The sequence below is a fragment of the Ruegeria sp. YTSC199 genome, assembly GCF_059609725.1.
Genome location: NZ_JBXWMF010000003.1, coordinates 173,015 through 230,065 on the forward strand (window position 1 = coordinate 173,015; position 57,051 = coordinate 230,065).

53 protein-coding genes (2 of these 53 only partly in view) are annotated in these 57,051 nt (G+C 59.2%); 26 read left to right on the top strand and 27 right to left on the bottom strand.

Translation table 11 applies throughout. The features are described from left to right. The 4 genes in view from bioD to AC2FEE_RS03970 are tightly spaced (each overlapping or abutting the next) and all read left to right on the top strand, a layout consistent with a single transcriptional unit that may run on beyond the window. On the top strand, positions 1-207 hold the end of the coding sequence (bioD, locus tag AC2FEE_RS03955; protein WP_496863194.1) for a dethiobiotin synthase. It extends 414 nt beyond the left edge of the window; only the last 207 of its 621 coding nucleotides appear in the window; the start codon falls outside the window, past its left edge; the stop codon is at positions 205-207. Continuing rightward, positions 204-1,490, top strand: a complete 1,287-nt coding sequence (gene bioA, locus AC2FEE_RS03960) for an adenosylmethionine--8-amino-7-oxononanoate transaminase (protein WP_496863195.1) — start codon at positions 204-206, stop codon at positions 1,488-1,490. Before bioD ends, bioA begins: the two co-directional genes overlap by 4 nt. Next, on the top strand, positions 1,487-2,107 hold the full coding sequence (locus tag AC2FEE_RS03965) for a pimeloyl-ACP methyl esterase BioG family protein (protein ID WP_496863196.1): 621 nt from the start codon (positions 1,487-1,489) through the stop codon (positions 2,105-2,107). Before bioA ends, AC2FEE_RS03965 begins: the two co-directional genes overlap by 4 nt. Continuing rightward, positions 2,104-2,862, top strand: a complete 759-nt coding sequence (locus tag AC2FEE_RS03970) for a methyltransferase domain-containing protein (RefSeq protein WP_496863198.1) — start codon at positions 2,104-2,106, stop codon at positions 2,860-2,862. The genes AC2FEE_RS03965 and AC2FEE_RS03970 overlap by 4 nt, the downstream gene beginning before the upstream one ends. Positions 2,863-2,868: 6 nt before the next feature. On the opposite strand, the gene AC2FEE_RS03975 is transcribed toward AC2FEE_RS03970, so the two are convergent. After that, positions 2,869-3,477: a GntR family transcriptional regulator gene (locus tag AC2FEE_RS03975; protein WP_496863199.1), complete on the bottom strand. Its 609-nt coding sequence runs from the start codon at positions 3,475-3,477 to the stop codon at positions 2,869-2,871. A 210-nt stretch (positions 3,478-3,687) separates the two neighbouring features. Between AC2FEE_RS03975 and AC2FEE_RS03980 the strand changes: the two genes are divergently transcribed. Next, positions 3,688-4,929, top strand: coding sequence for an acyl-CoA dehydrogenase family protein (locus tag AC2FEE_RS03980; protein WP_496863200.1), 1,242 nt, complete (start codon positions 3,688-3,690; stop codon positions 4,927-4,929). Between the two features lie 4 nt (positions 4,930-4,933). Here AC2FEE_RS03980 and AC2FEE_RS03985 read toward each other — a convergent pair whose 3' ends face one another. From AC2FEE_RS03985 to AC2FEE_RS03995, 3 genes are all read right to left on the bottom strand, one after another. Further along, complete coding sequence (locus AC2FEE_RS03985; RefSeq protein WP_496863201.1) at positions 4,934-5,713, bottom strand: carnitinyl-CoA dehydratase; 780 nt, start codon at positions 5,711-5,713, stop codon at positions 4,934-4,936. Positions 5,714-5,716: 3 nt separating this feature from the next. After that, complete coding sequence (locus AC2FEE_RS03990; RefSeq protein WP_496863203.1) at positions 5,717-7,732, bottom strand: acetate--CoA ligase family protein; 2,016 nt, start codon at positions 7,730-7,732, stop codon at positions 5,717-5,719. Between the two features lie 103 nt (positions 7,733-7,835). Beyond that, positions 7,836-8,996: an acyl-CoA dehydrogenase family protein gene (locus tag AC2FEE_RS03995; protein WP_496863204.1), complete on the bottom strand. Its 1,161-nt coding sequence runs from the start codon at positions 8,994-8,996 to the stop codon at positions 7,836-7,838. Between the two features lie 99 nt (positions 8,997-9,095). On the opposite strand from AC2FEE_RS03995, the gene AC2FEE_RS04000 reads away from it, so the two are divergent. Together AC2FEE_RS04000 and curA are read left to right on the top strand one after the other, a co-directional pair. Continuing rightward, positions 9,096-10,013, top strand: coding sequence for a GlxA family transcriptional regulator (locus AC2FEE_RS04000; protein ID WP_496863205.1), 918 nt, complete (start codon positions 9,096-9,098; stop codon positions 10,011-10,013). A 100-nt stretch (positions 10,014-10,113) separates the two neighbouring features. Then, the gene (curA, locus tag AC2FEE_RS04005; protein ID WP_496863206.1) at positions 10,114-11,148 is read left to right on the top strand and encodes an NADPH-dependent curcumin/dihydrocurcumin reductase; all 1,035 of its coding nucleotides are present in this window, start codon (positions 10,114-10,116) and stop codon (positions 11,146-11,148) included. A 77-nt stretch (positions 11,149-11,225) separates the two neighbouring features. On the opposite strand, the gene AC2FEE_RS04010 is transcribed toward curA, so the two are convergent. Genes AC2FEE_RS04010 through napF form a run of 8 tightly spaced genes read right to left on the bottom strand, consistent with a single transcriptional unit; the run spans position 11,226 to position 17,731 of the window. Continuing rightward, entirely contained in the window at positions 11,226-11,483 is a 258-nt protein-coding gene (locus tag AC2FEE_RS04010) for a hypothetical protein (protein ID WP_496863207.1), read from the bottom strand. 12 nt (positions 11,484-11,495) lie between these two features. Then, on the bottom strand, positions 11,496-12,197 hold the full coding sequence (locus AC2FEE_RS04015; RefSeq protein WP_496863208.1) for a NapC/NirT family cytochrome c: 702 nt from the start codon (positions 12,195-12,197) through the stop codon (positions 11,496-11,498). 29 nt (positions 12,198-12,226) lie between these two features. Continuing rightward, the gene (locus AC2FEE_RS04020) at positions 12,227-12,664 is read right to left on the bottom strand and encodes a nitrate reductase cytochrome c-type subunit (RefSeq protein WP_496863209.1); all 438 of its coding nucleotides are present in this window, start codon (positions 12,662-12,664) and stop codon (positions 12,227-12,229) included. A 12-nt stretch (positions 12,665-12,676) separates the two neighbouring features. Next, on the bottom strand, positions 12,677-13,594 hold the full coding sequence (gene napH / locus AC2FEE_RS04025) for a quinol dehydrogenase ferredoxin subunit NapH (protein ID WP_496863210.1): 918 nt from the start codon (positions 13,592-13,594) through the stop codon (positions 12,677-12,679). Then, on the bottom strand, positions 13,591-14,409 hold the full coding sequence (gene napG, locus AC2FEE_RS04030) for a ferredoxin-type protein NapG (protein WP_496863211.1): 819 nt from the start codon (positions 14,407-14,409) through the stop codon (positions 13,591-13,593). The genes napH and napG overlap by 4 nt, the downstream gene beginning before the upstream one ends. Positions 14,410-14,436: 27 nt before the next feature. Further along, complete coding sequence (gene napA, locus AC2FEE_RS04035; protein ID WP_496863213.1) at positions 14,437-16,929, bottom strand: nitrate reductase catalytic subunit NapA; 2,493 nt, start codon at positions 16,927-16,929, stop codon at positions 14,437-14,439. Then, complete coding sequence (locus AC2FEE_RS04040) at positions 16,926-17,219, bottom strand: chaperone NapD (protein WP_496863214.1); 294 nt, start codon at positions 17,217-17,219, stop codon at positions 16,926-16,928. Before AC2FEE_RS04040 ends, napA begins: the two co-directional genes overlap by 4 nt. Beyond that, complete coding sequence (gene napF, locus AC2FEE_RS04045; RefSeq protein WP_496863216.1) at positions 17,216-17,731, bottom strand: ferredoxin-type protein NapF; 516 nt, start codon at positions 17,729-17,731, stop codon at positions 17,216-17,218. The genes AC2FEE_RS04040 and napF overlap by 4 nt, the downstream gene beginning before the upstream one ends. Positions 17,732-18,156: 425 nt before the next feature. Here napF and AC2FEE_RS04050 point away from each other — a divergent pair, with 425 nt between their 5' ends. The 3 genes from AC2FEE_RS04050 to AC2FEE_RS04060 are packed head-to-tail and all read left to right on the top strand — an operon-like array spanning position 18,157 to position 23,133. Then, the gene (locus AC2FEE_RS04050; protein ID WP_496863217.1) at positions 18,157-20,580 is read left to right on the top strand and encodes a DUF3141 domain-containing protein; all 2,424 of its coding nucleotides are present in this window, start codon (positions 18,157-18,159) and stop codon (positions 20,578-20,580) included. Continuing rightward, the gene (locus tag AC2FEE_RS04055; protein ID WP_496863219.1) at positions 20,577-21,971 is read left to right on the top strand and encodes a bifunctional enoyl-CoA hydratase/phosphate acetyltransferase; all 1,395 of its coding nucleotides are present in this window, start codon (positions 20,577-20,579) and stop codon (positions 21,969-21,971) included. The genes AC2FEE_RS04050 and AC2FEE_RS04055 overlap by 4 nt, the downstream gene beginning before the upstream one ends. After that, positions 21,964-23,133: an acetate/propionate family kinase gene (locus AC2FEE_RS04060; RefSeq protein ID WP_496863221.1), complete on the top strand. Its 1,170-nt coding sequence runs from the start codon at positions 21,964-21,966 to the stop codon at positions 23,131-23,133. Before AC2FEE_RS04055 ends, AC2FEE_RS04060 begins: the two co-directional genes overlap by 8 nt. A gap of 6 nt (positions 23,134-23,139) precedes the next feature. Here AC2FEE_RS04060 and AC2FEE_RS04065 read toward each other — a convergent pair whose 3' ends face one another. The 5 genes from AC2FEE_RS04065 to AC2FEE_RS04085 form a co-directional block, all read right to left on the bottom strand. Further along, positions 23,140-23,613 carry a hypothetical protein gene (locus tag AC2FEE_RS04065; RefSeq protein ID WP_496863224.1) on the bottom strand — a complete coding sequence of 158 codons (474 nt, stop codon included), beginning with the start codon at positions 23,611-23,613 and terminating at the stop codon, positions 23,140-23,142. Between the two features lie 10 nt (positions 23,614-23,623). Beyond that, positions 23,624-23,881: a hypothetical protein gene (locus AC2FEE_RS04070; RefSeq protein ID WP_480591456.1), complete on the bottom strand. Its 258-nt coding sequence runs from the start codon at positions 23,879-23,881 to the stop codon at positions 23,624-23,626. A 114-nt stretch (positions 23,882-23,995) separates the two neighbouring features. Then, positions 23,996-24,667 carry a D-lyxose/D-mannose family sugar isomerase gene (locus AC2FEE_RS04075; RefSeq protein WP_496863225.1) on the bottom strand — a complete coding sequence of 224 codons (672 nt, stop codon included), beginning with the start codon at positions 24,665-24,667 and terminating at the stop codon, positions 23,996-23,998. A 16-nt stretch (positions 24,668-24,683) separates the two neighbouring features. Then, a complete protein-coding gene (locus tag AC2FEE_RS04080; RefSeq protein WP_496863226.1) occupies positions 24,684-25,610 on the bottom strand; it encodes a carbohydrate kinase family protein in 927 nt (308 codons plus the stop codon). 38 nt (positions 25,611-25,648) lie between these two features. Beyond that, positions 25,649-27,727: a family 1 glycosylhydrolase gene (locus tag AC2FEE_RS04085; RefSeq protein WP_496863228.1), complete on the bottom strand. Its 2,079-nt coding sequence runs from the start codon at positions 27,725-27,727 to the stop codon at positions 25,649-25,651. A 208-nt stretch (positions 27,728-27,935) separates the two neighbouring features. Between AC2FEE_RS04085 and AC2FEE_RS04090 the strand changes: the two genes are divergently transcribed. From AC2FEE_RS04090 to AC2FEE_RS04130, 9 genes are all read left to right on the top strand, one after another. Continuing rightward, positions 27,936-28,688, top strand: coding sequence for a sugar phosphate isomerase/epimerase family protein (locus AC2FEE_RS04090; RefSeq protein WP_496863229.1), 753 nt, complete (start codon positions 27,936-27,938; stop codon positions 28,686-28,688). Then, positions 28,688-29,734, top strand: coding sequence for a LacI family DNA-binding transcriptional regulator (locus AC2FEE_RS04095; RefSeq protein WP_496863230.1), 1,047 nt, complete (start codon positions 28,688-28,690; stop codon positions 29,732-29,734). Before AC2FEE_RS04090 ends, AC2FEE_RS04095 begins: the two co-directional genes overlap by 1 nt. A gap of 22 nt (positions 29,735-29,756) precedes the next feature. Further along, a complete protein-coding gene (locus AC2FEE_RS04100) occupies positions 29,757-30,506 on the top strand; it encodes a basic amino acid ABC transporter substrate-binding protein (protein ID WP_496863231.1) in 750 nt (249 codons plus the stop codon). Positions 30,507-30,571: 65 nt separating this feature from the next. After that, the gene (locus tag AC2FEE_RS04105) at positions 30,572-32,215 is read left to right on the top strand and encodes an amino acid ABC transporter permease (RefSeq protein WP_496863232.1); all 1,644 of its coding nucleotides are present in this window, start codon (positions 30,572-30,574) and stop codon (positions 32,213-32,215) included. After that, positions 32,212-34,176: a beta-galactosidase gene (locus AC2FEE_RS04110; protein WP_496863233.1), complete on the top strand. Its 1,965-nt coding sequence runs from the start codon at positions 32,212-32,214 to the stop codon at positions 34,174-34,176. Before AC2FEE_RS04105 ends, AC2FEE_RS04110 begins: the two co-directional genes overlap by 4 nt. Positions 34,177-34,324: 148 nt before the next feature. Continuing rightward, positions 34,325-35,449, top strand: a complete 1,125-nt coding sequence (locus tag AC2FEE_RS04115; RefSeq protein WP_496863234.1) for an extracellular solute-binding protein — start codon at positions 34,325-34,327, stop codon at positions 35,447-35,449. Between the two features lie 117 nt (positions 35,450-35,566). Beyond that, complete coding sequence (locus AC2FEE_RS04120) at positions 35,567-36,679, top strand: ABC transporter ATP-binding protein (RefSeq protein WP_496863236.1); 1,113 nt, start codon at positions 35,567-35,569, stop codon at positions 36,677-36,679. A gap of 12 nt (positions 36,680-36,691) precedes the next feature. Next, positions 36,692-37,612 (top strand): ABC transporter permease, encoded by a 921-nt coding sequence (locus AC2FEE_RS04125; protein WP_480591420.1) that lies wholly within the window; start codon positions 36,692-36,694, stop codon positions 37,610-37,612. Further along, positions 37,609-38,916: an ABC transporter permease gene (locus tag AC2FEE_RS04130; RefSeq protein ID WP_496863238.1), complete on the top strand. Its 1,308-nt coding sequence runs from the start codon at positions 37,609-37,611 to the stop codon at positions 38,914-38,916. The genes AC2FEE_RS04125 and AC2FEE_RS04130 overlap by 4 nt, the downstream gene beginning before the upstream one ends. Positions 38,917-38,952: 36 nt before the next feature. Here AC2FEE_RS04130 and AC2FEE_RS04135 read toward each other — a convergent pair whose 3' ends face one another. The 10 genes from AC2FEE_RS04135 to AC2FEE_RS04180 all read right to left on the bottom strand — a co-directional run bounded on the left by AC2FEE_RS04135 (position 38,953) and on the right by AC2FEE_RS04180 (position 50,198). Beyond that, on the bottom strand, positions 38,953-40,863 hold the full coding sequence (locus AC2FEE_RS04135; RefSeq protein ID WP_496863240.1) for a beta-galactosidase: 1,911 nt from the start codon (positions 40,861-40,863) through the stop codon (positions 38,953-38,955). After that, positions 40,860-41,720, bottom strand: a complete 861-nt coding sequence (locus tag AC2FEE_RS04140; protein WP_496863241.1) for an SMP-30/gluconolactonase/LRE family protein — start codon at positions 41,718-41,720, stop codon at positions 40,860-40,862. Before AC2FEE_RS04140 ends, AC2FEE_RS04135 begins: the two co-directional genes overlap by 4 nt. Further along, a complete protein-coding gene (locus AC2FEE_RS04145; protein WP_496863242.1) occupies positions 41,717-42,322 on the bottom strand; it encodes a 2-dehydro-3-deoxy-6-phosphogalactonate aldolase in 606 nt (201 codons plus the stop codon). The genes AC2FEE_RS04140 and AC2FEE_RS04145 overlap by 4 nt, the downstream gene beginning before the upstream one ends. Next, positions 42,319-43,212, bottom strand: a complete 894-nt coding sequence (locus AC2FEE_RS04150) for a 2-dehydro-3-deoxygalactonokinase (RefSeq protein WP_496863243.1) — start codon at positions 43,210-43,212, stop codon at positions 42,319-42,321. The genes AC2FEE_RS04145 and AC2FEE_RS04150 overlap by 4 nt, the downstream gene beginning before the upstream one ends. A 4-nt stretch (positions 43,213-43,216) precedes the next feature. Next, positions 43,217-43,984 carry an SDR family NAD(P)-dependent oxidoreductase gene (locus AC2FEE_RS04155; RefSeq protein WP_496863244.1) on the bottom strand — a complete coding sequence of 256 codons (768 nt, stop codon included), beginning with the start codon at positions 43,982-43,984 and terminating at the stop codon, positions 43,217-43,219. Then, a complete protein-coding gene (locus AC2FEE_RS04160) occupies positions 43,984-45,693 on the bottom strand; it encodes an IlvD/Edd family dehydratase (protein WP_496863246.1) in 1,710 nt (569 codons plus the stop codon). Before AC2FEE_RS04160 ends, AC2FEE_RS04155 begins: the two co-directional genes overlap by 1 nt. A 13-nt stretch (positions 45,694-45,706) precedes the next feature. Continuing rightward, complete coding sequence (locus AC2FEE_RS04165; RefSeq protein WP_496863248.1) at positions 45,707-47,047, bottom strand: alpha-glucosidase/alpha-galactosidase; 1,341 nt, start codon at positions 47,045-47,047, stop codon at positions 45,707-45,709. A gap of 21 nt (positions 47,048-47,068) precedes the next feature. Next, the gene (locus tag AC2FEE_RS04170; RefSeq protein ID WP_496863250.1) at positions 47,069-47,917 is read right to left on the bottom strand and encodes a carbohydrate ABC transporter permease; all 849 of its coding nucleotides are present in this window, start codon (positions 47,915-47,917) and stop codon (positions 47,069-47,071) included. Position 47,918: 1 nt separating this feature from the next. Beyond that, positions 47,919-48,842 carry a carbohydrate ABC transporter permease gene (locus tag AC2FEE_RS04175; RefSeq protein ID WP_496863251.1) on the bottom strand — a complete coding sequence of 308 codons (924 nt, stop codon included), beginning with the start codon at positions 48,840-48,842 and terminating at the stop codon, positions 47,919-47,921. A 96-nt stretch (positions 48,843-48,938) separates the two neighbouring features. Further along, positions 48,939-50,198, bottom strand: coding sequence for an ABC transporter substrate-binding protein (locus tag AC2FEE_RS04180; protein WP_496863253.1), 1,260 nt, complete (start codon positions 50,196-50,198; stop codon positions 48,939-48,941). A 140-nt stretch (positions 50,199-50,338) separates the two neighbouring features. Between AC2FEE_RS04180 and AC2FEE_RS04185 the strand changes: the two genes are divergently transcribed. From AC2FEE_RS04185 to AC2FEE_RS04215, 7 genes are all read left to right on the top strand, one after another. Then, positions 50,339-51,145, top strand: coding sequence for an IclR family transcriptional regulator (locus AC2FEE_RS04185; protein WP_496863255.1), 807 nt, complete (start codon positions 50,339-50,341; stop codon positions 51,143-51,145). Beyond that, complete coding sequence (locus AC2FEE_RS04190) at positions 51,142-52,200, top strand: ABC transporter ATP-binding protein (RefSeq protein WP_496863257.1); 1,059 nt, start codon at positions 51,142-51,144, stop codon at positions 52,198-52,200. Before AC2FEE_RS04185 ends, AC2FEE_RS04190 begins: the two co-directional genes overlap by 4 nt. Before the next feature lie 158 nt (positions 52,201-52,358). Beyond that, positions 52,359-53,318: a dihydrodipicolinate synthase family protein gene (locus tag AC2FEE_RS04195; protein ID WP_496863258.1), complete on the top strand. Its 960-nt coding sequence runs from the start codon at positions 52,359-52,361 to the stop codon at positions 53,316-53,318. Further along, the gene (locus tag AC2FEE_RS04200; protein WP_496863259.1) at positions 53,309-54,241 is read left to right on the top strand and encodes a 4-hydroxyproline epimerase; all 933 of its coding nucleotides are present in this window, start codon (positions 53,309-53,311) and stop codon (positions 54,239-54,241) included. The genes AC2FEE_RS04195 and AC2FEE_RS04200 overlap by 10 nt, the downstream gene beginning before the upstream one ends. Next, positions 54,238-55,476, top strand: a complete 1,239-nt coding sequence (locus tag AC2FEE_RS04205; RefSeq protein WP_496863260.1) for an NAD(P)/FAD-dependent oxidoreductase — start codon at positions 54,238-54,240, stop codon at positions 55,474-55,476. Before AC2FEE_RS04200 ends, AC2FEE_RS04205 begins: the two co-directional genes overlap by 4 nt. A 9-nt stretch (positions 55,477-55,485) precedes the next feature. Then, complete coding sequence (locus AC2FEE_RS04210; RefSeq protein WP_496863261.1) at positions 55,486-56,511, top strand: trans-3-hydroxy-L-proline dehydratase; 1,026 nt, start codon at positions 55,486-55,488, stop codon at positions 56,509-56,511. A 124-nt stretch (positions 56,512-56,635) separates the two neighbouring features. Then, positions 56,636-57,051, top strand: the 5' portion of a protein-coding gene (locus AC2FEE_RS04215; RefSeq protein WP_496863262.1) for a tetratricopeptide repeat protein. Its footprint extends 286 nt past the window's final position; 416 of the gene's 702 nt are visible here — the first part of the coding sequence; its start codon is at positions 56,636-56,638; its stop codon lies beyond the right edge, outside the window.

Below are 57,051 nucleotides of genomic sequence, written 5' to 3' on the forward strand. Positions count from 1 at the left end.
TCACTGATGGCGCTGCGAAGCGCCGGGTGCGATGTGGTGGGCGTGGCATTTGTCGGCGACGCCGAGCCGGATGTGGAACTGACCATCGCGCAGATGGGCAATACCCGGCACCTAGGCCGTTTGCCTTTTATCGACACCCTGTCCAGTGATACGCTGACTGACGCTTTCACTGCCATCGATGTCGACACAATCCGGAGTGCCCTGTGACCCCGCTTGAGTTTGACGCCCGCCACCTTTGGCACCCCTACACCAACGTGCTGAAGCCCGGTCCGATGCACCTGATCACCGGGGCCGAGGGTGTTTGGCTGACCGCCGAGGACGGGACGCAGATGATTGATGCGATGTCCTCGTGGTGGTGCGCGGTGCACGGGCACCGTCATCCGTCCATCGTCGAGGCGATGCAGGCACAACTGGATCAGATGCCGCATGTGATGTTCGGTGGGTTGACCCATTCTCCTGCGATTGAGCTGGGGCGCAGGCTGATCGAACTGTTGCCCGACGGGCTAGACCGTATCTTTTATAGTGATAGCGGCTCGGTGGCCATCGAAGTGGCGCTGAAAATGGCGGTGCAATACCAGATGGCACAGGGCCGCAAGGGCCGCACGCAATTCGCCACCATTCGCGGCGGCTATCACGGCGACACCTGGAAAGCGATGAGTGTCTGCGACCCGGTCAACGGGATGCACGGGTTGTTCTCGGGGGCTTTATCCGTCCAGCATTTCCTGCCTCGCCCACAGATCGCCCTTGGTCAGGACTGGTCCGAGGATGGTGACCTGAATGGTCTGGACGCGCTGGAAGTATTGTTGGAGGCCAAAGCCGATCAGATTGCGGGTCTGATCCTTGAGCCTGTAGTTCAGGGCGCGGGGGGGATGTATTTCTATCACCCGACATGGCTGCAGCGTGCGCACGAGTTGTGCAAAGCCCACGACGTGCTGGTCATCTTCGATGAGATCGCCACCGGCTTTGGTCGGACCGGAGAGTTGTTTGCACTGCACCATGCAGGTGTCGTGCCGGACATTCTGTGCCTGGGCAAGGCGTTGACCGGCGGGCATATCACTCTGGCCGCAACCGCCACGACCGAGACCGTTGCACGGCGGATCGGCGAAAGTGAGGCCGGCGTCATGATGCATGGCCCGACCTACATGGCCAACCCGCTGGCTTGCGCGGCGGCTGTCGCAAGTCTGGAGCAACTATCCATCCGGAATTGGCGGTCCGAAGTTGCCGGTATCGCCGATCAGATGGAACACGAATTGGCCCCTGCGCGCGGGTTGCCCAGTGTTTCAGATGTGCGTGTATTGGGTGCCATCGGCGTCATCGAAATGGAGGACTGGGTTGATCCGTCCGTCGCACACGGGCTGGCGCCGGTAACCGGTGTCTGGTTGCGCCCCTTTGCACGCAACATCTATTGCATGCCGCCCTTTATCATCTCTCCGGACGAGTTGAGCCGTGTGACATCGGCCATGGTGTCTCTGGCGAAGGGCAAGTCATGAAACAGCAATGGTTGTCCCGCTCAGGTACCCATGAGGTGCTGTTGATCTTCGGGGGCTGGGCCCTCGGTTCCGGGCTCTTTCAGGACCTTTCAACCGATGCGGATGTCTTGTTCGTGGACGACTATACCCAGTTGGACAGCCCGCTGAGCGATCTTGCGCAATATGACCAGGTTACCCTGATTGCCTTTTCTTTTGGTGTGGCGTCGGCGGTGCATTGGCTGACGCAGACAGGGCTTCAACCCGATCGATCGATTGCAGTCAGTGGCACTCTGTCCCCGGCCGATACCGAGCACGGCATCGCGCCGGATACGATCCGTGCCACGGCGGATCAGTTGAACACCGCCAGTTTCGCCAAGTTCTGCCGCCGCGCAGGGCTCAAGTTTCCTGCGCCCGAGATTGATATCGACGCCGCGCAAGCCGAGCTTTATGCGGTGATCAAACGCGGCAATGCGCCGGACCACAGGTTTGACCGGATCTGGATACCACAACGGGACCGGATCATCCCGACCTGTGCGCAACAGGCCGCATGGGCCGGGCAGCAGGATGTGGTTCGAACCATTTCCGCGCCACATGTCCCTTTTGCCGCTGGTCAAAGCTGGAAGGAGTGGATCGCATGAACGCCCAGTTGACCGAGCGTGTCCAGCGCAGCTTCAGCCGCAGTTTCCTGACCTACCATGACTCGGCGGGTCAGCAGGCTAAGATCGCGGATCGTCTGGCGCAGGATTTGCGCGAAAGTGGCGCACCGCAGCACTTCCCCTCGGCGTTGGAGTTCGGTTGCGGCACCGGTCACCTGACACAGCGGCTTTGCGAACATTTTGTGTTTGATACGCTCACGGTCAACGACCTCTCGCCCGAGGCCGATGAGACGGCAACCACCTTTGAGGCCGGTTTTTTGTGTGGGGATGCCGAGACCGTCGCATGGCCCGCACTGCCGCATCTGATAGCGTCGGCCTCGATGATCCAGTGGCTTCCCGACCCCGTCCTGTTCCTGCGCCGCGCCGCGATGGCGTTGGCTCCCGGTGGTTGGCTGGCCATTTCGGGGTTTGGCCCGCAGCAATACCGCGAGTTGGTACAGGTCGGGTCGGCGGCGAAAGCGCCGGGTCTGTGCGCACCGGATACTCTGACCGCTGCTGTTGAGGGCATTCTGGATGTTGTCTCTGCCGGGGAAGTGGAACGGCAGATGCAATTTTCTTCGCCGCGAAAAGTATTGGAACACCTGCGCCGGACCGGTGTAAACGGGCGGGCGCAGAAAACCTGGACCAAGTCCAGCCTGATGGCGTTCACCAATGACTATGTCCGGCAGTTCGGGGGTGAGTTCGGCGTTTCGCTGACCTACCACCCAACCTGGATCATTGCGCGCAAGCCCGGCTGAGTCAGCCTAGGCCAATCTTGTCAGGTGGCGCTGCATTACCGAATGGGCCTTGGCCGCGTCGCGATCCTTGATGGCGGCCAGAATGGCCGCATGATCCGGGTCTGCGCGCTGACGCCATTTGGCGGTGTGCAGATTGTTGAAATGCCACGCATACAGCACTTGTAGGTTTCTGATCTCGGCGATCATGCGCGGCATGTTGCAGGCGGCGATGACGGCCATGTGAAAGCGCTGATTGGCGTCCTCCCAGTCATCGGCGGTTGTGGCGCTGTCGCAGTCTTCGTGAACCTGTTCGATCCGCGCGATCTGGTTGGTTGTCAGGTTGGGGACGGAATGCAGCAACGCGACCGGTTCCAGAGCGCGCCGCATCACCCGAAGCTCTTGAATGGCGTTCTGATCCATTGGCGCCACACACATCCCCCGGCGTGGCACGGCAACCGTCAGCCCCTTTGAGGCAAGGTTCAAAAGAGCTTCGCGCACGGTTACCTGGCTGACCCCGAACTCTCGGGCAATCAGGTCCTGCCGCAGCTTTTCACCGGGCTTCAGTGCCCCCTGTACAATCCGCGTCGACAGCTTGTCGGCAATGTCATCCGATTTCTTGATCTGCTGCTCGGACACCTGACCTCCGGTTCGCTGGTATTCCTGAACAGACGCATATCGCCATGCAAAGGGTTGAGCAACAGAGCTGTGCCGGAGCTGGTTTTCGCGTTAACCGGAGTGACCTCACGGCATTTGCGGCTGAGACCCGGCAAGCAGGTTTCACAAACGCAGATCGCGCAGCTAGGGTACGGTGTATGTTCCGCCGCAACAGTCTGAAAAGGGATCACCATGGATTTTGCCCCGTCGCCTCGCGCTGTGGAATTCCACGACCGGCTGAAACGCTTTATGGAGGCGCATATCTATCCGCGCATCCGCGACCACAAGGAAGAGATCGAGGCAGGCATTTTCCCAGTCTCCTTCATGGAGGACCTCAAGGCGCTGGCCCGGGCCGAGGGGCTGTGGAACCTGTTCCTGCCGTCTTTGCGCGACGATGAACCCGGCACGCGGCTGACCAATCTTGAATATGCCCCGCTGGCCGAGTTGATGGGACAGGTGACGTGGTCGTCCGAAGTGTTCAATTGCAGCGCGCCGGACACTGGCAACATGGAAATGCTGCACATGTTTGCCACGCCCGAACAGCGCGAGGAATGGCTGATCCCGTTGCTGAATGGCGAAATCCGCTCGGCCTTTGCGATGACCGAACCGGATGTAGCCAGCTCTGACGCGACCAATATCACCACCTCGATCCGGCGTGAGGGCGAAGAGTATGTCATCAATGGTCGAAAGTGGTTCATCACCAATGCCTGTCATCCGAATACCAGGATGTTCATATTAATGGGCAAGACCGATCCGAATGCAGACCGACACAAACAGCAGAGCATGGTGATCGTGCCCAAGGACACGCCCGGTCTTGAGATCGTGCGCAACCTTACGATCCTGAACATGCACGATCCTGAAGGCCATGCCGAGCTGGTCTTCAAGGATGTGCGCGTACCTGCCAGTAATCTGTTGGGGGAAGAAGGCAGCGGTTTCGCTCTGGCGCAGGCGCGGCTGGGGCCGGGGCGTATCCATCATTGCATGCGCTCGGTTGGCGCGGCCGAGATGGCATTGTCGCTGATGGTCGAGCGCGCGCAGGAGCGCAAAACCTTCGGCAAACAGCTTTCGGAGCAGGGTGTGATCCGGGAATGGATCGCGAAATCGCGGCTTGAGATTGATCAGGCGCGGTTGCTGACCCTGCAGGCGGCGTGGAAAATTGATCAGGTCGGCGCCAAGGCGGCACGGCGTGAGATTTCATTGATCAAGGTGGTGGCGCCCAATGTGCACGCCACCGTGACCGACCGCGCGATGCAGGTCTTTGGCGCCATGGGCATGACGCCGGATACGCCGCTGGCCGATAGTTACACTTGGGCGCGGGCTCTGCGTTATGCGGATGGCCCGGATGAGGTACATCTGCAGGCCATCGCAAAACAAGAGCTGAAAGAGTCGAACTTCGGCATGTCAGCGCAGTGGCTAACACCGCCGAAGCGGTGACCTTTTATTTGCCCTTCCAGACCGGGTCGCGTTTTTCTGCAAAGGCGCGTGCGCCTTCCAGCTGATCCTCGCTGGCGTAAAGAACGTCCACGGTGCGTAGTTGGCGTTTGGTAATGCGGTTCATCGCGTCCTGAAACTTGCTGTCTTCTGCGTCGCGCACGACCTCTTTGATCGCTGCGTAGACCAGCGGCGGGCCCGAGGCCAGCAGGCGGGCCAGTTCCCAGGCGCGGTCCATCAGCTGATCGGCGGCGACGATTTCATTCAGCAGACCCCAGCCCTTGGCCTCCTCGGCATCGAACCAACGGCCGGTCAGCAGCAGCTCCATGGCGACGTGGTAGGGAATGCGCTTGGGCAGCTTGACGCTGGCCGCATCGGCAACGGTACCTGATCGGATTTCCGGCAGGGCGAAGGTAGCGTGTTCTGCGGCCAGGATCATGTCGGCCGAGATCGCAAGTTCCAGTCCGCCTCCGCAGGCGATGCCGTTAACCGCGGCAATCACCGGCTTGTTCAGATCGCGCAATTCCTGCAGGCCGCCAAAGCCACCTACACCATAGTCGCCATCAACCGCGTCACCGCCAGCGGCGGCTTTCAGGTCCCAGCCAGGGCAGAAGAATTTTTCGCCCGCGCCGGTCAGGATGGCCACGCGCAGTTCAGGATCGTCGCGAAATTCGGCAAAGACTTCGCCCATTCTGCGGCTGGTGACCAGATCGATGGCATTGGCTTTGGGCCGGTCCAGCGTCACCTCAAGGATCGCCTCTTCGCGGCGGGTTTTGATCGGGTCCATATCTCAGGCCTTTCTGATGAGGGCATCCACCGCAACGGCCTTGTCGGGCGTGCAGAGGAGCGGGTTAATCTCGACCTCGCCAAGCGTGTCGGCATTTTGCATGACATAGGCCTGAACGGCCTCAATCGCGGTGATGATCGCATCCATATCAGCCGCCGGTTGGCCGCGATAGCCCGCCAGCAGCGGCGCGATCTTCAGCTTGCCAAGGGCGGCACGGATGTCGTCCGGCGAGCTGGGCACCAACAGGGATGCGGTGTCGCGCAGAACCTCGGTCAGGACACCGCCCGCGCCCAGAGTCAGCACGAAGCCATGCGCCGGGTCGCGGACCACACCGACCAGCAGTTCGGCGACGGTTCCGGTGATCATCTCTTCGACGAGGATCTCGTTGGTTCCGATTTCGGCGGCAACATCTGCCACGTCTTCGGCTTTCACACCCAGCCGAACCGCGGAATGTTCGGATTTATGTGCAAGACCTACGCCTTTCACAGCAAATGGAGCCTCCATTTGCTGCGCTGCAGTATTGGCTTCGTCTACACCGCTGACCGTGCGGTTTTGCGGAATGCCCAGCCCGCAATCGGCCAGAGCCCGTTTGGCTTCGCCCTCGGTCAGGGTTCGGTCGGCCTCGGCGGTGCCCGGCAGCCAGACCGGATGATCGGAGGGTGCCGCAATCTGAGCCGCCGCGCGGGTGGCGGCCAGCGCTTCGCGCAGCCCCATCAAGGGCACAACACCACCTACCATAAGCTCTTGCGCGACATCCTCGGGCAGAAGCTCCGGCAATGTCGCGGCAATCGCGAACCGAGCGCCGGTTTCCGCGCGCACTTTCATCGCCGCGCGCGAGGCACAGGCCCAGTCGGTCGGATCGGTGGTTGGATAGTCGATGATCGAGAAGGTCAAATCGATATCGTCGCCTGTCATTCCAGACCAAGCCTTGGTCATCGCTTCTTCATCGCGCCAAATATAGGTGTGATAATCCAAGGGGTTATTCAGCGCGACCATTGGGCCGAGCGCATTACGAAGATGGGCTTTCTTATCCTCGGTCAGGCGTGGGAAAGTCAGGCCGGTGCCCACGGCCATATCCGCGATCAGGCTGGCCTCGCCCCCGGAACAGCTGATCGAAGCGATGTTGCCGCCCGGCAAAGGCCCATAGCAATGCAGCAGTTTCAGCGTTTCCAAGAAATCGGGCAGGGCCGACAGGCGCGGGATGCCCAGACGTTCCAACAAAGCCTGAGCCCCGGCATCGCTGCCGGCCAGTGAAGCGGTGTGTGAAACAGTTGCCGCCTGTGCCTGTTCCGAGGCACCGACCTTGAGCGCCACCAGCGGGATGCCTTTGGTATAGGCTTTGGTGGCAAGCGCTTCCCACTCGCGGATGTCCTTGAAGCCTTCGATATGCAGGCCCACGGCGGTCACCCGCGGATCGTCGATCAGGGCCGAGGCGATCTCGGCCTGGCTGGACTGCGCCATGTTCCCGCAGGTCACCATATAGGCGATCGGTAGCCCACGTTTCTGCATGGTCAGGTTGATCGAGATGTTCGAGCTTTGCGTCAGGATCGCAACGCCCTTTTCCACAGGTTTCGACCCGTGCTGGTCCGGCCACAGAAGCGCGCCGTCCAGCGCATTGATAAAGCCATAGCAGTTCGGCCCCAGAATGGGCATGTCACCTGCGGCGGCGATCAGTTGATCCTGCAGGTCTCCGCTGGTGTCATCCTCGGCTGCCGCCTCGGAGAAGCCCGAGGCAAAGCACACCGCGCCACCGGCGCCCATGCTGGACAGGATGTGCACCGCCTCGATCGTGGCGTGGCGGTTGATGCCGATGAACACCGCGTCTGGAGCTTCGGGCAGGTCTTCGAGGTGCCCATATACCGAATGGCCCGCGATTTCCGCGGCCTTGGGATGCACTGGCCAGATTTGACCCCCATAACCCATGCGTTCCGATTGCAGAATAACCTGTTGGCACCAGGCGCCGCCGCCAATGACAGCAATGGTTTTCGGGCGCAATAGCCGGGTAAGATCTTTGTTCATCGACGATCCTGATCGTGTCGTTGAAAGTGCCCCCGGCGGTGAGAGGGTGAGGACAGGATGAGCGGGTAACCTGCCAGAACCAACTCACAGCCGGGGTGTGGTCTTAAGCGCCGAGAGGACGGAGAAGATCGCGGCTGATGATGTGACGTTGAATCTCGCTGGTGCCATCCCAGATGCGCTCAACGCGGGCATCACGCCAGAAACGCTCGATCGGGAAGTCATCCATCAGGCCCATGCCACCATAGATTTGCAGAGTCGTGTCGGTGACCCGCGCCAGCATTTCCGAGGCATTCAGCTTGGCCGAGGCGATCTCGCGGTTTGATGGCAGGTTCTCGTCCAGACGCCATGCGGCGGACAGGGTCAGCCAGTCGGCGGCGTCGATCTCGGTGATCATGTCTGCGATCTGGAAGCCGATACCCTGGAACTTGCCGATGGGTTGACCGAACTGTTTGCGCTCGGCGGCATAGTTCAGAGCATAGTCAAAGCAACGACGCGCACGACCAACCGAGAAAGCCGCAACCGTCAGGCGGGTCGCGTAGAGCCATTCGTTCATCACGGCAAAGCCGCCATCGACCTTGCCCAGGACCTGTGCGTCGGGCAGGCGGCAATTGTCGAAATACAGGATGTAGTTCTTGTAGCCCTTGTGGCTGACCGAGTTGTAACCTTCCTTGACTTCAAAGCCCGGGGTGCCGCGATCTACCAGAAACGTGGTGATGCGCTTTTTCGGGCCTTTTGGGGTCTCATCTACACCGGTGGCGATGAAAACGATGAAGAAATCCGCGTGTTCCGCGCCCGAGATGAAGTGTTTCGATCCATTGACGACCCAGTCACCACCATCGCGCACGGCCTGGCATTTCATGCCGCGCACGTCCGAACCCGCGTCCGGCTCGGTCATCGCCAGCGCGTCCATTTTCTCGCCACGTACGGCGGGCAGCAGATAGCGTTCACGCTGTTCGTCGTTGCAGGCCATCAGGATATTCTGCGGACGGCCAAAGAAGTGCGTTAACGCCATCGATCCACGGCCCAGTTCACGTTCGACCAGAGTGAAATCGAGATGCGACAGACCGGCACCGCCGACCTCTTCTGGGAAGTTGCAGGCGTAAAAGCCCAGATCGATACACTTCTGCTTGATTTGCTCTCCTAGCTCATGCGGGACCTGACCGGTGCGTTCAACCTCAGCCTCGTGCGGGTAGATTTCGTTTTCGACGAAGCTGCGCACAGTCGAAACGATCATTTCCTGTTCTTCTGACAGACCAAACTGCATGGCGCGTGTTCCTTAGATAGGTGATTGACGCAGGAAACGGCATTGCGCAGTGTCACGACATGCAGAATTGGCCCAGATTTGTGCAGGATTGGAAAAAATTTGACCCGCCAATATAACATTCTGATTTTCGACGGATTCTCGAACCACTGCCTTGCCAACATGGTCGAACCTTTGCGCGCGGCTAACACTCTGTCGCGGCAGAGTCTGTATGCGTGGTGCTTCTGTTCGATTGATGGAGGGCCGGTTGAAAGCTCCAGCGGTCTTGTCGTCACACCGAATGGGGCCCTGAGTGATCAGCGCGGAGATGTTCTGGTAGTCATGCCATCTTATGGTTTTCTCGAGTTGGACACGCGTGACACCATTCGCGCAGTGCTGTCGGCTGCGGGAAAACACAAGCAGCTGGCGGGTTTGGACACCGGCAGCTGGCTGTTGGCCCGGGCCGGGTTACTGAGCGATCACCGGGCGACAATACACTGGGATGAACTGGCCCGGTTCGAAGAGTCATTTCCGTCGGTCAACGCGGTCCAGGAGCGGTATGTCATTGACGGCAATCGGTTGACCTGTTCCGGGGCGATGGCGGCGTTTGATCTGGCCTTGGCCCTTATTCGCCGCGATCACGGGCCACTGCTGTCGATGGAGGTTGCGCATCTGCTGATGAGCCGGCGCGGCGCGGATCACTATGCGCTACCGCTGAAATCCGAAGACACTTTGGTCAACCGGGCTCTGACGGTGATGCAGGCAAACTTGGAAATGCCTCTGCCGATCAAAGAGGTCGCTCGCAAGATCGGATGCTCGCAAAAGCGGATCGAGATGCGGATACAGTCGGAACTGAAAACCACACCACAGGCGCTGTACCGTCGCTTGCGCCTGAACCTTGCGCGTAAACTGGCTGAAGAGACGGAACAGTCCATTGCGGAAATCGCCGGCCGCTGCGGTTATGAGAACGCCAGCGCCATGACCCGGGCGTTCAAGGCGGAATTCGGTCAGACGCCAACCGCGTTCCGTAGCGGCCGTTGAGCCAGGGGCAGGTTGTATTGCATTGCGAGCCCGAGAGCTTTCTGCACAGTGTCAAAGCAAACCCAGGTCGCAGAACGAGACCAAACAAAGGAGACATGAAATGGCGCAATCCCCAGACGTCAACCGTCAGATCGTTTTGAATGAACGCCCCAGCGGCCAGCCGGATGAAAACACGACGCGCATCACCACGACCGAGGTTCCGAGCCCCGGACCGAATGAGATGCTGGTGCGTACTGTGTACCTGTCTCTGGACCCCTACATGCGCGGGCGTATGAACGATGCGAAATCATATGCAGAACCTGTGGCCATTGGCGGCGTCATGACCGCGCAGGTCGTGGGGCAGGTCGTGACTTCGAATTTGGAGGGGTTTGAGACCGGGGATTATGTCCTGTCCGGTAGTGGATGGCAGGACTATGCGATTTCTGACGGGACCGAAGTGATGAACCTTGGCAAATCTCCGCAAAACCCGTCCTGGGCTTTGGGTATCCTCGGGATGCCCGGTTACACCGCGTATGCTGGCCTGTTGAAAATCGGTGAGCCGAAGCCGGGTGAAACCGTGGTGGTTGCAGCTGCTGCGGGTCCGGTCGGGGCGACTGTCGGACAAATCGCAAAGCTCAAAGGATGCCGGGTTGTGGGTGTCGCCGGTGGTGCGAAGAAATGCGCGCATATCGTTGAAAATCTGGGGTTTGACGCCTGTGTCGATCACAAAGCGCCGGATTTCGCCGAGCATTTGAAACAGGCCTGCCCGGATGGAATTGACGTCTATTTCGAAAATGTTGGCGGTAAGGTCTTGTATGCGGTGCTGCCGCTGCTGAATCCCTTTGCGCGGGTCCCGGTCTGCGGTGTCGTTGCCTGGTACAACCTGCCCGGATTGCCCGATGGGCCGGACATGGGTCCGGCAATCATGGGCACGCTGCTGCGCATGAAGGTAAAAATGCAAGGTTTCATCATTTTCGACAGCTTCACACGCGAAGTTTATGAGGAATTCCGGCGTGACATGACCGGTTGGATTGCCGATGGATCGATCCAGTACAAGGAACACATGGTCGATGGCTTGGAAAATGCGCCGGATGCGCTGAACCAACTGCTGAGCGGCGGAAATTTCGGTAAAATGGTGGTCAATGTAGGGGCGTGACAGGGCGTGACATCCACCCCCAGAAATACGTTCACCCGGCGCTAGGCGCCGGGTGAACATTGAAAAGGGCCGAGCATTTACGCTGTTGTGCCCTTGATGCGGATGGCTGAGCCCAGCGAACCCGCGCACAGACCGACGACAACCGCAATCAATAGCTCGATCGTTTCGACATTGGCAAAGTTCCAATGGGCAAAGACAAGCGTTTCCATAACGCCAACCGCGCCACCCATCAGACCGCCCAGCCACACGCGCCGTGTCATCATCCCCAACGCAAGTCCCAGAATACCCGGCAGGCTGATGACATTGGCGCCGATTGTTCCCAGAAGTTCCAGCATATCTTGCCCCTCTTATTCCGCCCGATTGGTCAGGAATGACCGGATTTCAGCGCTGCCATCCGCCACCTGGTGCTGCAGCTTGCCCGAGGGCTCGCCGGCCAACTCTTCGGTGATCTCCTGATAGGTTTCAAGGTAGTTCGGCGGCAGGGTGTGTGCGATGCCCTGGTGGCAGTCGATGCAGGTCATGTTGTTGTCGATCGCGCGCTGGTGTTCAGACGCAGCACGGGTTTCCTGGATGGTAAAGTCCATGTAGTCGAAGTTGTGACAGTTGCGGCATTCGCGGCTGTCTGACGCTTTCATCTTTTTCCAGACGGCAGAGGCCATGCTCAACCGGTGCTCTTCGTATTTCTCGGGCGTGCTGATAGTGCCCGCCAGCTCGTGATAGACGTCCTTGACGGCCATGATCTTGGCCTTGATTTTGTGGTTCCACTCATGTGGCACGTGGCAGTCGGAGCAGATCGCGCGCACGCCCGAGTGGTTGTTGTAGTGGATCGTCTCGCGATATTCGCCCAGGTTTGTTTCCATTGTATGGCACGAGGTACAGAATTCCTCGGTATTGGTCAGTTCCAGTGTCCAGTGGAACCCGCCCCAGAACAGGATACCGGCCAGAAAACCTGCCAAGACCAAAAAGCCCGAGCTGAACATGACAGCCGGTGTCCAGATTACGTTCCAGATGCGGCCTATCCATCCGCGTTTTTCAGGGGAGTCTGCCATGTTGGTGCTCCTTTCAGACTTGCGTTGGATTAGTTGCCGGACGAGGGTTCAAACACGTTGTCGACCAACGCAGGAGCATCCGCCTGAGGCACGTGGCACTGGTTGCAGAAATACCGGGTTCCTGCGACTTGGTCCAACTCGTTGCCGTCGCGATCCAGATAGTGGGTCATCGAAAGAGTTGGCGCGTTTCGGTCACCGGCTTTGGTCCAGTCATGGCATGACAAGCATTGATTGGTGCGCACGTCGATCTGGTATTGTTCGACCGAATGCGGGATCAGCGGCGGTTGCTGGCGATAGTTGCGCTGCATGCGCCCTTCGACATTTTTGTGAATCTGATCAAGGGGAATGGGTTCATCCACCTCCGCCCCGCGCAGGGTTTCCACTTGGGCTGACTGGGCAAGGGCGAACCCGCTCAGGAGCAAAACGGGGATCAGGGTAATTCCGCCTGTCACGATTGATTTTTTCATCTTGGCACTCCCTTAGATAGGTCTGGCTTCGCGCGGTTCAGGCGCGGGAACTGGATCGGAAGGTGCGACGACGTTGTCGTCGAACCGGTGAGTAAATTTGAAGACATCGACGGCGCATACATCGATGCAGCGGCCGCAATTGGTGCAGTCCGGCGACAGGATCAGCGGTGTTGTGCCGGGCTTGCCCTTTAATGCTGGGGAAATGATCTGGTTTTCGGGGCAGACCGCATAGCAATCCATGCAGTCATCGCACGCCGTCCGATTGGCGGCGCTGACGCGCAGCAGGCTTTTGCTGCCAATCAGGCTATAGAAGGCGCCGACCGGGCAGATATGGCCGCACCAGCCGTGGCGCGCAACGACCAGATCGAAGATGAAAATCGCGGCGATCAGGGCCCAGACGAAACCGGCGCCAAAGATCAGCCCGCGGTGCAGCATGGTGATCGGGTTGACCAACTCCCATGCAATCACGCCGGTCAGGCCTGAGACGATCAGCACCGTCGCCAAAACCCAAAGACGGGTGTTGCGTTTTGGTTGCCAGCCTTTCGGCAGGTCCAGCCGACGGTGCAGCCAGTTTGCCGCGTCGGTCACCGGGTTGATCGGGCAGACCCAGGAACAATAGACGCGGCCGCCGATCAGCGCATAGGCGACCAGTACGATCACTCCACCGATCAGCGCTGTCAGTTCGGGCCAATGCCCGGCCACGATGCTCTGCAACAGAACCAGAGGATCGGTCAGAGGCAGCACGCCAAGGGTCAGCGATCCCGCCAGTGTGCCTTGTACGATCCAGATGCCGAACCAGGGGCCCAACAGGAACAGGGCCAGGAAGAACAGCTGACTTGTGCGGCGCAGCAGCAAATAACGGTGCGCGCCGATCCAACCTTTGGTTTCCTTGGCCTCCTGTCCGACCGGCAGGTGCGTACGGGCGCTCATTGGCCTGCCCCCGGAAGATCATAGGTGGGAGCGAAACCGCCTGGTGTGGCAAGATTGTCCGTGCCCGGCCCCGGTAGGCGGTCGGGGAGGTCGATGAGGCCGTCCACAAGGGGGCCGCCATGAGTCTCTTTTTCTTCCCAGCCTTTGCGGTAGTGGTCCGCACTGCTGCCGCGCGCCAGTCTTGTGGGCAGAACCTTGATCGCGGCTTCGGGCAGAACGCAGCTTTTTTCACACATGCCGCAACCGGTGCAGTGATCGGCATGGACGGTCGGAATGAACATCGCATGGTGACCAGAGCGGTCATTATGCGCGGTTTCCAACGTGATTGCCTCATCAATGACAGGGCAAACACGATAACACACGTCGCAGCGCAGCCCGAGGAAGTTCAGGCAGTTTTCCTGATCGACCAGAACCGCCACGCCCATTTCTGCGTCATCGATATTGTCCAGCCCCGGATCCAGTGCACCGGTGGGGCAGGCGGCGACGCAGGGTATGTCGTCGCACATTTCACACGGCACGTCGCGCGCCGTGAAATAGGGCGTGCCGGTCGCAACGGCATCAACCCCAAGTTCGGCCAGTTTCAAGGTGTCGTAGGGGCAGTCCCGCACGCATAGCCCACAGCGGATGCAGGCCGACAGGAATTCCTCTTCCGGCAGCGCGCCGGGCGGGCGCAATGCCTCGGCCGGCAGCGCGCGGGCATCGCGGGCCCACCAGGCCAGCAATGATCCGGCGACCACGCAGCCGCCTGCCGCGCGCGCCGAATCCTGCAGGAATCGGCGCCGTTGCGGCGAGAGAGGAGTATCGGTCAGGGACATGGGGATTACCTTTGCGATCCTTCCCGGTTACGCGCGTTCTACCTTACACGCGCATTTCTTGAAGTCGGTCTCTTTCGACAGCGGGCAGGTTGCGTCCAGTGTCAGCTTGTTGGTTAGCTGATGCTCGTCGAACCACGGCATGAAGACCAGACCGCGCGGTACCTTGTTGCGCCCGCGGGTCTCGACCCGGCTGGTGACCTCGCCACGACGTGTCGACAGAACGATCTCTTGTCCGCGCCGCAGGCCCCGGTCCTTGGCGTCCTGCGGGTGCATGTAGACGACTGCGTTCGGGTAGGCACGGTGCAGTTCCGGTACCCGGCGAGTCATCGAGCCTGAATGCCAGTGTTCCAACACACGACCGGTACACAGCCACAGATCGAATTCCTCATCCGGTTCTTCGGCGGCGGGCTCGTAGGGGGCAAAGATGATGCTGGCCTTGCCGTCCTTCTTGCCGTAGAACTTCACGCCTGCGCCTTCGGGCACATAGGGATCATAGCCTTCGCGGAAGCGATAGAGTGTCTCTTTCCCGTCCACGACCGGCCAGCGCAGGCCGCGGGCCTCGTGATAGGCTTCGAACGGGGCCAGATCATGCGCATGGCCTCGCCCGAATTCGGCGTATTCCTCGAACAGGCCCTTCTGGACGTAATAGCCGAAATGCTCGGATTCGTCGTTGTCAAAGCCTTCGGCGGTCTCGGACAGAGGGTATTTGTCGATCACACCATTGGCGAACAGCACCTCATACATGGTCTTGCCGCGATGTTCTGGCATGGTGGCCAGCAGTTCTTCGCCCCAGACTTCTTCTACGGTAAAGCGTTTCGAGAATTCCATAACCTGCCAGACATCCGACTTGGCCTCGCCCGGAGCTTTGACCTGCTGCCGCCAGAACTGGGTGCGGCGTTCGGCGTTGCCATAGGCGCCTTCCTTTTCGACCCACATTGCGGTGGGCAGGATCAGGTCGGCGGAAACGGCTGTGACTGTCGGATAGGGATCGGATACGGCGATGAAGTTTTCCGGGTTGCGATAGCCGGGATAGCCTTCCTCGTTGATGTTGGGCGCGGCCTGCATGTTGTTGGTGCATTGCACCCAATAGGCATTCAGGTCGCCGTCTTTTAGTTTGCGGTGCTGCAGTACCGCGTGAAAACCGGGCTTGGCGGGGATGGTGCCCGCGGGCACGTTCCATGCGGTCTCGCAGATTTCACGGTGCTTGTCGTTCATCACGACCATGTCGGCAGGCAGTCGGTGGGCAAAGGTGCCAACCTCACGCGCAGTGCCGCAGGCCGAGGGTTGACCGGTCAGTGAGAAGGGCGAGTTGCCCGGTTCCGAAATCTTGCCCACCAACAGGTGCACGTTGTACATCAGCGAGTTCACCCAGGACCCGCGAGTGTGCTGGTTGAAGCCCATGGTCCACAAGCTCATGACCTTACGGTTCGGGTCGGCATATTGCTTAGCCAGTTTTTCCAGCCGGTCCGCGGGCACGCCCGACAGTTCCGCGGTGTATTCCAGCGTGTAGGGCTCGACCGCTTTGGCATATTCTTCAAAGCTGATCGGTTCCATCTTGCCGGCATTGGGGTTGGCGGCCTCTTGCTGCAGCGGGTGACTGTCGCGCAGGCCATAGCCAATATCGGTGGCAGTCTTGGTGATGTTGACGTGGTTCTTGACGAACTCTTCGTTCACCGCGCCGGTCTGGATGATGTAGTTGGCAATATAGTTCAGGATCGCCAGGTCGGTCTGCGGGTTGAAGACCATGCCATTGTCGGCCAGCTCGAACGAGCGGTGTTCGAAAGTCGACAGTACATGTACCTCGCAGCCCGGCTTGGTCAGGCGGGTGTCGGTCAGGCGCGACCACAGAATCGGGTGCATCTCGGCCATGTTCGAGCCCCAGAGCACGAAGGTGTCCGCGTGCTCAAGGTCGTCATAGCAGCCCATCGGCTCGTCGATGCCGAAGGTGCGGATAAAGCCCACTACGGCCGAAGCCATGCAGTGTCGCGCGTTCGGGTCGATGTTGTTAGAACGGAACCCGGCCTTCATCATCTTGGCGGCGGCATAGCCTTCCCAGACGGTCCACTGGCCAGAGCCGAACATGCCAACGCTGGTAGGGCCTTTCTTGGCCAGCGCCTCTTTCCATTTCGCGGCCATAACGTCGAAGGCCTCGTCCCAGCTGACCGGTTCGAATTCACCATTCTTGTCATAGACGCCGTTCGATTTACGCAGCAGCGGCGTCGTCAGGCGGTCCTTGCCGTACATGATCTTGGACAGGAAATAGCCTTTGATGCAGTTCAGGCCGCGGTTGACCGGCGCGTCCGGGTCGCCCTGGGTTGCCACAACGCGGCCATCCTTTGTGCCGACCAAAACCGAGCAGCCTGTGCCGCAGAACCGGCAGGCCGCCTTGTCCCAGCGGATATCGGGGGCACCGGTTTGCGCATTGGCCTGACCGGTGGCCAGAGGGATGCCTGCAGCTGACGCAGTGGCAGCGGCCGCTGAGGCCTTGAGAAATGTCCGGCGAGATTCTGAAGTAGTCATAGCGTGAGCCTCCGGCTGGTGGTTTGGCTTGGGGCCTCGGGATGCGGAGCGCTTTCCGCGAGATCCTCGAAATGGTGATAAGTCAGCGTCAGTGAAATCACTCCGGGGATCTGATGCAGATCCATGATGATTTCGGACGCAAGGCGGTCGGGCGTGTCTTCGACAACGATGACGAAACGGCCATCTTCTGCCTGGGCATGAACTTCGACGCCCGGCGTGCCCCGCATCGTTTGCGCCGCTGCTTCGGCCTGTTCCTGTGCGACATGTGCTAGGCAACCGCAGATATTCATTGAACCGTTTCCGTTTGAGTTAGGGGCTGGCGTTCAAGCGCGACAGCATCGACAGGGCAAAGCGCCACGCAGGCGCCGCATCCGTTGCAGGTATCGGTATCCAGCGACGGTTCGGCCCGCCCGCCCAGTTGCGGCCTGAACCGGATGGCATTCTGCTCGCAATTGTCCTGACAGACGCGGCAACTGACACCGGTCATGGACAGGCACGAGGCATCCTGAATGGCCGCGCGCCATGGCCAGTCGGCCAAGCGTTCGATTTGCAGGGCATCCGTCGGGCAGGCCTTGGCGCAATCGCCACAAAACGTGCAGGGATCGTCCTCGGGCTGAAACACCGGAAAACCATCCTGGCCAATCGCAATCACGTTTTCGGGGCAAGCTTCTACGCAGTCACCGCATTTGGAACATTGATCCACAAAGCCCGGCACAACCGAGCCCGGAGGGCGTACGGTATTGCTGTCCTCCCGGAACATGCTGGCGCTTAGAAACGCCCGACGGCTCGTCATCTGGCTCATACGGCTGGACTGTTCGCGTTTGATTCTTCTTCTACGTTACCTCAATAGCGTTTCTAAATCTGATGAATTTTGATCCAGATCATAAACGAGCGCTTTATTTTTCGTTGCTTTGTAAACCTTTGATTGTTCAGTATTGCCGCCGCGGTTGCGGGGGAATGGATGGGTCAACGGGTCGGAGCGGTTTTTAGCGAAGAACCCGTCTGAATGCCGCATGCCGAGGGGCAAAGCGCTGTTGTTACATTTTCTTGCTATGCGGCATTGCGGCATTGAATTTGAGTCCCATATCGAAACTCGGTATGCTGCGCCGCAGAATGCACGAAAGGGCGGGCTGAAGGAAAAAGAGCGGTTGTCTTCGGCATCTCCTATCACCTGCCAAATGCGAAAGGTGTCAACGCCTGAAACCGGACTGGGAAAGGAAGAGGCTCATGTTTTCAAATGTCCAGAACACCTCGCTGAAACTGGGTTCAGAGATGGCGCAGGATGCTGCCACAGTACAGGATCGGACGTTTGATATTGTGACCCGTGCGCTGGAACAGTCGGGGGTGCAGTGGCACCTGCTGGCCAAATCTGCCCGGTTGCAGTCGACAAAGATCGCCGAAACTCACTCGGAACGCACCCGAGACCTGATTCAGGGATTTGCCGATGTGTCGCAGCGCTTTATGCGTTCGCAATCCATGGCAAAAGACTGGGCGACCTATTTGAAAGACGCCTCGCAGCGGGTGGTGTTGACCATGGACGCGCTGCGCGAACGTGGCGATGTGTTTCTGGAGCATGAGGCTGCAGGCTGCCCCCCGGTGCTGATTTATGACTACGAGGTCATTGTCGACGGAAAGACCCTGAAACGCGCCTGCAATTACCAACTGCTGCGCATCCTGCCGCCCAAGGACGTGACAGTAGTGGATACGAAACGCCCTTATATAATCATTGATCCGCGCGCGGGTCACGGCGGTGGAATCGGGGGCTTCAAACCGGACAGTCAGGTGGGTGTTGGCCTGTTGAAAGGCCATCCGGTGTATTTCGTCAGTTTTGGGCGAGACCCGGTGCCCGGCCAAAGCCTTGCCGACGTTATGCACGCCGAGGCCGGGTTTGTGCGCACCGTGTGTGCGCGCCATCCCGACAGCCCTCAGCCCGTGGTGACCGGAAACTGCCAGGGTGGTTGGGCGACATTGCTGATGGCCGCCTGCAACCCGGACCTGACTGGACCCTTGATCCTGAACGGTGCGCCGATTGCGCCGTGGTCGGGTGAGGTGGGCGAGAACCCCATGCGCTACAACGCCGGCGTTCTGGGGGGCACGTGGCAACCGATGCTGTGGTCCGATCTGGGCGCGGGCAGGTTCGACGGCGCCAATCTTGTGATGAACTTCGAACAGCTGAACCCCAGCCGAAATTACTTCGGCAAGTATTTTGACCTTTATCGCAACCCCGAAGCGGGCTGGAAACGCTTCATCGACTTCGAACGCTGGTGGGGTGGCTATTTCATCCTGAACGAGGCTGAAATCCACTGGATCGTCGAACAGTTGTTTGTCGGAAACCGGTTGGTCAAGAACACCGCACAGCTGGAGCCCGGTGTTCCGGTGGACATCAAGGCGATAAAGGGCCCGATCTTTGTTTTCGCCAGCCAGGGCGACAACATCACTCCACCGCAGCAAGCGCTGAACTGGATTGCCGCTACTTATGCCGACGAAGAGGAAATTCGTCTGCGCGGGCAGCGGATCATCTACATGCTGCATGACGAGGTCGGCCATCTTGGAATCTTCGTTTCGTCCAAAGTGGCGCGCAAGGAGCATACCGAGCTGGCCTCGACCCTGGAAACGGTCGAAGCGATGGCGCCAGGTCTCTATGAGATGGTGATCGAGAACACAGAAGGAGAAGGTCAGGACAAACGGTTCGAGGTTCGGTTCTATGACCGTACTCTGGAAGATGTGGCCGCGCTGGACGATGGGCAGGAGGACGAAGCCAGCTTTGCCGCCGTGGCTCATATGTCCGAAGTGCAGGCCAACGTCTATGAAACCTTCGGGCGTCCTGTTGTGCGGTCCCTGTCGACGCCGATGGGGGCGAAAACCCTGCGCGATCTACATCCTTTGCGGGTGCAGCGGGCCTCCATGTCATCTGCGAACCCTGTGATGAAGGGCGTGGAGCATCTGGCCGATACGGTGCGCGAACAGCGCGAATCTGCCGCGCCGGATAACCCGTTCCTTGAGCTTGAGAAACTGACCGCCGACTGGATCGAACAGGTTATGGACCTGAACCGGGACCTGCGCGATGCGTGGTATGAGTCAACGTTCTTTACGCTCTGGGGCGGGCCGCTGGCGACCTGGTTCGGCAAGAAAAATGCGGCGCACCGCACCTTGCCCGATCCCGAAACCCTGCGTTCCTTGCCGCAGGTTGAAGCCGCGCTGGCGCATATGAAACAGGGTGGTTTGGCCGAGGCGGTGATCCGCTTGTTGCTGCTGCTGGGTGCCAGCAATCAGAGTTTCCGGGCCGAGATTTTGCACCGCTGGGCGCATGTTTTCAAACATGAGGCCCCCTTCAAGACTCTGACTGTCGAACAACGTCAGCGTATACTTCACGAACAGACCGTGATCGTGACTTTTGATGAAAAAGGCGCGATGGAGTCGTTGCCCGATCTGCTGCCGCGTACGTCTGAAAGAAAACAGGCCGTGGATTTGATCAAGCGTGTTCTGGGCGACATACCAAACCCCTCGCCGGAGCTTGTAGAGATGGCGCAGGCTTTGTACGAGACACTCGATCTTTCTGAGATCGAAAAGAAATCCGATGCCCCGGCCAAACCCGCCCCCAGATCCCGGGCGCGCAAGGCTGCTGCAGTGAACAAGGCCAAGCCGCAATGAAGATAGAAGAAAACCGCACTTACGCGCAGGTGGAGGTCGGGGATGAAGCGCAGGTGACGCGCCTGTGTACGATCGACGATCTTTACGCTTTTGCTTCGGCATCGGGCGATCACAACCCGTTGCATCTGGCGGGCTATGACGGTGATGGCGACGGCCGCCCCGAGGCAGTGGCCCCGGCCCTGTGGCCAGCCGGTCTGATCGCAGCGGTTCTGGGCAACTTCCTGCCCGGTGCGGGAACGCAAGCCCGCCGGGCCGACCTGTGTTTTCACCTTCCCGTGGTGGCAGGCGACGAAGTCACTGCCTTTGTCACCGTGATTGAAAAGCGTGAGGATGGTGATTTGCTGTGTGCCGCCGAAGTGCGCCGCGTTGGCGATAATGCTCTGATTCTCAGCGGCGAGGTTCAGGTGACGCCGCCAGCCAAGCATATGACCTTCGACTCTGTGGAGGTGCCCGGCCTGATCGTTCAGCGACACCGTCACTTCGACGCGCTGATCGCACGGGCCGAGCCGATGGACCCGATGCCCACCGCGGTGGTTGCCCCGGAAGAGCCGAACTCGCTGGGGGGTGCGCTGCTGGGCAAGGCCAAGGGCATCATCACGCCGATCCTGTTGGGTGACCCGGACAAGATCGCCGCTGCTGCGACCGAACTGGGTGCCGATCTGTCGGGGATCGAAATCATCGAGGCCAACAGCCATGAAATCGCTGCCCATCGCGCGGTTGACCTTGTGGTCGAAGGCAAGGCGCAGACCTTGATGAAGGGGCATTTGCATACAGATGTGCTGCTGCGCGCGGTGTTGCGTCGGGACAGGGGGCTGCGGACAGGGCGGCGCCTGTCACATGTGTTCGTAATGGATGTGCCGGGCATGTCACGGCCGATCATGGTGACGGATGCGGCGGTCAACATTGCCCCCGACCTGGAAACCAAGGCCGATATCGTGCAGAACGCGATCCATTTGGCGCAGTCCATCGGGATCGAAAAGCCGAAAGTTGGCGTATTGTCGGCGGTTGAGACGATCAACCCGCATATGCCCTCGTCTGTGGATGCCGCACTGCTGTCGAAAATGGCCGAGCGCGGCCAGATCACAGGCGGTCTGGTCGATGGCCCTCTGGCGATGGACAACGCGGTTGATCTGAACGCGGCGCGCACCAAGGGCATTACCTCCGAGGTCGCCGGAGCGGCGGATATTCTGGTGGCCCCGAATATTGAGGCAGGCAACATGGTAGCGAAGCAACTGACCTATATCTCACATGCCGAGGCGGCGGGGATCGTCGTAGGTGCTGCTGTTCCGATCATTTTGACATCTCGGGCGGATGATGACGCATCGCGGCTGGCTTCTTGTGCGGTCGCTGCGCTGCATGCGCATGCGAACAAAGGTAAAATCCATGGTTGACCATGTTCTGGCGTTGAATGCCGGTTCTTCTTCGTTGAAATTTGGACTGTATGAACTGTGCGAGCGCAACCGCCCAAGAATGCGGTGGCATGGCCAGATTGAACGCTTGGGGGATGCTCCTCGACTGCTGGCAGAATCTTCTGGAGGGCGGTCAATCAACCAGCCGCTTACCGATGTCAAAGGGCACGATGGCGCCATTCAGGCCTTTCTGGATATGGCACGGGAGTATCTTCCAGACATTCACATCCGCGCTATTGGTCACCGGGTCGTTCATGGTGGAACCGTTTATTCCGAGCCCGTGCGGATCGACGGAAAAGTTGTTGAAACACTGGCCGAGTTTGTTCCCTTTGCCCCGCTGCACCAACCCTATAGCCTTGCCGGTATTCAGGCGGCCAGCGCCGCCTTTCCCGACACGGTTCAGGTTGCCTGTTTCGACACCGCCTTTCACCGGACACACCCGTGGGTCAACGACACTTTCGCGTTGCCACAAAGCTACTATGACAAGGGTGTGCGCCGTTACGGGTTTCATGGCCTGAGCTATGATTACATCACGCAGAAACTGAAGGAAATTGCCCCGAGCCTGTATGACGGCCGCGTGGTTATCGCCCATCTGGGAAATGGGGCATCTATGTGTGCGGTCTCTGGAGGGCGGGCGCTTGCCTCGACCATGGGCTTCTCCGCGCTGGACGGATTGCCGATGGGCACCCGCAGCGGACAGTTGGACCCAGGTGTCGTGCTTTATATGATGCAGCAGGAGGGTATGAGCGCGGATGAAATTGCCGAAATGCTCTATCGCAAGTCTGGTCTGCTTGGCCTGTCGGGAATGTCGTCGGATATGCGCACTCTTTTGGCTGCGGAAACGCCCGAAGCGCGTCGGGCGATCGACTATTACGTATTCCGTATTCGCCGTGAACTTGGGGCATTGTCCGCTGCGTTGGAAGGGCTGGATGCCTTGGTCTTTACAGGCGGGATTGGTGAGAACTCGGCTCAGATCCGACAAAGAGTTTGCGAGGGAATGCGCTGGATCGGGATCGAGATGGACCACAATAGAAACGCCGATGGCGGAACTGTTCTGTCGACTGACTTCAGCCGCGTTCGAATCCTTACGATCCCAACGAACGAAGAGATGGTGATCGCCCGCGCCGCAGCACAGATGATGTAGACGCCGCTATTGGTCCGGCTTGTTTTTCCGCTGCCGGGCGTATCTGACCAACATGCCCAGGATCGCGCTGACGACATCGGGCGTCAGCGCGCCCAGCGGATCGCGCCGGAGGCCCGCTACGGTCCCGCGCGCCTCGGACAGGGTGTCTTTGATCTCGGTCTCGATGTCCTGCAAGGCCATGTCGCGCAGTTCCACCGCCGCCGTCGTATCGGCCTGCGCGTTCTGCGTGTTGGCCACTAGGGCAAGGATCAGCGCCAGCAGCAGGTTGGCGCCGGCAATGATCAGGGCCGCCAGCGGTTTCGACAGACTTGCCGACAGCCAGAAGAACCCGGCTACATTCAGCATGATGACCGCCAATCCTACCGCCAATCCCGCCGCAGCATAAAACCCGGTGCGACGGACGGCCACCGCCACATGGCGTTGCGCGATCAGTCGTTCGGCGCGCAGAATGATCGAAATATTGCGGGAAATGCGGCTCATGATCGGGCTCCTACCGGGACCGGCCTAGCAAATAGCCAAGCGTGAAAATGCCAAGGGCAAACAGTATAGGCCGTTTTTGGGGCAGGTCTTCCAGTTCGGTCAGGGCTTCCTCCAGTTGACCGGACCAGTTGTCGAAATTCTCGGCAATCCTGTCGGCCACTGTGTCATGCGGCTCTGGTTCGGGTGCCTGTTGGCTGGCCGCCTTTTGCTCGTCCAATTGGCGACGTAGATCAGCGACCTGGGCTTCAAGCTCGGCTTTCGTGACCATTGCCGGTCCTCTCACAGTTGTCATGCCCGCACGGTAAGGTCGGCGACCGCACCCCCGGTTTCGTGGACCATGTTAATGCGCTTTTCCGATTTTAGAAAAGGAACTTATCTATTCTTAAGCGTAGTAATCCGCGACCAGCAGGAAATCGGGCGCTACGTCTTCCTCGATGGTGGCAAAGCGGGGGATCGGGTCTTCGAACACGTTATCGGTGCGGTCGTCATTGACGGTCGAGACCTCTCCGATCAGACAATCGCCCTTTTCCGCCCAGAAGGCGTGCCAGATGCCGGGCATCAGAGTGACGCTTTCACCCGGCTTCAAGCGCAGCAACTCACCGGGTTTGATCGTGACCGGGCAGCCATCGCTGGGCACGATAACGGGGTTATCTCGGTCGATGCCGCCTTCGGTGTCCGAGGCATAAATCTCCATCACCAGATCGCCGCCACCCCGGTTGATGATGTCCTCGGCTTTGACGATATGGCGGTGCATCGGTGACAGTTGTTTGTCGCGCGATACCAGCAGCTTTTCGGCGTAGAGCATGCCTCGGCCGCTGTTTAAATCCCCCACATCGCCGTTGCGCAGGGTGAACAGGAAAAGGCCAAGCGCGTCAAAGCGGCCCTGCCCATAATCGGTAATATCCCAACCCAACCCGCGCTCGCGAATGCCGGCGGCCTTGTCGCTGCGAATTTGGTCCGGAGACCAGTTGGCAAAGGGCGGCAGCACCGCGCCAAACGATCGGATAAAGGCCTCGGCCTCGGTCTTGATGGCATTGATGTCGGATCGTTTCATGTCTGTCTCGTATGGATCAAAGCTCGTGCGCCCAAGGCGGGTTTGCCCCGGCTCGGGATACAGTGACGGCGGCGACTTGCGCACCCTTTAAGAGGGCTGCACGCAGTTGGTCGGAAGTTAGGGCGTGTAGGGCGAGTTTGTTTAGGTGGCCCGCACGTTCGAGTTCAGCCAGAACGCCAGCGTTGAATGTGTCGCCTGCACCGACCGTGTCCACCACCTCGACCGGGGGAACGGGGACCGAGGTTTCGGACCCATCCGCCAGATAGCCCGACGCGCCGTCGCTGCCCCGCGTGACAATTACAACGGCTGGTCCCGCCTGTAGCAGCAGAGGCACTTTCTCGGTGATGCTTTCGGGGCCGGGGAGGATCCAGTCCAGATCCTCATCCGAGACCTTCACGATATCCGCCTGCGCGATCATCCGGTTGAGCCGGGTGCGATAACGGGTCTGGTCCTTGATGAAGTCCGGACGAATATTCGGATCAATCATCACCGCCCGATCCGCCCCATGCTTGTCCAAAAGCGCGGCATAAGCATCCGCGCAGGGTTCACAGGCCAGGCTGATCCCGCCGAAATACAGCGCGGACACCGCTGGCAACTGGCTGGGCATGTCCTCAGGCAACAGCATCCGCCCGGCCGAGTTTTCATCCATGAAGTTGTAGGTCGCGTGCCCGTCTTTCAACTGCACAAAAGCCAATGTCGTTGGGCGGTCCGAGCGGATCACATGGTTGTCGTCCACATGGCTGGCCTGCAGGGCCGAGGCGAGCTGTTCTCCGAACATATCCGAAGACAAGCCCGTCAGCAGCCCGGCTGGTGCCCCCAGTCGTCCCAATGCAACAGCCGTATTGAAAACGGCACCGCCCGAATGGGGTACAAATCCCTCTTCACCCGAAGCGGTCGGGGTGGGGATCATGTCTATCAGGGCTTCACCGCAGCACAAGATCATGCCGGGTCCTTTCTGTTTCTTGGGATAGGGCAGTCAGTCTACCGCGCGAGCGCACTTTTGCAGAAATTGTTAGCGCCAACAATGCCAAATTCGTCCTGTTCCGGCACGTAGAGGTTGAAAGTGCGCCGCAAATCGCTGAACCGGCCACCCGCGTTGAACGCGTCTCGGAACGCGTCCTTGAATAGCCAGCGGTTCTTTTCGGCAACGCCGCCTACAAGGAAAATGCCGCCGGTGGGCATAAGCACGACGGCCAGATCGCCCATGACCGCGCCCAGATGGGTGGTGAACATATCGGCGGTTCTCACCGCGATCGGGTCTTTTTGTGCCCGGGCGTCATCCAGAATGTCTCGGGCGCTGCGCACTGGCGGATCGGCCTGGCCGGCTGCCATGCCAACGGCTTGGTACAGGATCGGCAGACCGGTGCCGCTGAGGAACATTTCGGCCTCTAGCACCAGAGTATCGTCAAAGAAGCATTCCGGAGCGATTTTTCGGGCCGCGCGGAAAATCTCAACCTCATCGACGTGGCGGGGCGATAGGCCGATATGGCCTCCTTCTCCCGATGCTGTGTGGTAGCGCCCTTCCGAAAAAAGCAGGGCACCGACGCCAAGTCCGGTGCCCGCCCCAGCCACCAGCCTTGTGCCGGGGGGCGGTGTCGTGGCCCCTTGCAGAACTTCGACATCGTCGCCAGTGACTTCGGCAACGGACCACGCGGCAGCGGTGAAATCATTGATCACGAAGGTATGTTGCGCGCCGGTGGCTCTGCCGATATCGCCCTTCGACAGATCGAGATTTGCATTGGTTAGGCGGATGGTTCCGTCCTTCACCGGCCCGGCCCCTGCGGCAACGACGGCGCGCGGATCTGTACCGATCTCGTCGCGTAGGCTGTGAAACGCCTCGAGCAATTCGGGCAGGGTACCTGTGGGGTACCTGCGCAGGTCGATCAGCTTGCCATTTGAGATCACACCCAGTCGCGTATTGGTGCCGCCAATATCGGCGACCAGGTTCCAGTGTTCATGCATGACACCGGTGGGCTGTGCGAGAGGCAGCGCCACCGCGCTGCCTTCTAAAGTTGGCTGCAGAGTATGCACGTCAGTCGCCGTTATGCGGAAGAAACTGCCTTTTACCGGCAGGCCTTGCTCCAGAGCCTTCTGCACGGTCTGTAGATGCTGCGAAAACCCGGAAGAACTCTGCTGTCGTTCCGAACTGCCCGTTTCGATGAGATAGATGGGCAGGTCTTTAGTATAATCTTGGTGGATGCGGGTCAGGGCCAAGCGGTCGATCTGCCCGCCGGCGCTGCAATTAAACCCACACCAATCAACCGGAGCTCCGATGGTGTCAAAGTCGCCTTGCCAGCCCTCCGGCAGGTGCGGCTCCAAATCCGTCATCGTGCTTTTGGGGTAGCCGTTGTTGAATATGCCATTTAGCAGAGCAGCGGTTTGAGGATGGTTTTCGGTCGAATCCAAAGGGACTTCCACGCCCAGATTGGTCATTCCCAGCCCACGCATTGCCTCGATTGAGCGGCCATGCGCCAGCAGCATGTGATGCAACCTGCGCGTTGCGGTGCGTGTGTCGCACGAACCCGGGGCATGAAGGTTCACATCGCCGAGGTAAGCCGGCGCGTCTATCGGAGCAACACTGAAAATGCGGTCACCGATGCGGCTCATGATGGTCTCGGTGTAGTCGGCAAGCCAGCCTGCAATATCGCGGTTTCGCCAGCCCCCAAGATCGGCCAGAGCCAAAGGAAGGTCATTACCACATAGCGTCGCACAGGGTCGAATGCCGTGTTCCAGCAGGGTATCGGTCAGGCGGTCGTAATCGTCCAGCCCAGCCTGTTTCACCGATCCCTGGCCGTCGGGCAGGACATGTGCCCAAATGATCGAAAAGCGATAGCAGTCAAATCCAGCCTTAAGCACAGGATCAAGGGCTTGCGGCTCAGATTTTTGGTGACCATCAGAGGTCGCAAAGCCAAAGAGGAAGTCCTTGGGGAAATCAGCGCGAGTGTTTTGCATGATCAGTACCTGTTGGGCGGGACCGGTAGGGGTGCCACCTATCAGCTTGACCTCCGGCATTCCAGTTTCATGGGGGGCATTCACTGCTGCGACCCGTTTATTTGGCATTCTGGTTCTGTTTCATTAAGTCGGCGATATCAAAAAATGATAGCGCTAACAATACCTGAATTCTTATGCCCCGTCAGATAAGGTGGACTTCATTGCGAATAATCGCCCGGCTCAGGCGAAGAATGCGCCGCTGAACCCATGTCTTGACAAGTGTGGTCAAGCTGTTTCAACTTAATTGAAACGTTTCAATTCAGGATAAGCCCGGGAAATGCGTATAGCAGCGCAACTATATACTGTCCGGCAAGTTGGGGATCTGGCGTCCCAGCTTAACCTGGTTAGCACCTGCGGATTCACAGATATCGAAACGGTCGGGTTTCATAATCTGACCCCTCGGGACATGGTGCGGCAGGTCGTACGTTCTGGTTTAACCGTGCGTTCGGCCCATTTCGACTGGGAAGAATTTGAAACGCGGTTCGACGAGATTCTCGATCTGCTAAGCCTATTGAAATGCCAGGTGGCTGTCATGCCTTGGCTGCCACCCGAGGCGCGGCCCGACACGTCCGAGGGATGGATGGATGTGTCGGGCCGGTTGGCGGATTGGGCTGCCCGGCTGCTGGCGCATGGGGTGCGCCTCGCTTACCACAATCACGATTTTGACCTGGCCGGACGCCCCGGGGAAACGCCTCTGGACCTTATTTTGTCGCATGAGAACCTTTGCTGGCAGCCCGATATCGGGTGGTTGGCGGTTTCGCAGCAAGATCCCGCAATTCTGTTGCAACGCTATTCCGACCGGATTGTTTCGGTCCATGCCAAGGATGCAGAACCGTCGGCAGGCCAGGGGGACGAGCGTTGGCGCAATCCGGGGCAGGGCACGGTGGACTGGCCCCGTGTGTTGCGCATTCTGGCAAACAGCCCGTGCTCTGATCTGTTCGTTGAACATGACGAAACGCTAAACCACGCCGAGACCCTGCGAACGGGGCAAACCTTCCTGATGCGACAGCTTGCAGCGGAGGTCGGCTAGTGGCGCGCGCGACGATCAAATCCATCGCGAAAGAAACGGGATATTCCGTAGGCACCGTCTCGAACGCGCTACGCGGGGCAGCGTCTGTGCGGGAAAAAACGCGGCAGGAGATTGAGCTCGCCGCCGCCCGGCTTGGCTACCGCGTCAACATGGACGGGTTAAAACTGCGCACCAACAAGTCTTACCGCATCGCCGTTTTGGTCAGCGTTTCGCCGGATGCGGCAGAGGAATGGGAAGGGGTAGAATTCACCCGAATTCTGGCCGGGATCTCTTCGGCTTTACGAGGATCGCGATATGAAATGAGCGTATTCAACGTGGCGGATATTCCGGACGCCATGACTGTTCTGGCGCGGATCGTTCAGGATGGGTTGGCCGATGGGGTCATATTCTCGGGTACGTTGCGCGGTGATCCACGCATCGCGTATCTGCAACAAAACGCGTTCCCTTTTGTGACTATGGGGATGAGTGACAGTAAAACACCCCATGCCTATGTCGATTTCGACAGTCAGGTCGCGGCCTTCGATGCCACTACGCGGCTGGTACGGCTCGGTCACCGGCGTATTGGGTTGGTCAACCCTCCGGCCGAGCTGATCTATGCGAACCAACGCCAAGCCGGATATGAACAGGCCTTGACAAACGGCGGGATCGCGCCGGACACGGCCCTGGTCTTCAACGGACCCACCACGGCGCGCACCGGGCAGCACAGCTTTGATGCGCTGATGCGGCTGCCCAACCGTCCCACAGCCTGTATCTGCGCCAACGAAGCGATGACGCTGGGCGTTTTGTCCGCCGCCCATGCCGCCGGGGTTCGGGTTGGCCGGGACCTGGTGGTGATTTCGACCGACGATCTGCAGCTCAGCCGGTATTTCGTGCCACCGCCCAGCACCTATTATGTCCCGATCGAAGAGACCAGCCGCCTGCTGGGCGAGTACATGTTGAGAGCTTTGGACGGGGCTGATCCGTCCGAAACCCAGAAAAAGATCAGGGCCACACTTATCAAGCGGCAACCTGACACCCCCACGCTGAAAACGGCGTCTATCAAATAGACCAACAGAAGGAGTAATGAAGATGTTCAAGAAACTACTGGCTGCGGCCGCTCTGACTGCGATGGCCTCCCCGGCAGTCTTTGCCGCCGATCTGGAGGGGCGTGTACTGAAAATCGGAACGGACGCCACCTATCCGCCGATGGAAACCGTCGATGAATCAACCGGCGAGATCGTGGGCTTTGACGTGGATGTGATGAATGCGATCTGCGAGAAGGTGAATTGCGTTCCAAACTTCGTCAACACCGCCTGGGACGGTATCTTTGCCGCGCTACAGCAGGGGGAGTTCGATCTGGTAATCTCGGGCGTTTCGATCACGCCGGAACGCGAAGAGACGATGGATTTCTCGGAACCCTATATCGTGGTCAGCCAGGCCATTCTGCTGCAGGTCGACAATGGCGACATGACGTTGGACGACTTCAAGGCCGGTGGCCAGAAACTGGCAGCGCAGACCGGCACCACCAACGCGCAACTGGCCGAGGAACTGGTGGGGCGCGAGAATGTCAGCCTTTACGATAACTTCTCGGCCGCGATTCTGGCGTTGCAGAACGCGGATGTACAGGGCGTCATCATCGACGGCACCTCGGCCGCAGCTTACGAACAAGAGTTCGCGGGCGAATTGACTGTGGGTATCACCGGCCTGAAATCCGATCCGCTGGGTATCGTGTTCCAGGAAGGTGACGCAACGGTTGATGCTATCAACGAGGGGCTGGCGGTGATCAAGTCCGACGGTACTTTGGATGCGTTGATCGGAAAATACTGGGGCACCGAATAACCCGGTCTGGCCCATAACGGCCCGCCACCACCGGTGGCTGGGCCGCATCTCAGCAGAGAGGTCCCATGTCGCGCTTAAGCTCGATCCGCCCGAGCAACCTTGTGTTGCTCGCAGCTGCCCCGTTCATCATCTATTTGTTCGCCACCTCTTCGAAATACCTGCGGTCGCTGGTTGCAATTTTGGGGATTGGCAATGATGCCGGGCCGATTTTCATCGGGTTTCTGGTCATTCTGGCGGTAACCATTCTGGGATATCTTTGTGCTCGCAATGCACGGTTTCCGGAGGCGCCGGCTTGGTTGCGTTTCGCGGCGCTGGCTGCGGCGCCAGCAGCTGTGACGTTGGCAATTCTGGGGCTTGCCGCACCGCAAGTGCTGATGCCCTTTGTCGAGTCCGTCTTCTTTCACGCGCTTAGCGAGAACACATCGGCTCTGATCGACAGGTCTTCGCAAACCTGGGTGCTGTTCCCGGAAGTGGTCGACAAGGTTCAGGCCGGTCTGCAGATCATGCTGGTGATTTACGCGATTGTTATCGCCGCCATCCTTTTGATTTCATACCTGCCCGACGGGTCGCGGGGTTATGTGCAGCTGGGGTTCGAAATCCTGACCGGAGCGGTGCTGTTCTACCTGATGTTCATGGCGCATTGGCAATTCGCAACCGGGGTGGCGATCACGTTCCGCGCGGCCATCTTTGCCTATATCTTTGCGGCAATTCTGGGCCTGATCTGGGTTGGGCTGCAATCGTTCAAAGCCAAGGCACGCACGACCGTCACATACGGCTGCATCAGCTTGGTCCTGTTGGCGATTTCCGCATTCTTCTTCATGCAGCCACAAGTGAAATATGAACTCATCGGTACGCTGGACGCCCGTATCGCAATCGTGCGCGGTACCCCGCAAGCTCAGGCGGACATGATCCGCTTTGGTGAGTTTCAGGAGGGTGAGAGTCCGCAATATCGCATTCGCAGTGCACCCGACGCGGCCACTGCACTGGAGCAGATCGAAACCGTCGACAGCGTATCCGGCGCATTTGTCCCCGTCGGCACAAACACCAAGGGGTATCCGGTGATCTGGCAGACCAACTTCCTGCCCGACAAATACCGCAACCCGGCGCTGGCCTTTGCGGTCTTTGGCTTTCTGCTGTTGACCCTGACCGTTGGCGGTGCCCAGCACAAGCTGCACCCGCTGGCGGTGGGGGCCGAGTTTTTCGTTGATACGATCCGCGGCATTCCGATGCTGGTGATTATACTCTATATCGGCCTGCCTTTGGCTGGGGCCGTCAAGGATGCCACCGGCGGTGGCATCGACATGGCCAACATGACGCGCGGGATCATTGCGATTTCCGTGGGCTACTCCGCTTACATGGCCGAGATTTTCCGGTCCGGAATCGAAGCCATCCCCCGCGGGCAGATTGAGGCGGGCGGCTCGCTCGGCCTGTCGCGCTGGCAAACCGCGCGGCTGATCATCCTGCCGCAGGCGCTGCGCATCGTGACGCCGCCATTGGGCAATGAGTTCATTGCGATGATCAAGGATACCTCGCTGCTGTCGATCCTGTCGGTCCGGGACATGACCCAACGGATGCGCGAGTTTCAGGCGGCCAGCTTCCTGCCCTTTGCGCCGTTCAACACCGCGGCCATCCTTTATGTGGTGATCACCTTGGGTTGCGCCAGCTTCCTGAAATGGATCGAACGCCGTACGGCAAGGGAAGACCGATGAGCAAACTGGAACTGGGGGTCTGCTATTACCCCGAGCAATGGGATCGGTCGCTTTGGCACGAGGATGCAAGGCGGATGGTCGAGATGGGCCTCGACTGGGTGCGCATTGCCGAATTCACCTGGGGTTTGATCGAACCTGAACGCGGCCAGTTCCAATGGGGCTGGCTGGACGAGGTGATTGATATTCTAGGGGGCGCCGGTCTTCGCGTGATGATGTCCACGCCAACGGCTGCGCCGCCGAAATGGCTGGTTGATGAATATCCCGAAATTCTGCCGGTTGGCCCGGATGGGCGGGTCAGGGGGTTCGGGTCCCGCAGGCATTATTGTTTCTCAAGTGACGTTTACCTGGCCGAGTCCCGCCGGATCGCCACCGAGTACGCGCGCCGCTATGGTGAAAACCCTTATGTCTGTGCTTGGCAGATCGACAATGAATATAACGACCACGACACGGTGCTCAGTTACTCGAACGCGGCCCGCGACGGGTTCCGGCGTTGGCTGGCGGAGCGTTACGGCACCATTGAAAACCTGAACCGGACATGGGGCACCGTGTTCTGGGCCTCTGTTTACTCCGGCTTTGACCAGATCGAGTTGCCCAACGGCCTGGTGGCGAGCCCCAACCCGACACACGCGCTGGATTTCGCGCGCTATTCCTCGGACCGGGTGCGATTGTTCAACCGCGCACAGGTGGACATCCTGCGGCAGTACTCTCCGGGCCGGGATATCACCCATAACTTCATGGCTGGCAGTTTTGAGTTTGACCACCACGCTGTGGCTGCTGATCTGGATATCGTCGGCTTCGACAGCTATCCGCTGGGCAATCTGCTGGGGTCGACCCTGTCAGATGAGGACAAGCGTCGATACCTGCGCACGGGCGCGCCGGACTATCAGGGGTTTCACTGCGACCTTTACCGATCACAGGGCAATGGGCGCATGTGGGTACTGGAACAGCAACCCGGTCCGGTGGACTGGGCCAAAAAGAACCCTTCCCCCGCCGATGGCATGGTGCGCTTGTGGACATGGGCGGCCTACGCGCATGGGGCGCAGGCTGTGATGTTCTTCCGCTGGCGACAGGCCAGATTCGCGCAAGAACAGTTTCATACGGCACTGCTGCGCTCGGACGGAAGCCGGGATCAGGCCGCTCTGGAACTGGCGCAGGTGGTTCAGGAGCGTGATGCACTACCATCAGCCACGCGCCAACGGGCGCCGGTGGCCATCCTGCTGGACTACGCGTCCATTTGGGCAGCAGATATTCTGCCCCATGACGACGCATTCCCGAATGCTCAGATCGTCCGTGAATGGTATGCCGGGCTGCGCTCCCTTGGGGTTGATCTGGATTTTGTCGGGCCAGAGGACGACCTGACGGGCTATGCATTGATCGTATTACCGCAAAGCATGATCGTCTCGCCGGAGACGGCAAATCGGCTGCGGGACAGTCAGGCAAAACTGTTGATCGGCGCCCGCGCCGGTAGCAAGGCCGAAGATATGAACACGCCGCAGAACCTTGCCCCCGGAGAGTTAGCCGATCTGACCGGTGTCCGGGTTCTGAGGGTCGAATCACTGCCGGACCTGGCCCGCGAGTCGGTGCGCCTGCAGGACGGCACGCAGCATGAATTCACCGGTTGGCGTGAAATCATCGAAACCGCGAGTTTGGTAACTGCCCGTTTTTCAAGCGCTTACTGCGATGGCAGTCCGGCGATTGTGCGGTCGGATCGGGCGATGTACCTGGCGATGATCCCGCGCGGACCTTTATTAAAGGCTGCTCTGGCCGGGGCTCTGAGTTGGGCGGGTATCCCTGTGACAGAAAATAACCGGGATGTGCGCGTCACGCGCCGGGGCGAGCTGTGGTTTGCCTTCAACTTCAGCGCCACTGTGCAGGTCTTGCCCGGTCCCGAGGGTCGTCAATATCTGGTTGGTACTTCTGAAATCCCGCCCTATGGTGTCTCAGTCTGGGCAGAACCGTGAGCTGATCCCGGTACTGACAGGCGCGATCGCAAACTGGACTTAAGAAAATTGGAATCTGTCACTTTTGGACTGACAGCTCTGCCTCAAAAGTCTAGCCTGCACTTACATAACAAAAAGAATACAAAGTCCAACAACGGGAGAAACGAAAATGGCCGAACGGAAAACGCTTTCCAGACGCACTGTCCTGAAAAGCGCGGGTGCTGCTGCGCTGGCGGCACCGCTTTACAGCAAAAGCGCGCTGGCGTCCTCGGGTGAGATCAACATTCTGATGTGGTCGGATTACCTGCCGCCCAGCTTTATTCAGGAGTTCGAGACTCTGACCGGGATCAAGGTGAACTACACCGGGATCGGGTCGAACGAAGAAATCATCAACAAGATGAAGGCGACCAAGGGTCAGGGTTTTGACATCGTGTCGCCGACCAACAACCGCTCGCTGCAGTGGGAGCCGCTGGAGCTGCTGCAACCCTTCGACATGAGCAAGGTGCCGATCGATCTGGTGAACCCGGCGATGGCCTCGATTGGTACGGATGCATGGAACTTTGGCGACAGCGGCGTCCACTGGCTGCCGCATATCTGGGGCACCGAAGGCATCGCCTACCGTACTGACCTGTGGCTGCCGGAAGGCGACGCGCCGTCTTACGGTGATGTCTGGTCCGAGGAAAACGCCGGTAAGACCATGGGCCGCGCGCATTCGATGATGCTGGGTGCGGGTCTTTACATGGAACGCGCCGGTGAGATGGAGCCGGGCTCGGTCTGGGCCGCCTATGGCGACGAAGAGACCATGCGCAAGGTTTGGGGTCAGATCACCGACTGGTGCATCGAACGCAAGAACCGAATCAAGTTGATCTGGAACGACGCGGACACCCAGAAAAATGGCCTGTTGAACGAAGGCGTAGTTGTCGGTCAGACTTGGGACGGCCCGCCGCTGGCGCTGAAATCGGCGGGTGAGCCGGTGCACTATCAAGCCCCGATCGAAGGTGCGATGGCATGGGTTGATGGTATGTCTATGCCGACAGGCGCGGCCAATATCGATCAGGTTTATGCTTTCATTGACTTCGCCTATCAGGCGAAACCGGCCGGTGTGGCGATTGACAGCCACGGTTACAACTCGCCGGTTCTTGGTGCCGACCAATACTCGGGCGACACCTACAAGAAGAACTTTGCCGAGGCCTATCCGGGTGACTCGCTGGCCAACCTCAACCCGTGGCCGGCCGAGGCGCCGTGGTATGCGGAAACCCGCACCGAGTTCGTCAACAAGTTCAAAAGCGCCTGACTGCTTTGAAACGCTGCCCTCCGCCACTGAGCGGGGGGCCATTCACCCGCGCGCCGCTCGGCGTGACGGATACTATTGTGGTGCGGCCAGCAACCGCACCTGACGGAGATACCAAAAATGAGTGCAGGGGTCGGTGTAGATCTTGAAAACCTGTGGATCCGTTTCGGTGACTTTGTCGCCGTGCGGGACGCCAATGTGAACATCAACGGGGGCGATTTCTTTTCGTTCCTTGGCCCCTCGGGCTGCGGGAAAACAACAATCCTGCGCGCGGTCTCGGGCTTTCTGGACCCTAGCGAGGGCCGGGTACTGATCGGCGGCAATGACATGCAGGGCATCGGCCCGAACAAGCGTCCAACCGCCCTGATCTTTCAGAACCTCGCGTTGTTCCCGCTGATGAAAGTGTGGGAAAACATCACCTTTTCCATGGAGATCAAAGGCGCCAGCGCCGCCGAGCGCCGCAAGCGTGCTGACGAGTTGCTGGACATGATCGCCCTGCCCGGGCAAGGCGATAAGCTGCCCAGTGAATTGTCTGGCGGTCAGCGCCAGCGAGTTGCGATTGCCCGCGCCTTGTGTGCCGAGCCGGATGTGCTGTTGCTGGACGAACCGCTGTCCGCTTTGGACCTTAAACTGCGACAGCACATGCGCACCGAACTGCGCGAAATTCAGCAGCGTGTCGGCATCACCTTCATCTATATCACGCACGATCAGGGCGAGGCGCTGACCATGTCCGACAACATCGCCGTCATGCGGGCCGGGGTGATCGATCAGATTGCCGATGGCAAGACCATTTACAACGACCCAAACACCGCCTTTGCGGCCTCGTTCGTGGGTGAAAACAACGTGTTCCGAGGCAAGATCAAGCAGGTCATGGGAAGTGAGGCTCTGATCCAGACCAACCGCTCGGGCGATCTGGTCGCGCGGATTTCCACGGCCAATCAGGGTAAGATGAAAGAAGGCGACGATGCTATGCTGTTCATCCGCCCCGAGGCCCTTGCCATCGCGTCTGACGGCGCCACCGGCGATCACTTTGTCACTGCGCGGGTGAACCATGAAGAGTTTGAAGGCAACGCCTTCAACATTTTCACCGAAGGCGAAGGTGGCAAAGAGATCAAAGTATCGATCCCGAACCATGGTCAGTCCTTTAAGGATCACACCGGACAGAACATCACGCTGGAATATGAAACCCACAATGCGGTTCTGGTTCCTGCGGGTGAGCTGGCCGCAGAATAGGGGGACGAACACATGCCCCGGTTTCTGAAAGAGTTTTTCAATCGCAACGGCACTGGCATGGGTCTGGCCATATTGGGTCTGGTCCTGTTCTGGACAGTCGGTTTGATCATCCTGCCGCAGTTGTCGATGCTCGACTTTTCGTTCCGTCCGAACCTGCCGCCGCCAGAGATTGGCGGGCCAAAGGACGTCTATACGCTGGAGAACTACAAATACCTGATCTACGGCCCGGAAGGCGGCAGTCAGGACTATAACGCGGTCGACCTGAGGGTCTTTTTCCGCACATTGCTTGCAGCGGTCTGCGTTACGATCTTCAACCTGATCCTCTGCTATCCGATTGCCTATTATCTGGGTCAGTCCAAGGGCAGTCATATCCGCATCTTTGCGATCATGCTGATCATCCCTTATTGGATCAACGAGATTCTGCGGGCCTTTGCGCTACGCATTATCTTTGGTGAGACCGGTGTGTTGAATACACTGTTCATGGGGCTTGGCATCTGGGATACGCCGTTTGATTTTATCCGCAATGACATCGCGCTTTATGCCGGTCTGGGCTATGCCTACATCCTTCTGATGATCTTTCCGATGTACAACGTCATAGAAAGCCTGGATAAAAACCAGATCGAGGCTGCGCGTGACCTTGGTGCGCCTTGGTGGCGGATTCACTGGCGAGTGGTCATACCCTATGCCAAGCCGGGCATCAGTTCGGGCTGCACCATGGTCTTCATGCTGTCCGCAGGAGCGCTGGCCGCGCCGCAAATTCTGGGCGGGCCGTCAAGCTTGTGGTTCACGCAGCTGATCTATCAACAGTTCAACGACAACAATGACTGGCCGCAGGGGGCCGCCTACGCCATCGTGCTGCTGGTGACCTGTATCCTGTTCGTGCTGGCAATGATGCGCCTGTTCAAGGTGAACATGGGGGATATCGGGAAATGAACAATTCCTTCCTCCGCATAAGCATCTGGGTCTATCTGGTCATCTTCTTCCTGTACCTTTTGGGTCCGCTGGTGATCATGTCGGTCACGGCGTTCAACTCTTCGGTTTTCCCAAGGATGACGCCGTGGGAATGCCTGACCTTCCAGTGGTTCGGAGAGCTGTTTCAGGACCAGCGTATCCTGAACGGCATCAAGAATTCACTGATCATCGGCGCCGGGACGGTTGTCTTGTCGGTGGCGATGGGTCTGGCGGGCGCGCTAATGTTGACGCAGATCTGGCCCAAGCTGCGCGCGACATATTATACGGTCATCATCGCGCCGATCCTGATTCCGGGCGTGGTTCTGGGTATCTCGACCCTGGTGTTCTGGGACCGGATCAACCGGATGCTGGGACTGGGCGCGGACAGCGTATTGTCGAACGGGATTTTCCTGACGGTGATCGGTCAATCCACCTTTATCGCCAGCTATTGCATGCTGGTGCTGGTGGCGCGGCTGCAGCGGTATGACGTGGCGCTGACCGAGGCGGCGCTGGATTTGGGTGCCAGCCACGCGCAGGCGTTTCGGAAAATCCTTTTGCCGTTCATGCGCCCGGCCATTGCCTCGGCCGCGGTGTTGGCGTTCCTCGCCTCGTTCGAGAACTACAACACCACCACTTTCACCTTTGGCGAATATCCGACGCTGACCATCGAACTGGCACAAAAGGTGCGGTATGGCATCACGCCGGCGATCTCGGCTCTGGCCTTCATCATCGTGGCGCTGACCGTGTTCTTCGCCCTGCTGAACGAAGCCAAGCTGAAACGGCAGGAATTGGTTGCCGCCGCGCGCAAGAATGCCACTGTCGAGGAACTGGCGGGCAAGATCAAATTGCCCAGCTTCTTTTCCGGCAATATGGCAGCGGTTCTGGTGGTTGTTTTTGCCGTTGCCACGATCACCCTGATCGGCACCGCGACGGCTTACAACCCTGGGCAATGTATCGCCGACGTGCGAGAGCAGAAGCAACTGGAAGCCCAGCAGCGCATCGAGGAGTTGCGTAAACAGCGCGAAGAACAGCGCAGACAGCGTGAGGAAGAACGCAAACAGCGCTTTGAAGGCGTGTTTGAGCCTGGTGATCTACAACCCGGAACAACGGAAGAGGAAGCAGAGCCAGACGCCGGCACCAATAACTCTGGTTTCGGGAACGTATTTGCACCGAACACCTTGGGCAGTGATGGTGAAGAGGGCGAAACGGAACCAGAAACGCCGCCTGCCGGCAATGGCGGCTTCGGCGGGGCTTTTGACCCAAACAGCCTGCAAAACGATCAGTAAGCTTCGCGCCTGACTGAAACCCGCGCGCCCGGAGAGTTACCCCTCTTCGGGCGCGTCCTTTTTCAGAACGAGCACATCGCAGGCGCCAATCTCATGCCCGTTCCAAGATACGGGGACAGAGGTGTAGTTGATCAGAAAAACGTGTTGTTCAGTCTCGCGTCGCCGCAATCCTTCGGTCAGCGGATACAAAGTCAGTCCAACCTCTTGCGCCGCCATTGAGATCACCCGGTCCCAAAGGGCCTCATCCGGGAACCCGGACAGATACCACACCCCGTTTTCTCCCTTCAGGGCGGGTGTTCCGTTGGTATAGGTCAAGAAGTTATCGGCACTGCCGGACAGACGATCAACCCAGTGTAGGACAGCACCGCCACCAACCACGTCGCGTTGCACATTGGGGGGCAGGGTCTCGACCAGATCAACCTCGCAGTCCAGTCCGGACAAGCCGGGGCGCCCCGTTTCAGGGATTTGGAAGTCGTGCGTGATGGCACCACTGCGCGGGCCATAGAGTGTCAGCTCGCCTGGGTGCTGTTTGACCCGACCGTCCAAGGTGGCCAGCCCGGGGGCGAGGATCAGTTTGTAGCCTGCCTCGGGTGTTTCGGATGTGGACAGTATATCCACTGACAGCCCGGCACGCCGCAGTGCACGATAGGCCGAGAACACCAGCCGGAAATAGTTGAACCCGGCCCCGTGTGGCTGGGTTGTCCATGCCCAGTCCGATGCGTAGTCGAACAGAATGGCCACATCTGCCTTTGTCTGTGTGACAGCGCCCAGTTCTGCCAGATCATCGGCTGTCTGACGGGCTTCGGCCAATGCCGGGGCAGGTGCGTTGTTCGGGGTCAACAAGCCCGCGTGCATTTGTTCCTGTGCGAATGGGGCCTGCCGCCAACGGAAATAACTGACCACTTCAGCCCCATGCGCCACCGCCTCGAGCGACCACAGGCGCACCATGCCGGGCAGGGGGGCGGGATTATACGGCGCCCAGTTCACCGGGCCGGGCTGCTGCTCCATCACCCACCAGCGGCCCCGGCCGACAGCACGATACAGGTCATGGTGAAAGGCCTGCATGTCTGGGTCGCCCTGTTGCAGGAATGCGGTTTTATGTGCCTCGTCAGCCTCTAGCCGGTCGGACAGAAAGCCAATCGGATAACTGTCCCATGTCGCTATATCCAGATCGGCGCCCAGCTTGAAATGGTCAAAGTCCAGAATCCGACCCATATAGTTATGCAGCAGCGGCGCATCGGTCAGCGGGCGCAGGACGTCGACCTGCGCCTTGTTGAACACCGCCACCTGATCCGAGCTGAAGCGGCGAAAGGCCAGAACGTGGGCGGGGTTGGGCTCGGTCACGGTCAGGTTGGGCAGGCCGATCCGATCAAAGCTGTCGTACTCCATCGACCAAAACACATTACCCCACGCAGTATTCAGAGAGTCGATGGACTCATACTGCTCCGCCAACCATCGTTGAAACGCCTGCAAGGCTGGTTGGCTGTAGCTGACGGTAGTTTCGTGGCACCCATATTCATTGTCAATCTGCCAGGCTGCGATGTGCGGGTTGCGCCCGTAACGTTCTCCCATGATCCGGGCAATCCGCTCACACTCGGCGACATAGCCTTCGTGGCTAAAGCAGTAATGCCTGCGTGACCCAAACTTGCGCGGCTGCCCTTGAGCATCCACAGCCAGCAGATCGGGGTGTTTTTCCAGCATCCAACGCGGTGGCGTCGCCGTGGGTGTGCCCAGTACCACATTCAACCCCGCGTCCCCCAGAACCTCAATCGCTCGATCCAGCCAGTCAAAATGCAGATCACCCGGTGCGGGCTCCATCCGGCTCCAGGCGAACTCACCGATCCGCACCCAACTCAGGCCGGTTTCCACCATGCGGGCAGCGTCCTCGACCCACATCTTTTCGGGCCAGTGTTCAGGATAGTAGCAAACGCCGAGTTGGGGCTTCATAGAAGGACTCTGTGTTCGGCTTGTCCTTTACCGGTGCCGCGGGCGCAAAAGGTCATGCCATTGGTTGGGTGTTTCGCCAAGGTGTCTGCGTCCAGCCCCTCGCGGGCGCTGGTGCAGAATAAAGTTGTCAGGTCATCGCCGCCAAAGGCGGGGCACGAGGTATGAGTGGCCTCGAACGCGACGGCCGTCATGAACTGGCCCGCAGGGGTATAGGCTGCTACGCGGCTCGCGCCCCATTGGGCGATCCAGATATTGCCGTCAGTATCGACCACCGCCCCATCCGGGTTCAGCCCATCGACGCGGAAGTCCAGAAAAACCGCACTCTCGCCCTCGGGCCAGCCAGTATCCGGGTTCAAGGGCAAGCGCATGACCTGTTTTCGCGCTGTATCTGCGTAATAAGCGCAGGACCGGTCCGGGACGAAGCAGATCGCGTTTGAGATCGTGACATCTGGCACCAGTTTCTGCAATTCGCCCTGCCAATAACGATAGATCGCACCTGCGCCGGGTTCTGCGCCTTTGCCCATCGTGCCGATCCAGAACCCGCCCCAAGGATCAGCGCGCCCGTCATTGGACCGGGTGATCGGGTTGTCCGCCTCAAGCAGGGTGATCAGCTCTTTTTGCTTAGTCCTCAGGTTGAACCGCCAAAGCCCCGTTTCAGAGGCGATCAACAGCGTCTCTGCGTCGATCCAGCCCGCGGAAGAGACATGTTCGTCGAACTGCCAACTGCGCGGTTCACCGTTTTCCCGCGTCATTAGCTTCTTGCCCACAATATCGAACCAGAAGAGCTGTTGCCGCTCGGGGTGCCAAAGCGGACCCTCGCCCAGTTCACAAGGGCGGTCGTCGTAAATGGCGCTCATGCGGCGGCCTCGTCATAGGCGGCCACGATCCGCGCGGCGCGGTCCGCGACCTCGGCGGCCGTCATGTCGGGTTTGAACAAGGCCGACCCGATACCGAATCCGTCGGCTCCGGCCTTGATCCACTGATCGAAATTTTCAAGTCCCGCACCGCCAACGGCATAGACCAGTGTGCCTTTGGGCAGCACTGCGCGTAAGGCTGACAGCCCCGCTGGCCCAGCCAGAGCGCCGGGGAAAAGCTTCAACCCGGATGCGCCGGCATTGAGGGCGGTAAACGCCTCGGTCGGGGTGAAGATGCCGGGCCAGCTTTCAAGTCCCAGTCGGTGCGTGTGCGAGATCACCTGCGCGTCGCAGTTTGGTGACACGATCAGCCTGCCGCCAACCCTGGCCACTTCATCCACCTGGTCCGTCGTCAGAACGGTGCCTGCGCCGATCAACGCGCGGTCGCCGAATTCCTTGGCCAGAATACCGATTGAGTCCAACGGATCGGGCGAGTTGAGCGGGACTTCGATATTGTCGATCCCGGCGTCGATCAGGGCCTGCCCAGTGGCAGCGGCGTTTGAAGGGTGCAGGCCACGCAGAATAGCGATGATAGGGCGGTTCATGCGGTTTGCCTCGTCAGGTTGCGGGCCTGCAGCAGGCCAGTCAGAGTGCAGTGAGTGCTGTTGGCGGTTTCGGCGAACGCGCCCTGTTGTTGCAGGGCTTTGGCATAGATGTCGGACAATCCCTCGGCGCCGATGATCGCCAGTTGCTGGCCCAGCCAATAGGGGCGGGTCGCGGCCAGCTCCGCGCCAATCAGATAGCCTGAAAGCTGTGCCCTGGTGATACCGCTGTCCTGGCCTTGCAACAGATCAGCGGCGCGCAGGCCAAACAACCGCGCGGCCAGTTGCTCGGGTTTGGACAAAGTATCCGCTGCAGCCTCGGCAAAGGCGGCATCGTCCCACCCCTGACCAACCGAGTGTTTCAGTACCGATTGACCCGCCAGCAGGTCGAACATCTCACCGGTCATGAAAGTGCGGAAGCTGACGACCTCTCCGGCGCTGACCTGGACCCATTTGGTGTGGGTGCCTGGCAGGCAAATCACCCCGTCCCAGTTCTGATGGGAGGCCAGAAAACCCGCGATCTGGGTTTCTTCACCGCGCATCACATCGGGCGGCGCAGTTTGTTTTAATCCGGGCACCACGAAGGCGCGGATGCGGGAATCCGTGTACGGAACCCGAAACGGCGCGACCGGCGTGGGTTCACAGGGGACGGCCGAGTAGGGGGCTTCGACCCAACCCTGTCGCGCGCCGACCATGCCGCAGGCGATCACGTCAATCGGCGTGCCATCCAGCCAGCCTTCGATCAGTTCGAACAATGCGGGTTGAAACCCGTCTTTATCCACCCGCACCATGCCCTTACCCGACTGCGCCTGATCCAGCGGGCGGTCGCCTTGCATCGCCCAGGCTCGCAGATGAGACGTTCCCCAGTCGACAGCGATCCATTCTGTATTCATGGCTCTACCCCGTTACCACGACGCCGCCATCGACGGCCATGCATTGCCCGGTCATCGCCCGGCTGGCGTTTGAAGCCAGAAACAAGGTCGGCGCGACCATGTCCTCGGGCGACAGGTGTTCTTTCAGGCACTGGCGGTCCATATGCGCGGCCAGATCCTCGGGCGTGGCCCACATATCCAGCTGTTTCTGAGTCAGAACCCAACCGGGGGCCAGTGCGTTGACGCGGATGTTCTGCGGGCCCAGTTCGCGGGCCAGAGACCGCGTCATGCCCGCTATCCCGGCATTCGAGGTCGTGTAGATCGGATATCCCGCATTGCCCATCATGTAGCTGATCGAGCTGAAATTGACGATCGCCCCACCCTTGCCCTGCATCTGCCGGGCGGCTTCCTGACAAGCAAAGAAATAAGCCTTGAGGTTTACCTCGATCATCCAGTCCCAGAATTCGGTCGTTGTCTCTTCAAGCGAGTGGCGTTTATCGTTCGCCGCGTTGTTGATCAGCACGTTCAGCGGGCCATGCGCCTCGGCCGCCTTTTGCATGGTCGCGTGCAGCAACTCGGTATCCGTCATGTCGCCCTGCATGAACAACGGCGCACGGCCGTGTTTGTCGCGCATTTCATCGACGAACCCGCTGGCATCAGACCGCCCGATGAAGGCGACATTGGCGCCCTGCGCGAGGAACCCGTCGGTCAGAGCGGCGCCAACGCCCGAGCCGCCGCCGGTAATATAGACCGAAGCCCCGTTGAGGTCGTGGAAAGTGGCTGGTTGATCCATCAGTGGCTCTCTCTGGTGACAAGGCGGGTGTCTTTGCCGACAAGGAAATCAAGATCCGCGCCCTGATCGGCCTGCAGCACGTGGTCAATATAGAGTTTCGCATATCCGCGGGTGTAGTGTGGGTCGTCCGGTTGCCATGCGGCGCGGCGGGCGTCCAGTTCCTTTTCGTCGACCAACAACTCCAACTCCCCTTTGCGGGCCGACACCCGGATGCGATCACCGGTTTTAACCAGCGCCAGCGGGCCACCCGCCTGCGCCTCGGGGCTGACATGCAGGATGACGGTGCCAAAGGCGGTGCCGGACATACGGGCGTCCGAGATACGGATCATGTCGCGGACCCCGTCCTTCACCAGCTTGGCCGGGATCGGCATATTGCCGACCTCCGGCATCCCCGGATAGCCCTTGGGGCCGCAGCCTTTGAGCACCAGAATGGTCTCGGGCGACACCGGCAGGTCGTCGCGGTCGATATTGGCTTTCAGGTCTTCGATGCTTTCGAAGACAAAAGCCTCGGCCTCGGTTTCCAGCAGTTCATCCGTTGCCGCCGAGGGCTTTACGATGGCCCCGTTCGGGGCCAGATTGCCGCGCAGGACACGCAGCCCCGCCGCGGGTTTCACCGGATCGTTGAAGGGGCGGATGACGTCGGTGTTGAAACACTCGGCCCCTTCGTAGTGGGCCGAGATGTCCTTGTTCAGAACCGTTTTGGCAGGGCGCAGAAAGGATTTGAGCTCGTTCAGAACCACCGGTACACCGCCTGCATAGCAGAAGTCCTCCATCAGGTATTTGCCTGAGGGCATGCAGTTCACCAGCAGCGGGATTTCTGATCCGATTTCAAAATCCTTCAGCGTCAGGTCAACGCCCACGCGGCCCGCAAGCGCCAATAGATGCACCACCGCATTGGTCGAGCCACCCAAAGCGGCATTGGCGAGAATGGCGTTCTCGAACGCTTCTTTGGTCAAAATGTCCGAGGGCTTAAGGTCTTCGTCTACCATTTCGACAATCCGCTTGCCGGTCAGATGCGCCAGGGCCATGCGGCGGGCGTCAACGGCGGGCAGGGCGGCATTGGTGGGCAGGCTCATGCCCATCGCCTCGACCAGCGAAGCCATGGTTGAGGCAGTGCCCATCGTCATGCACACACCGGCGCTGCGGGACATGCCGGATTCAGCGCTCATAAAGTCCTGCAGGGTCATTTCTCCGGCACGAACCGCCTCGGAGAATTTCCAGACATCGGTGCCCGAGCCGATATCCTGACCGCGATACTTGCCGTTCAGCATCGGGCCGGAGCTAACGACAATCGACGGCAGATCGACCGAGGCCGCGCCCATCAGTTGCCCCGGAGTGGTCTTGTCACAGCCGCCCAGCAAAACAACCCCGTCTATACCATAAGCGCGGATCGATTCCTCGACATCCATGGCCAGAAGGTTGCGGAACAGCATGGCGGTGGGCTTCATCTGGGTCTCGCCCAGTGACATGACGGGGAATTCGACGGGGAAGCCTCCGGCCTCCCACACACCGCGTTTGACGCCTTCGGCCAAATCACGCAGGCCCGAGTTGCAGGGGGTCAGCTCCGACCATGTGTTGCAGATGCCGATGATGGAGCGCCCGTCAAAGGCGTGATCGGGAAACCCCTGGTTCTTCATCCACGAGCGGTGGATGAAGCCGTCTTTGTCGAGCTTTCCGTACCAATGCTGTGAACGGCGTTTCTTGGTCATTCGCTGAGCCCTTTCAAGCGGCTTTGGCGGGCTGGCACCAGTCAGGTAGCCAGTCTGAATGTGCGGTTAGAAGGTCTGTCACCAAATTGCGGATTTGGCGCAAGTCCAACTCTGCAGCGGTGTGCGGGTCCATCATGGCGGCGTGATAGATGTACTCCGGGTTTTGGTCGACCAGAGCCCGAACGGTCAGTTCCTGCACGTTGATCTGCGTCCGCATCAGGGCGATCAACTGCGGTGGAATGTCGGTGACGACCGAAGGCTGTACGCCGTTGCTGTCTACCAGGCACGGCGTTTCCACTACAGCACCCAAAGGAAGCTGCGGAATCTGGCCGGTGTTCGGCAGGTTGCCGTACGCCGCGTAGGGTGTGTCGGTGACGACGGCGTTCATAAGATCAGCGGCAAATTCGTGGCTGCGAGTGACCTCGATTTCGCGCCCGTCGGTCAGGGTTTTGGCCTGTTCCTTCCAATTGGCCACCTGTTCGACGCAGCGGGTCGGGTATTCGTCCAGCGGGATCGAAAACTGCTCGATCAGGTCCTGCCGCCCATCCTTGATGAACCACGGCACGTATTCCGCCAGATGTTCGGAACTTTCGGTGCAGAAATAGCCCAGATGGTCCATCACCTCATACCGGACCTTGTTAGGGCAGCGCGGCATCAGCAGCGGTGCCTTGGGTATCTGGCCGCTTGCGTATCCTTGCCGTAATGCGGGGTAGAGATCGCGCCCCTGATGCTCCAACCGCAGAAAGAACGCGACGTGATTGACGCCGGCGACCTTGTAACGGAATTCGTCCTTGGGCAGGTCCAGATCATGGGCCAGTTCTTCAATCGTATTCTGGACCGAATGGCAGAGGCCAACATGTTTCAACGCCGGGAATTGCTCGGCCAGCGCCCAGGTGTTGATGGCCATCGGGTTGACGTATTGGAGCAGCGTCGCATTGGGGCACAGCTGCATCATGTCGCGCGCCACATCCCAAAGAACCGGAACCGTGCGCAGGCCGCGCATGATGCCGCCAATGCCCAGCGTGTCGGCGATGGTCTGGCGCAGGCCATATTGTTTGGGAATTTCAAAATCGGTGACCGTGCAGGGTTCATAGCCGCCGATCTGGAAGGCGGTGATCACGAAATCCGCTCCGTCAAGCGCCGCGCGGCGGTCAGTATGGGTTGATACGGTCGCGCCCGACCCGACGGATCGGATCATGGCGCGGGCGACGGCCTCACTTTCAGCCAAACGCTGAGGATCGATATCCATCAGCGCGAAATGGCTGTCGGCCAGCGCTGACGTCAGCAGGGCATCGCCCACGATATTTTGCATGAAGATCGTGGAACCCGCACCGATAAAGGTGATCTTGGTCATATAGCGAACTCCGGTTCGAAGTTATTTGACGGCACCGAGGGTCAGGCCCGCGATGAAGTGTTTCTGCATGAGAAAGAACATGGCAACCGGCGGCAAGGCCGCGACGATAGAGCCGGCGCTCATCAACTGATACGCGGCACGGAATTGCGCGTTGAAGCTGGTGATCCCGGCGGTCACAGGTTGGCTTTCGGCACCTTGCGTAAGGACGACGGCCCAGAAATAGTCGTTCCAGATGAAGGTAAAGATCAACACGCTGAGCGCAGCAATGGCGGGCTTCATCAGCGGCAAGACCACGTACCAAAAAATGCGCCATTCGCTGATGCCTTCAACGCGCGCAGCCTCGATCAGTTCGAACGGCAGCGCGCGAATGAAGTTGCGCATAAAGAGCGTGCAGAAGCCGGTCTGAAAGGCGATGTGGAACAGGACAAGGCCGGTTTTGGTATTGTAGAGGCCAAGTTGCAGGGTCAGGTCGCGCACAGGCACCATCAGGATCTGAAAAGGCACAAAGTTGCCCGCGACGAACATGAAGAAAATCCAGAGGTTCGATCGGAACTTGTAAATCCCCAGCGCGAAGCCGGTCATACAGCTGAGCGCGACGGCTCCGATCACTGTGGGTATAGTGATCAGGAACGAGTTCAGTAGGTATCGCGGCATGTCCGAGTTGAAGAAGACCTGCCCGTAGTTGAACGCTCCTTCGAAGCTTGACGGCATACCCCAGTAGTTCGCATTGGTGAAGTCCGCGGCCGGTTTGACCGAGAACAGGGCAACCGCCAGCAGCGGACCGAGCCACAGCAGCAAAGCCAGAGGCAGCATGGCCTGATAGCTGATCTGCGCAGTACGGGATTGTTTTTCTATAGGTTTGGGAAACATCTCAGTGCCCCCTTTCTTCGCGATACATCGACCACAGGAAGTAGGCGATGAAGCAGAGCATGATCAGGAACAGGACCACGGCGATGGCGGCACCATATCCCATGCGGAAACCGTATTCGGACAGCGCGACCTCGAACATGTAATAGGCCAGCACGCGCGATGATCCGAAAGGGCCGCCTTGCGTCATGATCGAGATCAGGTCGAAGGAGCGTAGCGCGCCGATGATGGTTACGACGAAGGCAATGAAGGTTGCGGGGCGCAGTTGCGGCAGGATGATGTGCCAAAGCATCCGCAAGCCCTTGGCCCCGTCCAGCCGCCCGGCTTCGATCTGTTCGGGGTCCACGGCGTTTAAGCCAGTAAGATAGAGGATCATGCAATAGGCCGTCTGCGGCCAGAGACCGGCGAAGATGATTCCGTAGGTCACGAAGCGTTCGTCACCGAGGACATTCAGCGGGCCGAGGCCGAAAAGGCCGATAATTTCATTCAACAGGCCGAAGGTTGGGTCATAGAACCAAGTGAACACGAGACCCACAACAACCTGAGAGATGACGAAGGGAAAGAAGAACAGTGATTTGTACAGGCGGATGCCCCAGACTGTCTGATTCAGGAGCAACGCAATGAAAAGACCCGCCGGGATTGCAGCAAGATACAAGATGAGCCAGATCAAATTGTTTTTTAGCGAGATGTAAAACGCATCCCGGTCCACCCATTCCCAATAGAGGTCTTCGTAGTTGCGGAACCCCACATATTCGGCTGCCCCAAGACCATCCCATTCGTAGAGCGAGAGGTTGAAAGATTGGAACACTGGGATGATCACATAGACCATGAAGAATAACAGCCCGGGGGCCAGAAACAGCCATGGTGCGATGCGCTGTTGGTTTCTGTGGAACCAGCTTTCCTGTTCGGGGGCTTCAACGGCTGACATGCGGATACTCGGGGGTTAGGTAAAAGGAGTAAGACGGATTACCACCCGCCTTACGCAGATGAGGTGCAGGCCGGGCTTGTGCCCGGCCTGACCGGATTAGTTGTCGTAGATACGCTGACGAGCGCGTTCCAGTTTGGCCAGGATACGGTCGGCGTTGTCCGGCTTGACCATAAACTCCTGGAAGCCTTCCATCGACACTTTGGCCATTTCGGCTGGTGCGTCACGGTCCCAGAACTGAGCCACACCGCCGGGGCTGTTCGACGACAGCATTTCAAAACCTTGTTGCAGGAATTTGTCGTCATCGACTGTGGATTGCGCGTTCACCGGCAATTGGCCGAGGTTTGCGCCATTGTTGATCTCGGACTGTTCGTCGGCGGAGACAACGAAACGCAGGAATTCGCGCGCGGCTTCTTTGTTTGATGCGTTGGCCGGGATGTGGAACGTGTCGGTCGGGGCGTCTTCGGCCAGTTCGACATCGGGGTTGATGGCGACGAACTGATAGAAGTCCAGTTGATCGTCGGACAAGCCAGCTTCACGCAGGGGTGCCACGGCGAAGTTACCCATTAGGTACGCTGCGGCCTCACCGTTGACCATGAAGGGCAGGGCCTCTTGCCAGCTGTAGGTCTGATGATTGTCGATGAACGCGCCCATGTCGATCAACTGTTTCCAGTTGGCGAAGGTCTGCTTGACCCGGTCGTCCTCCCAGCTGATTTCGCCGTTGGCGAGTTGGTTGTGGAAGTCGAAGCCGTTGGTGCGCATGTTCAGGTAGTCGAACCAGCCACCGGCGGTCCACAAGAACTTGGTGCCGATGGTATAGCAAGCACGGCCCGAGTCGATGATCTTCTGGCAATTGGCCAGCTCTTCCTCCCAGGTGGTGGGTTCGGTCAGGCCCAGCTCATCAAAGATGTCTTTGCGGTAGTAAACGCCCCATTGATAATAAGTATAGGGTACGCCCCATTGCTTGCCGTCGATGGTCATCGCGCCCTTGGTCGATGCGAGATTGTCTGCAATTTCGGGTTCGGCCCAAAGATCGGACACGTCTTCGAACAGTCCAGCTTCGACATACGGCTTCATACGGTTGGCCGCATACCATGTGGCGACGTCCGGCGTGTCCGCCGTGAGGAAGTTGCGGATTTGAGTCTTGTACGCTTCACGGTCGATCACCGTGGTTTCAACTTCCAGCCCCGGATGCTGTTCCGCGAATCGGTCGATCATCGCTTCCATCGTCGCGCGGGGCGCCGGGTTTGATGTATCGAGGAAGATCCTCAGCTCGCCGGACAGTTCGGCTGCAACGGGCGCAGCAAGTGCCGCGCTGGCCGCCAACCCCATCGCAGTGCGCTTGAACATGGAATGCATGGTTTCCTCCCTTAGCTTCCATTTTAGTTCCAAATAATGAAACCGTGTTTTATATATTGAAAACTACACATCATATCGGTTAGTCTTGTCAAGACCCTCGTGACAACGGCGATGGGTTAAAGGGAGGAGAACAGGCGCCCGTGGCTGGTGACGGTACAATAGGAAAAGCATGTGACGTGCTGGATCAGGTGGCGGCTTTTGCCCGCCCGGTCCGATTCGCGGAATTGTTGGAGAGCAGCGATTTTCCCAAGGCAACGCTCTATCGGTTTCTGCAGACGCTGACCAATCAGGGGATGCTGTCGTATGACCCTGATCGACAGACCTATACGCCCGGTCTGCGCCTGGTTCGGCTGGCCCATGCAGCGTGGACGCAAAGCTCTCTGGCGCCGATTGCGCGGCCGTTTCTGGATGCGCTCAGTCGGGAAACCGGGGAAACGGTGCATCTGGCGCAGCTTGATTCCAGTCAGGTGCTTTATGTCGACAAGCGCAACGCTGCCCAGCCAATCGAGATGTACTCGCAGGCCGGCAAGGTCGGCCCGGCCTACTGTACCGGAGTCGGCAAGGCGATGATGGCGTTTCTGGACGAGGCGGCGCTGGATCGCGCCGTGTCGCAGCAAAGCTACCACCGTTTTACCGACAAAACACTGACCACTGAGGCCGCGCTGCGCGCCGACCTAGAACTGATCCGCAGCCGGGGATACGCCATTGATGATGAAGAGCATGAGCCCGGCATCATCTGCATTGCCTGTCCGATACTGACTTCGGGCGGGCGGATGCTGGGTGCGATTTCCGTCACCGGATCGACCGAACGAATGGATTTCAATCAGTTGGAAACCTGGGTTCCCCGTGTTCGCCGCGTGGCCGAACAGATCGGAGCCGAAGCACAGGCCTGGCGGTTCCCCGAGACGCGCCGCAGCGCCGACAAAGACAGGATACAAGCGACATGACGGGTGTGACTCTGAACCAGGCGATCAAGCGGTATGGCGAGACGCAGGTTATTCACGGCATTGATCTGGAAATCGAGGATGGCGAGTTCTGTGTGTTCGTTGGTCCCTCGGGCTGCGGTAAATCCACCTTGTTGCGGATGATCGCGGGGCTTGAGGATACCACCGAAGGGCAGATTCACATCGGCGCGCGCGAGGTGACCCATGTGGACCCTGCGAAACGTGGTGTGGCCATGGTATTCCAGACCTATGCGCTGTACCCGCATATGACGGTGGCCGAAAACATGGGCTTTGGCCTGCGCATGAACGGCGTTGCCAAATCCGAGATCGAACAGAAAGTGCAGCAGGCGTCGAATATCCTGAAATTGAACCAGTATCTCAAGCGTAAGCCCAAGGCGCTGTCAGGCGGACAGCGTCAGCGGGTGGCAATCGGGCGCGCGATTGTGCGGGGCCCCGAGGTGTTTCTGTTCGACGAACCTCTGTCCAACCTCGACGCCGAATTGCGCGTAGAGATGCGGGTCGAGATCGCGCGGCTGCACAACGAGATTGGCGCGACAATGATCTATGTTACCCACGATCAGGTCGAAGCGATGACGATGGCAGACAAGATCGTTGTGCTTCGGGATGGCCGGATTGAACAAGTCGGCGCTCCGATGGACCTATATCGCGATCCGGACAACCGGTTTGTGGCGGGCTTCATCGGCTCTCCGGCGATGAATTTTCTGGAGTGCGATTATGCCGACGGCAAGGTTTCACATCCGGCTCTTAACGCGCCGCTGGAAGTGGCGGCCAATGTACCTGCGGACCTGAACAAGGTGACTCTGGGTGTCCGCCCGGAACATATCGAGGTCGACCGCGCAGGAAGCACTTGCACCGTTGATCTGACCGAGGCGCTAGGTGGAGTGAGTTACTCGTACCTGCTGACGCCAAATGGCGACAAGCTGATCGTCGAAGAGCGTGACGACCAGCGCAGCAAGCAAGGCGAGCGGATCGGTCTTGTCGTTCGACCGGAACGCGCGATGCTGTTCGATTCGGAGACCGGCCAGCGGTTCCGATAACCGACACAAAGCAACCCAATTCAAACGCGCCGATCCTCCGATCCGGCGCGTTTTTTCTGCGTTTCAATTTTTCTGGATTTTGTATCCAATATCCGTTATGGCGAATTGAAAGGGCCAACCTGCCCGCCCTGACCCTGCATTTTCAAAGGATAGCTCCGATGTCGAACAACGTTTTCACCGGCACCATGCCTGCACTCATGACCCCTTGTAAGGCGGATCGCACACCGGATTTCGATGCATTGGTGCGCAAGGGGCAGCAGATGATTGATGCGGGCATGTCGGCGGTGGTCTATTGCGGGTCGATGGGCGACTGGCCGCTGCTGACTGACGAACAACGAATGGAAGGTGTTGAACGCTTGGTCGCTGCAGGGCTGCCCGTCGTGGTTGGTACCGGGGCCATCAACTCCAAGTCCGCCGTGGCCCATGCCGCACATGCGCAGAAGGTCGGTGCTGTCGGCCTGATGGTGATCCCGCGAGTGCTGTCGCGCGGCACGTCTCCGGTCGCGCAAAAGAACCATTTCAAGGCGATCCTGTCTGCCGCGCCGGATGTACCTGCGATCATTTACAACAGCCCGTATTATGGTTTTGCCACGCGCGCCGATCTTTTTTTTGCTCTGCGTGCCGAGCATCCCAACCTGATCGGGTTCAAGGAGTTCGGCGGCAAGGACGACCTACGCTATGCGGCCGAGAACATCACCAGCCAGGACAATCAGGTGACGTTGATGGTGGGTGTCGATACCGAGGTCTACCACGGCTTCGTCAACTGCGGCGCGACTGGGTCGATCACCGGGATTGGCACAGCTCTTCCGCGCGAGGCCATGTTGCTGGCGGCCCTGTCCCAAAAGGCAGCACAAGGCCATGCCGAGGCGCGCCAGCGGGCGCAGGAATTGACCGAGGCAATCCAAGTGCTTTCCAGCTTTGACGAAGGCCCCGATTTGGTGCTGTATTACAAGCATCTTTTGGTGCTGAACGGTGAACAGGAATACCGTCTGCACTTCAACGAGACGGACGAGTTAACCGATGCACAGAGAAATTACTGTGAACAGCAATACGACCTGTTCCGTGCTTGGTTCGCCGATTGGTCAAAACAGGGTGGGGTGATCGCTGAATGCATGTGATCGACAGCCATACCGGGGGTGAGCCGACGCGGGTCATCTTCGACGGTGCGCCGGATCTGGGTTCTGGCCCGCTGGTCGAACGTGCCCGCAGGCTGGCGACGGAACATGAAGGGTTTTACCGATCGATCATGCTGGAACCACGTGGCCAACCGGCCATGGTCGGCGCGCTGCTGGTCGAGCCGGTCGATCCGTCCTGCGTGACCGGAGTGATATATTTCGATGTGGACGCCGTGCTGGGGATGTGCGGCCACGGCACCATCGGCCTTGCAGTCACGCTGGCGCATTTGGGGCGGGTTGGTGTCGGACGACACAAGATCGAAACGCCTGCGGGTGTCGTGACAGTAGAGCTGCACGATGCCAACACCGTCACCGTCATGAATATCGAAAGCCGCCGGGTCCACCGTGATGTGGTGTTGGATGTGCCGGGCTATGGCCCGGTGACCGGGGACGTTGCCTATGGCGGCAACTGGTTTTTCATCGTTGATCCCAGCCCAATCCCGGTTGAGACCGGCAATATCCGGCAGTTGACCGATATGACGGTCTCGATCCGCAAGGCCTCAATCGCGCAAGGCATAGGAGGAGAGCAGGGCGAGCCAATCGACCACGTGATCTTTCAGGACGCCTCCCCCGATCCGGACGTCCACAGCCGCAACTTTGTGCTGTGCCCCGATGACAACTACGACCGCTCACCCTGTGGTACCGGCAGTTCGGCGCGACTGGCCTGTCTGGCTGCGGACGATGCGTTGGCCCCCGGAGAGGAAATCGTTCAGCACAGCGTTATCGGCAGCGCCTATCGCCTGTCCTATCAGCAGGGTGTGAACGGAGGGGTCATCCCCTCGATCACAGGGCAGGCTCATGTCATGGCCGAGGCGACCTTGAATTTTGATGCAAACGATCCGTTCAAGGCGGGCATAGAGCTATGACGAAGCAGGTCGTTGTGATCGGGGCCGGTGTCATCGGCATCACAACGGCGCTGGAGCTGCTGCGCCGGGGCCATTCCGTTGTGGTTCTGGATCGAGAGGGCGTTGCCGCACAAGCCTCGGCCGGGAATGCGGGAGCCTTCGCCTTTTCCGAGGTTGAACCCTTGGCGACTCCAGGCATCATGAAAAAGGCACCGAAATGGCTGCTGGACCCGCTCGGGCCGCTGTCTATCCCGCCCGCTTACGCGTTCAAGATCGCACCGTGGATGATCCGGTTTTGGCGGGCAAGCCGCCCGGGCCGTTACAAGCAACTTTTGCACGCTCAAGCCAGCCTGATGGATCTGTCTAGCGCGGCCCTAACCCGATTGATTGCCTCGGTGAATGGCGAGGCGATGATGCAGCGCGACGGACAGATGCAGCTTTATGAAAGCAATGCAGAGTACTGTGCCAGCCTGCCCACATGGGACGTGCGGCGCCAACACGGCATAGACTTCGAACTGCTGGAAAGCCCTGAAGCGATTGCTGAAATGCAACCCGGCCTCAGCCCTCTGTTCACCCATGCAGGGTTTACGCCGAACTGGATCAACACCGTTGATCCCAAAAAATGGGTCGAGCATCTGGCGCAGACGTTTCAGAGCCGGGGTGGCCGGATCGAGCGCCAGGAAATCTGCGCACTGACCCCGTTAGATAGTGGCGTACGGATCACCCTGACAGAACGTGAGGTCGAGGCGGACAAAGTCGTCTTGTGCGCCGGGGCGTGGTCGCACCATCTTGCGCGGACACTTGGCGATCACATCCCGCTGGAAACTGAACGCGGCTACAACACGACCCTTCCTGCGGGCGCGTTTGACCTGCGTATGCATCTGACGTTCTCAAGCCACGGATTTGTGGCCAGCCGGATCAATGGCGGCGTGCGGATCGGCGGCGCGGTTGAACTGGGCGGATTGGAACTCTCCCCAAACTTCAAACGGGCTGACACGTTGCTGAAGAAAGCGATGCAGTTCATGCCGGGTCTGAACACGGAAGGCGGTACGCAATGGATGGGCTTCCGCCCGTCGCTGCCCGACAGTCTGCCGGTGATTGGGGCCTCGCCACAGGCAGGGGCCGTCATCTACGCTTTCGGCCACGGTCATCTGGGCCTGACGCAATCGGCAGGAACTGCCGAACTGGTCGGCGCCTTGATTGACGAACAACCCGCCCAGATTTCCCTGACCCCATTCTCGGCCTCCCGCTTTTAAGGACAGGAAATGCGCAGCAGCAAGACCATTCATGTGATCTCGGCCCACGCCGAAGGTGAAGTGGGTGACGTGATCGTCGGCGGTGTTCAACCGCCACCCGGGGCAACCCTCTGGGACCAACGCGCCTTCATCGCGCAAGACCAGACCCTGCGAAATTTCGTACTGAACGAGCCGCGCGGTGGCGTGTTCCGGCACGTGAACCTGCTGGTGCCGCCGAAACATCCCGATGCAGACGCGGCATTCATCATCATGGAACCGGAAGACACACCGCCTATGTCCGGTTCGAACTCGATCTGTGTGTCCACAGTTTTGCTGGATGGTGGGATCATTCCGATGCAAGAACCCGAGACCCAGTTGACGCTTGAAGCCCCGGGTGGATTGGTGAAGGTCCGGGCCGAGTGCCGAAACGGCAAGGCCGAGCTCATTTTCGTGCAGAACCTGCCGAGTTTTGCCGACAAGATTGCAGTTCCGCTGGAGGTTCCGGGCATCGGCACCTTGACCGTGGATACAGCCTATGGCGGCGACAGTTTCGTGGTGGTTGATGCGGCAGCGCTGGGGTTCACGATTGTAGAAGACGAGGCCCGCGACATTGCACGCATGGGGGTGGCCATTACCAATGCGGCCAATGAACAGCTTGGCTTCTCCCATCCCGAGAACCCGGATTGGGATCATATCTCCTTCTGCGCCTTTTGCGGGCCATTGGAGAAAACCGAAACCGGGCTAACCGGCAAATCTGCAATCGCCATTCAGCCGGGCAAGGTTGATCGATCCCCCACCGGCACGGCGGTCTCGGCGCGGATGGCCCTGATGGCCGCAAAGGGTCAAATGACGGTCGGCCAGACATTCGAGGCGGTCTCGATCATCGGTTCACGCTTTACCGGACGGATTGTCGAGCAAGCCCAAGTCGGCGACCGCCCAGCCATCATCCCCGAAATCAGCGGCCGAGGCTGGGTCACCGGCACCCACCAACACATGCTGGACCCTGATGATCCCTGGCCCGGCGGGTATCGGTTAAGCGATACGTGGGGTGTGTGATCAATCCAGGCGATCGCTCATGTGTATTTTACGTAACACTTACTAATAGTTGACGGGCAACGCTTTTAAGTTTCGACAGCAAGATACCACTTAAAGGTGAGTTATTTGATTGTTTGGAGCTTTGATGCACATACGTATTGCTGCCCTGATTTTCGTGATTTCAGCACTGTTTCTGGCGTATAATCCGCCGTCCCGGTCAGAGGCGAAGTACGCCGAATTGAATGCGATTTGTCTGGGAAACAAAGGCGGAACAACGACTGTGGTGTCAGCTTGTAGTACGCTGATGGAGGCCGACGGTGTTACACCTGAACGACGTGGTGTACTTCTGAGAGCCCGCGGATGGGCTTACTACTGCGACGAACAGCACGAAAAAGCGCTCTCGGATTACTCAAGTGCACTGGCATTGCTTCCGGACGATGGCATCACAATTCTGAGGCGCGCAATTGTGCAAGACGCCTTGGGAAACACGCAGGCTGCGGAGGCCGACTTTGCCAAAAGGCTTCTGATGGATCCAGACGGCAGGGATCCATTGTTCTACAA

Bases quoted from the DNA above. Each gene is read 5' to 3' on its own strand.
- AC2FEE_RS03965 (WP_496863196.1), top strand. From the start codon at position 1,487: ATGAAACAGCAATGGTTGTCCCGCTCAGGTACCCATGAGGTGCTGTTG.
- AC2FEE_RS03970 (WP_496863198.1), top strand. From the start codon at position 2,104: ATGAACGCCCAGTTGACCGAGCGTGTCCAGCGCAGCTTCAGCCGCAGT.
- AC2FEE_RS03980 (WP_496863200.1), top strand. From the start codon at position 3,688: ATGGATTTTGCCCCGTCGCCTCGCGCTGTGGAATTCCACGACCGGCTG.
- AC2FEE_RS03985 (WP_496863201.1), bottom strand. From the start codon at position 5,713: ATGGACCCGATCAAAACCCGCCGCGAAGAGGCGATCCTTGAGGTGACG.
- AC2FEE_RS03990 (WP_496863203.1), bottom strand. From the start codon at position 7,732: ATGAACAAAGATCTTACCCGGCTATTGCGCCCGAAAACCATTGCTGTC.
- AC2FEE_RS03995 (WP_496863204.1), bottom strand. From the start codon at position 8,996: ATGCAGTTTGGTCTGTCAGAAGAACAGGAAATGATCGTTTCGACTGTG.
- curA (WP_496863206.1), top strand. From the start codon at position 10,114: ATGGCGCAATCCCCAGACGTCAACCGTCAGATCGTTTTGAATGAACGC.
- AC2FEE_RS04010 (WP_496863207.1), bottom strand. From the start codon at position 11,483: ATGCTGGAACTTCTGGGAACAATCGGCGCCAATGTCATCAGCCTGCCG.
- AC2FEE_RS04015 (WP_496863208.1), bottom strand. From the start codon at position 12,197: ATGGCAGACTCCCCTGAAAAACGCGGATGGATAGGCCGCATCTGGAAC.
- AC2FEE_RS04020 (WP_496863209.1), bottom strand. From the start codon at position 12,664: ATGAAAAAATCAATCGTGACAGGCGGAATTACCCTGATCCCCGTTTTG.
- napH (WP_496863210.1), bottom strand. From the start codon at position 13,594: ATGAGCGCCCGTACGCACCTGCCGGTCGGACAGGAGGCCAAGGAAACC.
- napG (WP_496863211.1), bottom strand. From the start codon at position 14,409: ATGTCCCTGACCGATACTCCTCTCTCGCCGCAACGGCGCCGATTCCTG.
- napA (WP_496863213.1), bottom strand. From the start codon at position 16,929: ATGACTACTTCAGAATCTCGCCGGACATTTCTCAAGGCCTCAGCGGCC.
- AC2FEE_RS04040 (WP_496863214.1), bottom strand. From the start codon at position 17,219: ATGAATATCTGCGGTTGCCTAGCACATGTCGCACAGGAACAGGCCGAA.
- napF (WP_496863216.1), bottom strand. From the start codon at position 17,731: ATGAGCCAGATGACGAGCCGTCGGGCGTTTCTAAGCGCCAGCATGTTC.
- AC2FEE_RS04050 (WP_496863217.1), top strand. From the start codon at position 18,157: ATGTTTTCAAATGTCCAGAACACCTCGCTGAAACTGGGTTCAGAGATG.
- AC2FEE_RS04055 (WP_496863219.1), top strand. From the start codon at position 20,577: ATGAAGATAGAAGAAAACCGCACTTACGCGCAGGTGGAGGTCGGGGAT.
- AC2FEE_RS04060 (WP_496863221.1), top strand. From the start codon at position 21,964: ATGGTTGACCATGTTCTGGCGTTGAATGCCGGTTCTTCTTCGTTGAAA.
- AC2FEE_RS04065 (WP_496863224.1), bottom strand. From the start codon at position 23,613: ATGAGCCGCATTTCCCGCAATATTTCGATCATTCTGCGCGCCGAACGA.
- AC2FEE_RS04070 (WP_480591456.1), bottom strand. From the start codon at position 23,881: ATGGTCACGAAAGCCGAGCTTGAAGCCCAGGTCGCTGATCTACGTCGC.
- AC2FEE_RS04075 (WP_496863225.1), bottom strand. From the start codon at position 24,667: ATGAAACGATCCGACATCAATGCCATCAAGACCGAGGCCGAGGCCTTT.
- AC2FEE_RS04080 (WP_496863226.1), bottom strand. From the start codon at position 25,610: ATGATCTTGTGCTGCGGTGAAGCCCTGATAGACATGATCCCCACCCCG.
- AC2FEE_RS04085 (WP_496863228.1), bottom strand. From the start codon at position 27,727: ATGCCAAATAAACGGGTCGCAGCAGTGAATGCCCCCCATGAAACTGGA.
- AC2FEE_RS04090 (WP_496863229.1), top strand. From the start codon at position 27,936: ATGCGTATAGCAGCGCAACTATATACTGTCCGGCAAGTTGGGGATCTG.
- AC2FEE_RS04100 (WP_496863231.1), top strand. From the start codon at position 29,757: ATGTTCAAGAAACTACTGGCTGCGGCCGCTCTGACTGCGATGGCCTCC.
- AC2FEE_RS04105 (WP_496863232.1), top strand. From the start codon at position 30,572: ATGTCGCGCTTAAGCTCGATCCGCCCGAGCAACCTTGTGTTGCTCGCA.
- AC2FEE_RS04110 (WP_496863233.1), top strand. From the start codon at position 32,212: ATGAGCAAACTGGAACTGGGGGTCTGCTATTACCCCGAGCAATGGGAT.
- AC2FEE_RS04115 (WP_496863234.1), top strand. From the start codon at position 34,325: ATGGCCGAACGGAAAACGCTTTCCAGACGCACTGTCCTGAAAAGCGCG.
- AC2FEE_RS04120 (WP_496863236.1), top strand. From the start codon at position 35,567: ATGAGTGCAGGGGTCGGTGTAGATCTTGAAAACCTGTGGATCCGTTTC.
- AC2FEE_RS04125 (WP_480591420.1), top strand. From the start codon at position 36,692: ATGCCCCGGTTTCTGAAAGAGTTTTTCAATCGCAACGGCACTGGCATG.
- AC2FEE_RS04130 (WP_496863238.1), top strand. From the start codon at position 37,609: ATGAACAATTCCTTCCTCCGCATAAGCATCTGGGTCTATCTGGTCATC.
- AC2FEE_RS04135 (WP_496863240.1), bottom strand. From the start codon at position 40,863: ATGAAGCCCCAACTCGGCGTTTGCTACTATCCTGAACACTGGCCCGAA.
- AC2FEE_RS04140 (WP_496863241.1), bottom strand. From the start codon at position 41,720: ATGAGCGCCATTTACGACGACCGCCCTTGTGAACTGGGCGAGGGTCCG.
- AC2FEE_RS04145 (WP_496863242.1), bottom strand. From the start codon at position 42,322: ATGAACCGCCCTATCATCGCTATTCTGCGTGGCCTGCACCCTTCAAAC.
- AC2FEE_RS04150 (WP_496863243.1), bottom strand. From the start codon at position 43,212: ATGAATACAGAATGGATCGCTGTCGACTGGGGAACGTCTCATCTGCGA.
- AC2FEE_RS04155 (WP_496863244.1), bottom strand. From the start codon at position 43,984: ATGGATCAACCAGCCACTTTCCACGACCTCAACGGGGCTTCGGTCTAT.
- AC2FEE_RS04160 (WP_496863246.1), bottom strand. From the start codon at position 45,693: ATGACCAAGAAACGCCGTTCACAGCATTGGTACGGAAAGCTCGACAAA.
- AC2FEE_RS04165 (WP_496863248.1), bottom strand. From the start codon at position 47,047: ATGACCAAGATCACCTTTATCGGTGCGGGTTCCACGATCTTCATGCAA.
- AC2FEE_RS04170 (WP_496863250.1), bottom strand. From the start codon at position 47,917: ATGTTTCCCAAACCTATAGAAAAACAATCCCGTACTGCGCAGATCAGC.
- AC2FEE_RS04175 (WP_496863251.1), bottom strand. From the start codon at position 48,842: ATGTCAGCCGTTGAAGCCCCCGAACAGGAAAGCTGGTTCCACAGAAAC.
- AC2FEE_RS04180 (WP_496863253.1), bottom strand. From the start codon at position 50,198: ATGCATTCCATGTTCAAGCGCACTGCGATGGGGTTGGCGGCCAGCGCG.
- AC2FEE_RS04190 (WP_496863257.1), top strand. From the start codon at position 51,142: ATGACGGGTGTGACTCTGAACCAGGCGATCAAGCGGTATGGCGAGACG.
- AC2FEE_RS04195 (WP_496863258.1), top strand. From the start codon at position 52,359: ATGTCGAACAACGTTTTCACCGGCACCATGCCTGCACTCATGACCCCT.
- AC2FEE_RS04200 (WP_496863259.1), top strand. From the start codon at position 53,309: ATGCATGTGATCGACAGCCATACCGGGGGTGAGCCGACGCGGGTCATC.
- AC2FEE_RS04205 (WP_496863260.1), top strand. From the start codon at position 54,238: ATGACGAAGCAGGTCGTTGTGATCGGGGCCGGTGTCATCGGCATCACA.
- AC2FEE_RS04210 (WP_496863261.1), top strand. From the start codon at position 55,486: ATGCGCAGCAGCAAGACCATTCATGTGATCTCGGCCCACGCCGAAGGT.